This window comes from Pseudooceanicola endophyticus, from assembly GCF_018760365.1.
GTDB lineage: Bacteria > Pseudomonadota > Alphaproteobacteria > Rhodobacterales > Rhodobacteraceae > Pseudooceanicola > Pseudooceanicola endophyticus.
In genome coordinates, this window is record NZ_JAHIAB010000002.1 from 172,596 (window position 1) to 229,018 (window position 56,423).

The 56,423-nt window shown below is 67.4% G+C and carries 51 protein-coding genes (2 of these 51 cut by a window edge); 33 read left to right on the top strand and 18 right to left on the bottom strand.

Annotation, left to right across the window (positions count from 1 at the left end; all coding sequences use genetic code 11):
* The 7 genes from KM176_RS04385 to KM176_RS04415 form a co-directional block, all read left to right on the top strand.
* Positions 1–409, top strand: partial view of an imelysin family protein gene (locus KM176_RS04385; protein WP_160895394.1) — the 3' end only. Its footprint begins 854 nt before the window's first position; 409 of the gene's 1,263 nt are visible here — the last part of the coding sequence; its start codon lies off the left edge, out of view; the stop codon is at positions 407–409.
* An 85-nt stretch (positions 410–494) separates the two neighbouring features.
* Positions 495–770 carry a (2Fe-2S)-binding protein gene (locus tag KM176_RS04390; protein WP_160895451.1) on the top strand — a complete coding sequence of 92 codons (276 nt, stop codon included), beginning with the start codon at positions 495–497 and terminating at the stop codon, positions 768–770.
* Between the two features lie 157 nt (positions 771–927).
* A complete protein-coding gene (gene bfr, locus KM176_RS04395) occupies positions 928–1,413 on the top strand; it encodes a bacterioferritin (protein WP_160895395.1) in 486 nt (161 codons plus the stop codon).
* A 123-nt stretch (positions 1,414–1,536) separates the two neighbouring features.
* Entirely contained in the window at positions 1,537–3,096 is a 1,560-nt protein-coding gene (locus tag KM176_RS04400; protein WP_160895452.1) for a di-heme oxidoreductase family protein, read from the top strand.
* Positions 3,096–4,085, top strand: coding sequence for an imelysin family protein (locus KM176_RS04405; protein WP_160895396.1), 990 nt, complete (start codon positions 3,096–3,098; stop codon positions 4,083–4,085). Before KM176_RS04400 ends, KM176_RS04405 begins: the two co-directional genes overlap by 1 nt.
* An 11-nt stretch (positions 4,086–4,096) precedes the next feature.
* Complete coding sequence (locus tag KM176_RS04410) at positions 4,097–5,173, top strand: DUF1513 domain-containing protein (protein WP_160895397.1); 1,077 nt, start codon at positions 4,097–4,099, stop codon at positions 5,171–5,173.
* Positions 5,174–5,357: 184 nt separating this feature from the next.
* On the top strand, positions 5,358–6,584 hold the full coding sequence (locus KM176_RS04415) for a M24 family metallopeptidase (RefSeq protein WP_160895398.1): 1,227 nt from the start codon (positions 5,358–5,360) through the stop codon (positions 6,582–6,584).
* A 10-nt stretch (positions 6,585–6,594) separates the two neighbouring features.
* Here the strand turns inward: KM176_RS04415 and KM176_RS04420 are convergent, their stop codons facing one another.
* The 4 genes from KM176_RS04420 to KM176_RS04435 all read right to left on the bottom strand — a co-directional run bounded on the left by KM176_RS04420 (position 6,595) and on the right by KM176_RS04435 (position 12,446).
* On the bottom strand, positions 6,595–7,224 hold the full coding sequence (locus KM176_RS04420; RefSeq protein ID WP_160895399.1) for a TetR/AcrR family transcriptional regulator: 630 nt from the start codon (positions 7,222–7,224) through the stop codon (positions 6,595–6,597).
* A gap of 198 nt (positions 7,225–7,422) precedes the next feature.
* A complete protein-coding gene (locus KM176_RS04425; RefSeq protein WP_160895400.1) occupies positions 7,423–8,397 on the bottom strand; it encodes an NAD(P)H-dependent flavin oxidoreductase in 975 nt (324 codons plus the stop codon).
* 205 nt (positions 8,398–8,602) lie between these two features.
* Positions 8,603–10,339, bottom strand: a complete 1,737-nt coding sequence (locus tag KM176_RS04430; RefSeq protein ID WP_160895401.1) for a hydantoinase B/oxoprolinase family protein — start codon at positions 10,337–10,339, stop codon at positions 8,603–8,605.
* Between the two features lie 55 nt (positions 10,340–10,394).
* The gene (locus tag KM176_RS04435; RefSeq protein ID WP_160895402.1) at positions 10,395–12,446 is read right to left on the bottom strand and encodes a hydantoinase/oxoprolinase family protein; all 2,052 of its coding nucleotides are present in this window, start codon (positions 12,444–12,446) and stop codon (positions 10,395–10,397) included.
* A gap of 225 nt (positions 12,447–12,671) precedes the next feature.
* Here KM176_RS04435 and KM176_RS04440 point away from each other — a divergent pair, with 225 nt between their 5' ends.
* The 6 genes from KM176_RS04440 to KM176_RS04465 all read left to right on the top strand — a co-directional run bounded on the left by KM176_RS04440 (position 12,672) and on the right by KM176_RS04465 (position 18,871).
* Positions 12,672–14,057 (top strand): hypothetical protein, encoded by a 1,386-nt coding sequence (locus KM176_RS04440; protein WP_202397882.1) that lies wholly within the window; start codon positions 12,672–12,674, stop codon positions 14,055–14,057.
* Positions 14,058–14,211: 154 nt separating this feature from the next.
* Positions 14,212–15,522, top strand: a complete 1,311-nt coding sequence (locus tag KM176_RS04445; RefSeq protein ID WP_160895404.1) for an ABC transporter substrate-binding protein — start codon at positions 14,212–14,214, stop codon at positions 15,520–15,522.
* 95 nt (positions 15,523–15,617) lie between these two features.
* Positions 15,618–16,544: a branched-chain amino acid ABC transporter permease gene (locus KM176_RS04450; RefSeq protein WP_160895405.1), complete on the top strand. Its 927-nt coding sequence runs from the start codon at positions 15,618–15,620 to the stop codon at positions 16,542–16,544.
* Positions 16,541–17,479, top strand: coding sequence for a branched-chain amino acid ABC transporter permease (locus KM176_RS04455; RefSeq protein WP_160895406.1), 939 nt, complete (start codon positions 16,541–16,543; stop codon positions 17,477–17,479). The genes KM176_RS04450 and KM176_RS04455 overlap by 4 nt, the downstream gene beginning before the upstream one ends.
* Positions 17,476–18,186 (top strand): ABC transporter ATP-binding protein, encoded by a 711-nt coding sequence (locus KM176_RS04460; RefSeq protein ID WP_160895407.1) that lies wholly within the window; start codon positions 17,476–17,478, stop codon positions 18,184–18,186. Before KM176_RS04455 ends, KM176_RS04460 begins: the two co-directional genes overlap by 4 nt.
* Positions 18,173–18,871, top strand: coding sequence for an ABC transporter ATP-binding protein (locus KM176_RS04465; RefSeq protein ID WP_160895408.1), 699 nt, complete (start codon positions 18,173–18,175; stop codon positions 18,869–18,871). Before KM176_RS04460 ends, KM176_RS04465 begins: the two co-directional genes overlap by 14 nt.
* Before the next feature lie 3 nt (positions 18,872–18,874).
* Here the strand turns inward: KM176_RS04465 and KM176_RS04470 are convergent, their stop codons facing one another.
* Positions 18,875–19,312: a MarR family winged helix-turn-helix transcriptional regulator gene (locus tag KM176_RS04470; protein ID WP_160895409.1), complete on the bottom strand. Its 438-nt coding sequence runs from the start codon at positions 19,310–19,312 to the stop codon at positions 18,875–18,877.
* A 116-nt stretch (positions 19,313–19,428) separates the two neighbouring features.
* Between KM176_RS04470 and KM176_RS04475 the strand changes: the two genes are divergently transcribed.
* Positions 19,429–20,868, top strand: a complete 1,440-nt coding sequence (locus tag KM176_RS04475; protein WP_160895410.1) for a 6-hydroxynicotinate reductase — start codon at positions 19,429–19,431, stop codon at positions 20,866–20,868.
* A complete protein-coding gene (locus KM176_RS04480; RefSeq protein WP_160895411.1) occupies positions 20,865–21,671 on the top strand; it encodes a UPF0280 family protein in 807 nt (268 codons plus the stop codon). Before KM176_RS04475 ends, KM176_RS04480 begins: the two co-directional genes overlap by 4 nt.
* 126 nt (positions 21,672–21,797) lie before the next feature.
* Here KM176_RS04480 and KM176_RS04485 read toward each other — a convergent pair whose 3' ends face one another.
* Complete coding sequence (locus tag KM176_RS04485; protein WP_160895412.1) at positions 21,798–22,820, bottom strand: ketopantoate reductase family protein; 1,023 nt, start codon at positions 22,818–22,820, stop codon at positions 21,798–21,800.
* Positions 22,821–23,222: 402 nt separating this feature from the next.
* On the opposite strand from KM176_RS04485, the gene KM176_RS04490 reads away from it, so the two are divergent.
* From KM176_RS04490 to KM176_RS04510, 5 genes are all read left to right on the top strand, one after another.
* A complete protein-coding gene (locus tag KM176_RS04490) occupies positions 23,223–25,385 on the top strand; it encodes an anthranilate synthase (protein ID WP_160895413.1) in 2,163 nt (720 codons plus the stop codon).
* A gap of 251 nt (positions 25,386–25,636) precedes the next feature.
* Positions 25,637–25,957, top strand: coding sequence for an H-NS histone family protein (locus tag KM176_RS04495; RefSeq protein ID WP_202397883.1), 321 nt, complete (start codon positions 25,637–25,639; stop codon positions 25,955–25,957).
* Positions 25,958–26,202: 245 nt separating this feature from the next.
* Positions 26,203–27,546, top strand: coding sequence for an NAD(P)-dependent oxidoreductase (locus KM176_RS04500; protein ID WP_160895414.1), 1,344 nt, complete (start codon positions 26,203–26,205; stop codon positions 27,544–27,546).
* A 23-nt stretch (positions 27,547–27,569) separates the two neighbouring features.
* Complete coding sequence (preA, locus tag KM176_RS04505; RefSeq protein ID WP_160895415.1) at positions 27,570–28,871, top strand: NAD-dependent dihydropyrimidine dehydrogenase subunit PreA; 1,302 nt, start codon at positions 27,570–27,572, stop codon at positions 28,869–28,871.
* Positions 28,872–29,020: 149 nt separating this feature from the next.
* Positions 29,021–29,398 carry a YigZ family protein gene (locus KM176_RS04510; RefSeq protein ID WP_375372127.1) on the top strand — a complete coding sequence of 126 codons (378 nt, stop codon included), beginning with the start codon at positions 29,021–29,023 and terminating at the stop codon, positions 29,396–29,398.
* Here the strand turns inward: KM176_RS04510 and KM176_RS04515 are convergent, their stop codons facing one another.
* Positions 29,399–30,013: a TetR family transcriptional regulator C-terminal domain-containing protein gene (locus KM176_RS04515; protein WP_160895455.1), complete on the bottom strand. Its 615-nt coding sequence runs from the start codon at positions 30,011–30,013 to the stop codon at positions 29,399–29,401.
* A 241-nt stretch (positions 30,014–30,254) separates the two neighbouring features.
* Between KM176_RS04515 and KM176_RS04520 the strand changes: the two genes are divergently transcribed.
* The 7 genes from KM176_RS04520 (at position 30,255) to KM176_RS04550 (ending at position 37,267) form a co-directional block, all read left to right on the top strand.
* Complete coding sequence (locus KM176_RS04520) at positions 30,255–31,505, top strand: Zn-dependent hydrolase (RefSeq protein ID WP_160895416.1); 1,251 nt, start codon at positions 30,255–30,257, stop codon at positions 31,503–31,505.
* Between the two features lie 28 nt (positions 31,506–31,533).
* A complete protein-coding gene (locus KM176_RS04525) occupies positions 31,534–31,821 on the top strand; it encodes a hypothetical protein (protein ID WP_160895417.1) in 288 nt (95 codons plus the stop codon).
* 45 nt (positions 31,822–31,866) lie between these two features.
* Positions 31,867–33,327, top strand: a complete 1,461-nt coding sequence (gene hydA / locus KM176_RS04530; protein WP_160895418.1) for a dihydropyrimidinase — start codon at positions 31,867–31,869, stop codon at positions 33,325–33,327.
* An 82-nt stretch (positions 33,328–33,409) separates the two neighbouring features.
* Positions 33,410–34,192, top strand: coding sequence for an ABC transporter ATP-binding protein (locus KM176_RS04535; protein WP_160895419.1), 783 nt, complete (start codon positions 33,410–33,412; stop codon positions 34,190–34,192).
* A gap of 243 nt (positions 34,193–34,435) precedes the next feature.
* Complete coding sequence (locus tag KM176_RS04540) at positions 34,436–35,356, top strand: ABC transporter permease (protein ID WP_160895420.1); 921 nt, start codon at positions 34,436–34,438, stop codon at positions 35,354–35,356.
* A gap of 31 nt (positions 35,357–35,387) precedes the next feature.
* The gene (locus tag KM176_RS04545) at positions 35,388–36,233 is read left to right on the top strand and encodes an ABC transporter permease (RefSeq protein ID WP_160895421.1); all 846 of its coding nucleotides are present in this window, start codon (positions 35,388–35,390) and stop codon (positions 36,231–36,233) included.
* Between the two features lie 41 nt (positions 36,234–36,274).
* The gene (locus KM176_RS04550; RefSeq protein ID WP_160895422.1) at positions 36,275–37,267 is read left to right on the top strand and encodes an ABC transporter substrate-binding protein; all 993 of its coding nucleotides are present in this window, start codon (positions 36,275–36,277) and stop codon (positions 37,265–37,267) included.
* 123 nt (positions 37,268–37,390) lie between these two features.
* On the opposite strand, the gene KM176_RS04555 is transcribed toward KM176_RS04550, so the two are convergent.
* From KM176_RS04555 to KM176_RS04570, 4 genes are all read right to left on the bottom strand, one after another.
* Complete coding sequence (locus tag KM176_RS04555) at positions 37,391–38,359, bottom strand: LysR family transcriptional regulator (RefSeq protein ID WP_160895423.1); 969 nt, start codon at positions 38,357–38,359, stop codon at positions 37,391–37,393.
* Position 38,360: 1 nt separating this feature from the next.
* On the bottom strand, positions 38,361–38,912 hold the full coding sequence (gene phaR, locus KM176_RS04560; RefSeq protein ID WP_160895424.1) for a polyhydroxyalkanoate synthesis repressor PhaR: 552 nt from the start codon (positions 38,910–38,912) through the stop codon (positions 38,361–38,363).
* A 282-nt stretch (positions 38,913–39,194) separates the two neighbouring features.
* Positions 39,195–39,650, bottom strand: coding sequence for a phasin family protein (locus KM176_RS04565; RefSeq protein WP_160895425.1), 456 nt, complete (start codon positions 39,648–39,650; stop codon positions 39,195–39,197).
* 153 nt (positions 39,651–39,803) lie between these two features.
* Complete coding sequence (locus tag KM176_RS04570) at positions 39,804–41,612, bottom strand: PHA/PHB synthase family protein (protein ID WP_160895456.1); 1,809 nt, start codon at positions 41,610–41,612, stop codon at positions 39,804–39,806.
* 131 nt (positions 41,613–41,743) lie between these two features.
* On the opposite strand from KM176_RS04570, the gene phaZ reads away from it, so the two are divergent.
* Positions 41,744–43,006, top strand: coding sequence for a polyhydroxyalkanoate depolymerase (gene phaZ, locus KM176_RS04575; protein WP_160895426.1), 1,263 nt, complete (start codon positions 41,744–41,746; stop codon positions 43,004–43,006).
* 64 nt (positions 43,007–43,070) lie between these two features.
* On the opposite strand, the gene KM176_RS04580 is transcribed toward phaZ, so the two are convergent.
* Positions 43,071–43,556 carry a methylated-DNA--[protein]-cysteine S-methyltransferase gene (locus KM176_RS04580; protein WP_236045169.1) on the bottom strand — a complete coding sequence of 162 codons (486 nt, stop codon included), beginning with the start codon at positions 43,554–43,556 and terminating at the stop codon, positions 43,071–43,073.
* Between the two features lie 341 nt (positions 43,557–43,897).
* Between KM176_RS04580 and KM176_RS04585 the strand changes: the two genes are divergently transcribed.
* A complete protein-coding gene (locus KM176_RS04585; RefSeq protein ID WP_160895427.1) occupies positions 43,898–44,272 on the top strand; it encodes a hypothetical protein in 375 nt (124 codons plus the stop codon).
* A 553-nt stretch (positions 44,273–44,825) separates the two neighbouring features.
* Here KM176_RS04585 and ileS read toward each other — a convergent pair.
* The 4 genes from ileS to KM176_RS04605 all read right to left on the bottom strand — a co-directional run bounded on the left by ileS (position 44,826) and on the right by KM176_RS04605 (position 51,000).
* The gene (gene ileS, locus KM176_RS04590) at positions 44,826–47,747 is read right to left on the bottom strand and encodes an isoleucine--tRNA ligase (protein ID WP_160895428.1); all 2,922 of its coding nucleotides are present in this window, start codon (positions 47,745–47,747) and stop codon (positions 44,826–44,828) included.
* Positions 47,748–48,104: 357 nt separating this feature from the next.
* Complete coding sequence (locus KM176_RS04595; protein ID WP_160895429.1) at positions 48,105–49,121, bottom strand: YcjF family protein; 1,017 nt, start codon at positions 49,119–49,121, stop codon at positions 48,105–48,107.
* Positions 49,118–49,588, bottom strand: coding sequence for a GNAT family N-acetyltransferase (locus KM176_RS04600; protein ID WP_160895430.1), 471 nt, complete (start codon positions 49,586–49,588; stop codon positions 49,118–49,120). Before KM176_RS04600 ends, KM176_RS04595 begins: the two co-directional genes overlap by 4 nt.
* Entirely contained in the window at positions 49,585–51,000 is a 1,416-nt protein-coding gene (locus KM176_RS04605; RefSeq protein WP_236045170.1) for a YcjX family GTP-binding protein, read from the bottom strand. Before KM176_RS04605 ends, KM176_RS04600 begins: the two co-directional genes overlap by 4 nt.
* Positions 51,001–51,111: 111 nt before the next feature.
* On the opposite strand from KM176_RS04605, the gene truA reads away from it, so the two are divergent.
* The 3 genes from truA to KM176_RS04620 all read left to right on the top strand — a co-directional run bounded on the left by truA (position 51,112) and on the right by KM176_RS04620 (position 53,900).
* Positions 51,112–51,888 (top strand): tRNA pseudouridine(38-40) synthase TruA, encoded by a 777-nt coding sequence (gene truA / locus KM176_RS04610; protein ID WP_160895432.1) that lies wholly within the window; start codon positions 51,112–51,114, stop codon positions 51,886–51,888.
* A 51-nt stretch (positions 51,889–51,939) separates the two neighbouring features.
* Positions 51,940–52,887, top strand: coding sequence for an isopenicillin N synthase family dioxygenase (locus tag KM176_RS04615; protein ID WP_160895433.1), 948 nt, complete (start codon positions 51,940–51,942; stop codon positions 52,885–52,887).
* A 101-nt stretch (positions 52,888–52,988) separates the two neighbouring features.
* A complete protein-coding gene (locus tag KM176_RS04620; protein ID WP_160895434.1) occupies positions 52,989–53,900 on the top strand; it encodes a dioxygenase family protein in 912 nt (303 codons plus the stop codon).
* A gap of 64 nt (positions 53,901–53,964) precedes the next feature.
* Here KM176_RS04620 and KM176_RS04625 read toward each other — a convergent pair whose 3' ends face one another.
* Positions 53,965–55,185 carry a DegT/DnrJ/EryC1/StrS family aminotransferase gene (locus tag KM176_RS04625; RefSeq protein WP_160895435.1) on the bottom strand — a complete coding sequence of 407 codons (1,221 nt, stop codon included), beginning with the start codon at positions 55,183–55,185 and terminating at the stop codon, positions 53,965–53,967.
* 151 nt (positions 55,186–55,336) lie between these two features.
* Here KM176_RS04625 and KM176_RS04630 point away from each other — a divergent pair, with 151 nt between their 5' ends.
* On the top strand, positions 55,337–56,179 hold the full coding sequence (locus KM176_RS04630; RefSeq protein WP_160895436.1) for a BKACE family enzyme: 843 nt from the start codon (positions 55,337–55,339) through the stop codon (positions 56,177–56,179).
* Positions 56,180–56,310: 131 nt separating this feature from the next.
* Here KM176_RS04630 and KM176_RS04635 read toward each other — a convergent pair whose 3' ends face one another.
* Positions 56,311–56,423: the end of an NAD(P)/FAD-dependent oxidoreductase gene (locus tag KM176_RS04635; protein WP_160895437.1), read on the bottom strand. 1,192 nt of this gene lie beyond the right edge of the window; only the last 113 of its 1,305 coding nucleotides appear in the window; its start codon lies off the right edge, out of view — the gene reads right to left on this strand; it ends in the stop codon at positions 56,311–56,313.

Genomic DNA, 56,423 nt, shown 5'->3' on the forward strand with positions numbered 1-56,423 from the left:
TGACTGCTTCTCGGACAACACCCACAACAGCCATTTCTACGACGGGCTGGGCATCCGCAACGTCTACCTCGGGCGTTATGTCGGCGTTGACGGCACGGTGACCAGCGGGCCCGCGCTGTCCGATCTGGTGGCCGCCGCCGATCCGCAGGTCGATGCGGCGCTGCGCGGCCAGCTGGATGCCACCATGGCCCGCCTGACCGAGCTCAAGGTCGCCGCCGAAGGGGGCCTGTCCTACGACATGATGCTGGCCCGCGGCAATGACCGGGGCGAAGCGCTGATCATGAACGCGGTCGATGCGCTGGTCACTCAGACCCGGGGCATCGAACGCGCCGTCGCCGCCCTCAACCTTGAGCAGATCGGCTTCGAAGGATCCGACAGCCTCGACAACCCCAACGCCGTCTTCGAATGACCTGACGGACGGGCCCTCCCACAGGGTGCGGGCGGGTCCGGCCCCCCGCAGCCCGGCTCTGAACGACCCGGAAAGGATGAACACCATGATGGTCTGCCACTGCATGTCGATCACCGACCGCGACATTCATGCCGCGATCGACTGGATGCGCTCTGCCGACCCCGAGACGATCATCACCCCCGGCAAGATCTACCGCGCCCTGGGCAAGAAGGCCGACTGCGGCGGCTGCCTGCCGCTGTTCATGGATACCATGTGCAAGTCTTCGAACTTCGAAGTGCCCGATACCCTGCGCAACCTGCGCCGCCGCCGCGGTTTCGAGGCCGCCGACGGCACCTCCCAGCGGGTCGGCGCCCGCCTCTGATCCCCCGGTCGGGTGTTACCCCGCCGCCGGGTCGCGACGATTTCGCGTCCCCTTCGGGTCCTTTTGTCTTGCGAACCCCTCTGCCTTTCGGGGTAGTCTCCCCGCACCGAAAGTCGCGCGGGGACGCCCCCCGCGCATCTCGACAAGGAGAGAACGGATGAAAGGCGACGCGAAGGTCATCGAATACCTTAACGCAGCCCTGCGCAGCGAACTGACCGCGGTCAGCCAGTACTGGCTGCACTACCGGCTTCAGGAAGACTGGGGTTTTGGCAAGATCGCCAAGAAATCGCGCGAGGAAAGCATCGAGGAGATGCACCACGCCGACAAGCTGATCCAGCGGATCATCTTCCTGGAAGGCCATCCGAACCTGCAGAAGCTCGACGCGCTGCGCATCGGGGAAAACCTGAAGGAAACCCTGGAAGCCGACCTGGCCGCCGAAAAGGACGCCTGGGCGCTTTACAAGGAAGCCCGCGAATATTGCACCCAGATCGGCGACTATATCTCGAAGGACCTCTTCGATGAGCTGCTGGCCGACGAGGAAGGCCATATCGACTTCCTCGAAACCCAGTTGGATCTGCACGACAACATCGGCGCGCAGAACTATGGCATGTTGAACGCTTCCTCCGCCGACGAGGCCGAGTAAGCCGCTCGCCTCCGCGTCCCGGTGCGCCGGGACGCGGACACGCCGGACGTGTAAATTCCGATTGATTTGCTTGGGTATTTCGGGCACCTCCCTTGGGGGAAGGAGATCCCCCGACAGATGCCCATGACGCCCCCCGCCAAGCCGATCCTGACCCTGCTGCGCCTGGGCGCCTGCGCCGTTGCGCTGGCCGGCCCCGCCGCGGCCACGGACCTGGCCGAGCCGCTCGACAACATCCTGCCCCGCGACAAGGACGAGGCCGCCCGGGTGGCCATGGTGACGCGACCGACGCAGGATTTCTCGGCCCCCGAGAAATTCGAGCAGAACCCGGCGGGCGCCGCCACCACGCGGGCGCGCAGCGACGCCGATGCCTTCTCGCAAAGCTCGGGCAACATGACCTTCGAGCGCGAGCTGGACTTCAAGGTCGGCAATGGCCTGTTCAAGAAGATCTGGGTTTCTGCGCCGTCCTCGACGCTGGCCAGCGACGGGCTGGGCCCGCTTTACAATGCCCGGGCCTGCCAGCGCTGCCACCTGAAGGACGGGCGCGGCCATCCGCCCGAACCGGGTGCCCCCGACAACGTGTCGATCTTCCTGCGCATCTCGGTGCCCGCCCATGGCGGCGCGCCGCTTTCCGATATCGAGGCCTTCCTGCAATCGCGCGGCGAGACGCCGGCGCGCACCCGGCCCGATCCGGTCTACGGCGGGCAGCTACAGGACTTTTCGCTGCCGGGGCTGCCGGCGGAATACCGTCTGGGTGTCACCTGGCAAGAGGTCGAGGTGCCGATGAACGGGGAAACCGCCCATCTGCGCCGCCCCGACTGGGAGGCCCTGGAACTGGGCTATGGGCCGCTGGCCGATGGCGCGATGCTGAGCCCGCGCGTGGCGCCGCAGATGATCGGCCTGGGCCTGCTGGAGGCGATCCCGACCGAGGACATCCTGGCCCATGCCGATCCCGAGGATCGCGACGGCGACGGCATCTCGGGGCGGGCGCAGATCGTGTGGTCCTTCGAGAAGGGCGCGCCGATGCTGGGTCGTTTCGGCTGGAAGGCCGGCGCCCCTTCGGTGCGCGAGCAATCGGCGGCGGCCTTCGCGGGCGACATTGGCATTTCCACCCCGATCTTCCGCGCGCCCTCGGGCGATTGCACCACGGCGCAGGCGCTCTGCATTGCCGCGCCCGACGGCAGCGACCCCGACACCGGCGCCGAGATCGACGCCACCGGCCTGGACCTGGTGACCTTCTACAGCCGCAACCTGGCGGTGCCGGAACGCCGCTACGTCGATGCCCAGGACGTGCTGCGCGGCAAGCGGATCTTCTCGGAGGCGAACTGCACCGGCTGCCACGTGCCGAAATTCGTCACCAACCGGCTGGATGGCCAGCCGGAACAAAGCTTTCAGCTGATCTGGCCCTATACCGACCTTCTGCTGCACGACATGGGCGAGGGGCTGGCCGACAACCGCCCCGAGGGGCGCGCCTCGGGCACTGAATGGAAGACCCCGCCGCTCTGGGGGATCGGGCTGACGCCGCAGGTCAACGGCCACAGCTACTACCTGCACGACGGGCGCGCGCGCTCGCTGCTGGAGGCGGTGCTCTGGCATGGCGGAGAGGCGGCCGCCGCCCGGGATCATGTCGTGGCCCTTGAACCCGAAGACCGCGCCGCCCTGATTGCCTTCCTGGAGAGCCTCTGATGATCAAAGCCCTGCCCATCGCCGCCCTCTGCCTGTTGCCGCTGGGCGCCGCCGCCGGTGTCCCCGAGGTGATCGCGCGCGACATCCTGCCCGGCACCGCCGGCTTCGCCGAAGCCACGCAGGCGCTGTCCGAGGCCTCGGACCGGGACTGTACCATGCCCGCCATGGCCGCCCCCTACGGCGCCGCCTTCGATGCCTGGCTGGCCATTGCCCATCTGCGCTTTGGCCCGCTGGAAGAGGCCGGGCGCGACCGCGCCATCGCCTTCTGGCCCGATGCCAAGGGGTTCACGCCGCGGATGCTGACGGGGCTGATCGCCGATCAGGATCCTGTGGTCGCAACGCCCGAGGGCTTTGCCGAGGTCTCGGTCGCCGCGCGGGGCCTCTTCGCGCTGGAGCGGATGCTGTATGATCCTCAGTTCGCCTATGGCCCCGACAGCTACGGCTGCGCGCTGACCCGGGCGATTTCCCACGATCTGGCCCGCATGGCCGGGGCCATCGATACGGAATGGCGCGACAGCCAGGCCGGGCTGATGCGCGACGCCGGCGCGCCCGGCAATACCGCCTACCTGTCGCCGGACGAGGCCGCCCGCCAGCTTTACACCGCGCTCCTCTCGGGGCTGGAATTCAATGCCGATGGTCGTCTGGGCCGCCCGCTGGGCAGTTTCGACGATCCCCGCCCCGAACGCGCCGAGGCCCGCCGATCCGAGCGGTCGCGCCGCAATCTGGTGCTGTCGCTGCAGGCGCTCCATGGGCTGGCGCGCGATCTGGCCGGGGCCGACATTCCGCTGACGGATGCGGCCTTCGAAAGTGCCATCGCCCGCGCCGAGGCCCTGGAGGATCCGTCCTTCGCGGATGCCGCCGATCCTTCCGGCCGCCTCAAGATCGAGATCGTGCAGCAGCGCGTTCAGGCCGTGCGCCGCGCCGTGGAGGGCGAGATCGGCCCGATCCTGGGCGTTGGTGCCGGGTTCAATTCCGCCGACGGAGACTGAGGAGACCGCCGATGACCACCTCCCGCCGTGCCTTCATGGCCTCGCTTGCCGCCTCTCTGGCCGTGCCGCGCCTCAGCTGGGCCGATGCCGGCAGCCCCGCCTATCTGGCGGCGGCACGCGAACCGGATGGGGGCTATGCGCTGTTCGGGCTGAGTGCGACGGGGCAGGACCTGTTCCGCGTGCCGCTGCCCGGGCGCGGCCATGCCGGTGCCGCCCATCCCGATCGCCCCGAGGCCGTGGCCTTCGCCCGCCGTCCCGGCACCTTCGGGCTGGTGATCGACTGCGTCAGCGGACAGGTGGACAAGGTGCTGCAAAGCCCGCCGGGACGGCATTTCATGGGTCATGGCACCTTCCTTGCGGGCGGCGACATCCTGGTCACGCCCGAGAATGAATACGAGACCCCCTCGGGCGTGCTGGGCCTGTGGTCGCGCCGCCAGGGCTACCGCCGGATCGGAGAGATCCCGACCCACGGCATCGGCCCGCACGAGGTGCTGCAGATCTCCGAAAACGTTCTGGTGGTCGCCAATGGCGGCATCCGGACCCATCCGGCGCAGGGCCGCGACAAGCTGAACCTGCCGACCATGCGGCCCAGCCTTGCCTATGTCGATCTGGACGGGCGCCTGCTGGATCAGGTCGTTCTGGCGCCCGAGCTGCACCACAATTCGATCCGCCATCTTTCGCTGGGGCAGGGCGGCCAGGTCGCCTTCGCCATGCAATGGGAGGGCGACGTGATGGAGAGCGTGCCGCTTCTGGGGCTGCACCGGCTGGGTCAGGGCGCCCCGCTTCTGGCGCAGGCCGATCTGGCCGAACAGCTGGCAATGAAGGGCTATGCCGGTTCCGTCGCCTTCTCGGGCGATGGCCGCCGCGTCGCCATCACCTCGCCCCGGGGTGGGCGGCTGCATGTCTTCGATGCCGCCGGAGGGTTCCTGGAAAGCCACCGGCGCGGCGATATCTGCGGTCTGGCGCGGGCGCCGGGCGGGTTCTTCGCCACCGACGGGCAGGGTGGTGTCTGGCAGGCGGGGCGGGGCGGTTTCGTGCCGCAGGCGGGGGCGGATCGCAACTGGGACAATCACGTCGTCGCCCTCTAGCGCGCGAATCCGTTGATCGTCCCGCCGCCCCGCGCTAACCGAAAGAGGAGGGCCGCGCGACGATGGCGTCGATCGCATGAACCGGCCCCCGCGCCCGCTGGGGCGCGCCTGCTGTCCTGCACGCCCGGACGTCATGCCGGGGGCTGACGTTCCGCTTCCCGGCTTCGGACGAGGAAGACCGATCATGACGACACTGGACCCCGCACGGGCCGCCCGGCCCGAGACCTTCACCAGCCACAACGGCGCCAAGGCCCCGCTGCCCTTCAGCCCCGCCGAATATGCCCGCCGCCTTGCCGCCCTGCGCGCCCTGATGGCGGAACGCGACATTCCCGCGGTCCTGCTGACCTCGATGCACAACATCGCCTATTACAGCGGGTTTCTCTACTGTTCCTTCGGGCGCAGCTATGCCTGCGTGGTGACGCAGACGGCCTGCACCACGGTTTCGGCCAATATCGACGCCGGCCAGCCCTGGCGCCGCTCGCAGGGCGAAAACGTCATCTACACCGACTGGCGGCGCGACAACTTCTGGCGCGCGGTCGAAGGCCTGGTGGGCCGCCCGGGGCGGATCGGGGTCGAGGGTGATCACCTGACCCTGGCGCAGCGCGGCAAGCTGGCGGAGTTCCTGGGCGATCCCGAGATCCCCGACATCGCCCCCGCCGTCATGGCGCTGCGGATGCTGAAATCCCCCGAGGAGATCGCGCTGATCACCGAAGGGGCGCGCATCGCCGATCTGGGCGGCGCGGCGATCCGCGACGCCATCCGCCCCGCCACCCGAGAGATCGACGTCGCCATGGCAGGCCGCAACGCGATGGAGCTTGAGATCGCCCGCGCCCACCCCCAGAGCGAGCTGCGCGACACCTGGGTCTGGTTCCAGTCGGGGCTGAACACCGACGGGGCGCACAACCCCGTCACCACCCGCGCGCTGGCGCCGGGCGACATCCTGTCGCTGAACTGCTTTCCGATGATCTCGGGCTATTACACGGCGCTGGAGCGCACGCTGTTCCTGGGCGAACCCGATGCGGCATCGCTGCGGATCTGGCAGGCCAATGTCGCCACCCATGAGCTGGGCCTGTCGCTGATCCGCCCCGGCATCTCCTGCGCGCAGATCTGCGACGAGCTGAACCGCTTCCTGGCGCAGGAGGGGCTGCTGCAGTATCGCTCCTTCGGCTATGGCCACAGCTTCGGCATCCTCAGCCATTACTACGGGCGCGAGGCCGGGCTGGAGCTGCGCGAGGATATCGACACGGTGCTGGAACCGGGCATGGTCGTCTCGATGGAGCCGATGCTCTGGATCCCCGAGGGTCTTCCGGGCGCCGGTGGCTACCGCGAACATGACATCCTCGTGGTGACGCCGGAGGGCGCCCGCAACATCACGGGCTTCCCCTTCGGTCCGCAGGCCAATATCCTCTGAAACGCCGGTCTCAGCCCGCCATCTTGCCGGCGGCGGGCTGGGCCAGGCCGAACAGCACGGTCTCCATCAGGCTGCGTGCCACCACCGGGATCTCGGCCTCCGAGAATTCCTGGTCATAGGCAATCACCCAGTTGACCGCGCCGGTCAGGAACCAGGACAGCGCATGTGGGTCCATCCGGCGCAGGCTGCCCTCGTCCATGGCGCGCCCCAGCAGGGCGCCCAGGTACGCTTCCAGGGCCTGCTTGCGGGTCTCCAGCTGCTGCTGCATTCGTTGCGGCAGGGCGCGCAGGTTCTGGGGCGACAGGAAGCAGCCGGCCTCGGTGGCGGCGCATTCCATGAACTGCTCGAAGAAATGGCAGAAGCGTTCATAGGCGCTGCCGCCGCGTTTCTCCGCGCTTTGCCGGGCGGTCTCGCCGCAGGCCAGCGTCAGCGAAAGGCATTCGTAAAGCAGCTCTTCCTTGTTGCGGAAGTAGTAGTAAAGCGCGGTCTTGGTCACGCCGATCCGCTCGGCGATCTCGTCGAGCGAGGCGGCATGATAACCGCGTTCGTTGAACAGGCGGGCAGCGACACGCAGCGCGGCGCGGCGTTTCTGCTCCCGCATTTCCTCTCTCGAGGCGACGGCACCGTTCCAGTTGGCCATGGCGTCCTCTCTTTCTGCAAGGGGGCAGACAGCCCCCGGTTGCAAATAGAACCCTGTCCCCGCGGCCAAGGTTCCGGACCCGCCGGACAGCAGGCGAAGCCACGCCGATGTGACTGCCGTTCCCGGGCGCTTCATCTTTCCGAAAATATGCCGGGGGAGGCGGCCGCAGGCCGACGGGGGCAGAGCCCCCGCGCGCGCTCAGTCGGCGCTGACACCGGCCAGCGCCGCCAGCCGCGCCTGGGCGCCGCGGAACTCCGCTTCCAGCCGCGCGACCACCTCGGCGGCGGGCCGGATCTGCTTGACGGCGCCAATGCCCTGGCCCGAGCCCCAGATATCGGCCCAGGTCCGGGGCTTGTCGCTGCCGAAATCCATCGCGCCCCGGTCCAGCAGTGCCGGATCCAGGCCGGCCCGCAGCACCGAGGGACGCAGGTAATTGCCCATCACCCCGGTGAAGGCATCCGAGGACAGGATGTCCTCGGCGCCGCAGTCCAGGATCATCCGCTTGTAGCTCTCCTCGGCGCGGGCCTCCTCGGTGGCGATGAAGACCGAGCCGGCATAGCCCCCGTCCGCCCCGAGCGCGAGCGCCGCCAGCAGGCTTTCCCCGCGCGCAATGGCGCCCGACAGGAACAGCGGTCCGTCGAACCAGTCCCGGATCTCGCGGATCAGCGCGAAAGGGTTCTGGGCGCCGGCATGGCCGCCGGCTCCGGCCGCGACCGCGATCAGCCCGTCGGCGCCCTTGTCGATGGCCTTGTGCGCGAAGCGGTCGGTGGTCACGTCATGCAGCACGATGCCGCCCGCCGCATGGGCCGCCTCGTTGACCTCCGCCCGCGCCCCGAGCGAGGTGATCCAGACCGGCACCTCGTGACGGGCGCAGATCTCCACGTCGCGCTCCAGCCGGGTGTTGGAACGATGGACGATTTGGTTCACCGCGAAGGGGGCGGCCGGATGGTCCGGGTTGGCCTGGTTGTGCCGGTCGAGCTCTTCGCGAATGCGGGTCAGCCAGCGGTCGAGCGCGACAGGCTCGCCCGGCGCCTCGCGGGCATTGAGAGCGGGGAAGGCTCCGACGATGCCGGCCTTGCACTGGGCGATGACCAGCTCGGGGCCGGAGACGAGAAACAGCGGGCTGCCGATCAGCGGCAGTCGGAGATGGCTCAGGACGGCGGGCAGGGCCATGGCGGTCTCCTTGCGTTGACGTCGGGGAGATGTGCCATTTTTGCGCGCCGAAGTCATCCGCTTCGTTGCGTCAGAGGGAGCTGGGGGCTCTGCCCCCGTCTCCTGCGGAGACTCCCCCGGGATATTTTCGGCCAGATGATGAAGAGCGCCTGCTCCCTGTCATCTGGCCATAAATATCCCCGCCGGAGGCACCTTTTCTGAGGGTTCACCCTTGGCGGAGCTGCCGGGTCTTCGCGTCATCCGCTGTGCCGTCGGCAGCGAGGGCCACGCCGAAGAGATGGCGTGCCTCGTCGGTGGAGTAGCGTCCGAGGCGGACATCTTCGGCCACCGCTTCGGGTGGGCGCGCGAGGGGATCGCCGTAGCCACCGCCGCCGGGGGTGCGGACGTGGACGATGTCTCCGGGGGCCAGCGGGATGTCCTGCTCCTTCGAGAGATGGTCGGGGATGTGCACCGTGTCGCCGCGCCGGACGCGGACCTGGTTTGGCGCACCGTCGCGGCCGCCGAGGGCGCCGAGCGGGCCGTCACGGCCATGGTCCATCACGAAGCTGGCGCGTGCCGCGCCGCGCCGAAGCTGCAGCGCGTAGTCGAGGCCGAAGCCGCCGCGGTGGCGGCCGGCGCCGCCCGAGCCTTCGTGCAGCGCATAGTGCAGGTAGAGGACCGGGAAGCGGGCCTCCATGATCTCGACCGGGGGGGCCTTGGAGATGCCGATGGTCGAGCAGCCGTTGGCCAGCCCGTCGTGATCGGCATTGCCGCCGTAGCCGCCGCCCGAGAGCTGGTACATCACGTAATCGGCGTCGGTTTCGGGATCATGGCCGCCGAGGGCGAAGTTGCCCGAGGTGCCCGCCGGGGCCGCCGTGACGCGCGCGGGCAGGGCCGGGGCGAGGGCCGCGAAGACGGCTTCGGCGATGCGCTGGCTGACCTCGGCGGCGCAGCCCGAGACGGGGCGGGGGTAGTGCGCATCAAGGAAGGTGCCTTCGATCCCGGTGATGTCCAGCGGCTCGAAGGCGCCGGCGGAGATCGGCACCTCGGGGAAGATGTGGCGCATGGCGAGGTAGACCGACGACAGCGTCGTCGCGCGGACCGAGTTCATCGGGCCCGTGCAGGGCGCCGAGGAGCCGGTGAAATCGAAGCGGAGCCGGTCGCCGGTGCGGGTGACGGCCAGGCGGATTTCCAGCGGAGCATTGACCACGCCGTCGCTGTCGATCCAGGCGGAGGCGCCGTGGCGGCCTTCGGGGATTTCCGAGAGGAAGGCGCGCATCTGGGTGGCGGAGCGGGCGTGCAGTTCCGCGATGGCCTGTTCGACCGTATCGTCTCCGTAGCGGTCGAGTAGCTGGTCGAGCCGCGCGGCGCCGGTCTTCAGCGCGGCAGACTGGGCCTGTACATCGCCGATGCGCTGATCGGCGACGCGGATGTTGGAGCAGATGATCTGCCAGATTTCCTGATCCAGCACGCCCTTCTTGAAGAGCTTCACCGGCGGCAGGCGCAGGCCCTCCTGTTCGACGGAGGTCGCGGAGGCCGAGAAGCCGCCGGGCACCGCGCCGCCGGTATCGGGCCAGTGCCCGGTGTTGGAGAGCCAGCAGAACAGCTTGTCGCCCCGGTAGTAGGGCCGCGCAAAGCGCACGTCCATCAGGTGGGTGCCGCCCAGGTAGGGATCGTTGACGATGTAGATGTCGTCGGGTTCCGGCGCGGCGGTGATCCCGGAGTTGATCCGTTCGATCAGCTGGCGGGTGCTGTCCTGCATGGTGCCGACGAAGACCGGAAGACCTTGGGCGCCCTGTGCGATCAGCGCGCCGTCACTGGCCGCATAGATGCCGTCGGAGCGGTCGTTGGCCTCGGCGATGACGGGCGAGAAGGCGGCGCGGGAAAAGGCCAGGTCCATCTCGTCGCAGACCTGCTGGAGACCGGCCTGGATGACCGAGAGGGTAATGGGATCAAGGCTCATGCGGGGGTCTCCCGGTGGAGGGGGTGGCATGCATATTTGGGGAAAGATGAACGGATCATGCGGCACCGCCGATCTCGATCAGGATGTTGCCGCAGGCGTCCTGGGTGACGCGGTCGCCCGGCGGCACGAGCGTCGTGGTGTCCATCTGTTCGAGGATCGCCGGGCCGTTGAAGGCGGCATCGGCCGGCAGGCGGTCGCGCTGGTAAAGCGGCGTGTCGTGCCATTGCCCGTCGAACAGGACGGGGCGGCTGCCCCGGCAGGCCTCGGCCAGGGTCGCGGCGCGGTTCTCGGGGGGAAGCAGGCGGGCCGGATCGAATGCCGCGCGCCGCCCGATGACGGCGGTGCTGGCCGTGGCGACGGCGGCGGAGATCTTCTCCAGCCGGACCTGGAAACGGTCCCAGTAGATCTGTTCGAATTTCGCCTGCAGGGCCTCGCGGGTGATGTCAGGGCTGTCGAGGGGGACGCGCAGCAGGTGGGTCTGGCCGATGAACTGCATCTCAAGCACATGGGTGATGCGGATCTCTTCGACGGAGACTTCCTCGCGCTCGATGAGGGCGCGACCCCGGGCGGCCTGACGGGTGAGGGTGTCCGCCAGTGCGGCCATGTCGAGCTGGTCGAGGGGCTGGCCGACGGCTTCGGTGAAATCGTGGCGCAGGTCGGCGACGAGGCAGCCGAGCGCATTGGTGATGCCGGGGCGGGCGGGGACCAGGACCCGGGGCACGCCCAGTTCGCGGGCCAGAGCCGCGGCGTGCAGGGGGCCGGCGCCGCCGAAGGCGAAGAGCGCGAAATCGCGGGGATCGGCGCCGAGCGAGACCGAGACCATGCGGATGGCGCCGGCCATCTTCACGTTGGCCATGCGGATGACGGCTTCGGCGGCTTCTTCGGGGGAAAGCCCGAGAGGGGCGCCGAGCTGGTCTGCGAAGGCGGCGCGGACCTGGTCCAGGGTCACACCGCCCTCGACCGATTTCAGCCGGGCGGGATCAAGGCGGCCCATCAGCAGGTTGGCATCAGAGATCGTCGGCCGGGTGCCGCCGCGCCCGTAGCAGATCGGACCGGGGGTGGCGCCGGCGCTTTCGGGGCCGACCTCCAGCAGGCCCGCCGCATTGACCTGCGCGATCGAGCCGCCCCCGGCGCCGACAGTGCGCACATCCACCATGGGGACATGGATCGGCATGGCATATTCTACCTCGATCTCGTTCGAGACGGCGGGTTCGGCGCCGCGGATCAGGGCGACATCGGTGGAGGTGCCGCCCATGTCGTAGGTCAGCAGGTCGGGAATGCCGGCGGCGCGGCCGGTGAAGGCCGCCGCCATCACGCCCGAGGCCGGGCCCGACATCACCGTGCGGGCGGCTTCCTCGGCGACGCGGGTGGCCGAGACCATGCCGCCATTGCCGTTCATCACCAGCAGGTCGCCCGCATAGCCGCCCTGGGCGAGGCCGGCGGCGAGGTTCTGCACGTAGCGATCCAGGATCGGCTGCACCGAGGCATTGACCGCCGCCGTCACGCCACGCTCGTATTCGCGGGGTTCGGACAGCAGCGCATGGCCGAGGGTGATGTAGGGGGTGGGCCAGATCTCCTTCAGGATCTCTCCGGCGCGCAACTCGTGGGCGGGGTTGCGGTAGGCATGGAGGAAATGCACCACGACCGCCTGGCAGCCGCGCTCCAGCAGGGTGCGGGCGGCGGTGCGCAGGGCCTCTTCGTCCAGCGGCGTGACGACGCGGCCCTGGGCATCCATGCGTTCGGGAACGTCCAGGCGCAGGTCGCGCGGGATCAGCGGGCGGAAGTCGCCCTTCATGCCATAGGCCTGGGGACGGGTGCGTCGCCCCAGTTCCAGCACGTCGCGGAAGCCTGCGGTGGTCAGGATGCCGGTGCGCGCGAGCTTGCGTTCCAGCACCGCGTTGGTGGTCGTCGTCGTGCCATGCACCACGAGGGCCGTTTCGGGAAGGGAGGCCTGGGCCTCGGTCACCGCGTTCAGCACGCCCCGCGACTGGTCGTCGAGGGTGGAGGGGACCTTGGCCAGGCGGACTTCGCCGCTGGCGGGATCCATGAGGATGAGATCGGTGAAGGTGCCGCCCACGTCGACACCGATGACCTGTCGCCTGCCCATGCGGCTGCTCCTGTCCGGGAATGCTCGAAAGTATGTTTGTGTGCAAATGATTTTCGATTGCCTGCCGTGCTGTCAATCGGTGGCGGGACGCTGCGGCAGGACCGGGGCGGGAAATCCGCAGGTTTGCCTTCGAAAGCAGCCGAGGCCATGATCGGGGCGGACAGGACGGGGGACGGGATGAAGCGGGCATGGGCGGTTGTTTGGGCGGTTGTTTGGGCGGTGGCATTGGCGGGCGCAGGGCTCTGGCCGGGGCGGGCGCTGGCCCATGCCTCGGAGGGGGGCTTCGTGCTGCTGCTGCCGACGGGGCTTTACACGGCGGGCGGGGGGACGACGGTGCTGGTCACCGTGCTGCTGCTGTTCTGGCTGCCCGCACGCTGGGCGCGGGGGATGTTTCGCCCCTGGCGGGCCGGTGCGGGGGGCTCTGCCCCCGGCGCCACGGCGCCTCCCCCGGGATATTTCCGGCCAGATGACAGGGGAGCAGATGACAGGGGGGCAGATGACAGGGGAGCCTGGGTTTCCTGGGCGGTGCTGTGCGGGTTGGGCTGGGCGGTGTGGGCCGGGGTGCGGGGGCCGCAGGATCCGGTCGAGAACCCGCTGAGCCTGCTGGTCTGGACCGGAATCTGGATCTTCCTGGTGGCGCTGAGCGGGCTGCTGGGAGACCCCTGGCGGCTGTCGCCGTTTCGCGGGCCGGTGGCGCTGCTGGGGCGGCGCGCGCTGCTGCGCTATCCGGAGAGACTGGGGGAGGGGCCGGGGCTGGTGGCCTTCCTGGCCTTTGCCGCCGTGCTGCTGGTGGATGTGGCGCCGGCGGATCCGGACCGGCTGGCGGGCATGGTGCTGGCCTACGGGGCCTGGGTGCTGGCGGGCGGGGTGCTGTTCGGGCCGGTCTGGATCACACGGGGGGCGGGGATCGGCATGTTGCTGGGGCTTTATGCGCGGCTTTCGCCGGTCTGGCGCGGCGGGCTGGGGCTGCCCGGCTGGGGCGTGCTGGCGATGGGGGTGCCGGGCTGGTCGGGGGCGCTGTTCTGCCTTGCGGCCCTGGGGGTCGGCAGTTTCGACGGGTTGAACGAGACCTTCCGCTGGCTGGGCTGGATCGGGATCAACCCTCTGGAGTTCTCCGGCCGCTCGGCGGTGGTGGGGCCCAATGCCCTGGGGCTGGCGGCCAGTTGCCTGCTGCTGCCGATGGTCTTCGGGGCCGCGATCCTGGTCGGGGACCGGCTGGCGGGGGCACGGGCGCCGGGCCTGGCGTTCCGCACGCTGGCGCCTGCCGTGCTGCCCATCGCCTTCGGCTATCACCTGGCCCATTACGCCACCGCCGCCCTGGTGCAGGGGCAATACGCGCTGCATGTGCTGAGCGATCTTTTCGGCGGGCCGGAGGTGGTGGTGACCACCGGCTACCTGCAAACCCGGGACAGCGTGCGGGTGATCTGGCTGGCGCAGGCGGCGGCGGTGGTCGGTGGCCATGTCCTGGCGCTGCTGCTGAGCCATGCCCTGGCGCTGCGTCTGCATGGGGATCATCGCCGCGCGGTGCTGAGCCAGCTGCCGCTGGCACTGTTCATGGTGCTTTACACCCTCTTTGGCCTCTGGCTGCTGGCCTCGCCCCGCGGGAGCTGAGGCGCCCAAGCCTTGCGCAGCGGGAACCGCGGGGCCGCGATACGCCCTGTGCGGGTCCTGTGGCAGTGGACAGGTCGTTCGCGTGCCTACAGACTGGGGGCGAGGGTCAGCCTAATAAGACCCGGGAAAACTTCAGCAACAGGGATTCCAACAGATGACCGAGACGTCGAAGAAGACCCCGGCGGGGACAGTGCGGGGGCCGTCGCGCCGGCAGGCGCTGAAGACGCTGGCGGTGGGGGGCACCGCTGCCGCCACGCTGCCGCTTTGGGCGCGTTACGCCGGCGCGCAGACCGGCGAACCGATCCGCATCGGCTTTGCCAAGCACGCCACCGGCATCGGGGCCTCCTACGGGCGCTGGTACGACCGGGTCAGCCAGGCGGCGGTGAAGAAGATCAACGCCGAGGGCGGCGTCAATGGCCGTCCGCTGGAACTGGTGACCGAGGATGACGGCACCGATCCCAAGCGCTGCGCCGAGCTGATGGAGAAATTCGCCAACCAGTCGAAGTGCGACCTGGCCTTTGGTACGCTGTTTTCCCACGTGGTAATCGGCGCCGCCCCCCGCGCGGCCGAGCTGAAGCTGCCCTATTTCGTCGTCTCGGAAGGGCATCACGTCGCCAGCGGCATGCTGAACCGCTGGACGCTGCAACCGGGCATCACCGACGTGAAGAGCCAGGTGAAGGCCATGGCGCCCTTCGTCCACGACACGCTGGGCAAGAAGGTCACGATGATCTTCCCCGACTATGCCTTCGGCTATGACCACCGCGACAACTTCACCGCCGCGATCAAAGCGCTTGGCGGCGATGTGGTGGCGCAGATCGCCATCCCGCCGACCGAGACCTCCTTCACCAAGTACTTCCCCAAGATCCCGCGCGAGACCGAGGTGATCTACCACGTCATGATCGGGCCGGGCGTGCTGACCTTCGTCAAGGAGATGGGAGAGTTCTTCGGCCCCTCCCGCCCCGAGATCTTCGGCTTCATCGACAGCCTGGAGGCGGTGAACCTGTCCTCTCCGGGGCTGGAGTTCCTGGAGGGCACCTATTTCTGGGAAGGCATGCCGCGCTACCTGCAACCCGATGCGCCCGGCTATGTGAAGGCGTACCGCGACGCGGTGGGGCTGGATGCGAACGGCGCCTCGGTGACCGATGCCAACGATGTGTCCACCGCCGCGCACATGTTCGGCTGCTGGGAGACGCTGCATGTCATCAAGGCCGGTATGGAGGCCTGCAACTACAGCGGCATCGCCGACCGGCAGGCGCTGATCGAGGCGGTCGAGCAGATGTCGGACATGCCCGCCGGCCCCGACCATCCGCAGGGCGCCAAGCGCTTCAACGGCAAGACCCACCAGGTCTTCGGGCCGCAGTACATCTCCAAGGTCGAGGGCGGCAAGCTGAGCGTCGTGCACACCGCTTCGATCGAGGACACGCTGTACCCCGATGAGGTCGACTACACCAAGATGAGCTTCTGAGCGAAGCACCGGGCGGGCCCGTCGCGGCCCGCCCGAGGGCAATCGCCCGAGGTCAATCGCCCGTGCCTTCGGGGCCGGGCCAGGAAGGCTGTTTCATGGATTTCGGACCCTACCTGATGCTGGCCATGCTGGAAGGCGCGGTGCTGGCGGCGGTGCTTGCGCTGATGGCCAGCGGGCTGAGCCTCGTCTTCGGGGTGATGCGCGTGGTCAATGTCGCGCATGGAGAGTTCTACATGCTGGGCGCGGTGGTCGCCTGGGCGGTGACGACCCTGCTGGGGGCAGGGCCGGTGCTGAACTTCGTCGCGGCGCTGATCGTCGCGCCGCTGGTGGTGGGGGCGATGGCCGCCGCTGCCGACATGGTGATCCTGAAGCGGCTGAACTACGACCCCGAGCGGACCATCGTGGCGACCATCGGGCTGCTCTATATCCTTCAGCAGCTGACGCTGATGACTTATGGCGCCGATGCGCGCCCGGTGGTGGCGCCGTTCAATGAACGCATCGCGCTGCCCTGGGTGGAATGGGGCGACAAGGGGCTGTCCTTCTATTTCCCCTGGGGCCTGTCGACCACCAGCTACAAGCTGTTCGTGATCGCCGCCGCCGTGGTGCTGATCGCGGCGCTGAAATTGTTCATGGCGAAGACCCGCGCCGGGCTGATCATGCGCGCGACCCAGGGCGACCGGGAGATGGCAACCGCCTTCGGCGTCCCGGTCGAGCGTGTCTATGCGTTGGTCTTCGGGGGCGGCGCGGCGCTGGCGGCGCTGGCAGGCGTGCTGATCGTGCCGATCCAGCAGGCACATTACCTGATGGGGGGCGATGCGCTGCTGCTCTCGTTCATCGTGGTGATCATCGGCGGGCTGGGCAGCCTGTCGGGGACCATCGTCGCGGCGATCCTGATCGGCCTGTCGGACGGGATCATCAGCGTCTTCTTCACCCCGACGCTGGCCAAGATGATCGCGACGCTCGCCGTTGCGCTGGTGCTGGTCTTCCGGCCCCAGGGCCTGTTCGGAGGCACGTCCAGATGAGCCGCCGCGACCTGACGCTGCACCTCGGCCTTGTCGCGGTGCTGTTCCTGCTGCACTTCATCCTGCCCGCCTATCACCACGGGGTGCTGGCGCGGATCATGGTCATGGCGGTCTATGCCATCGGCTACAACATCGCCTTCGGCTACACCGGCCTGCTGAGCCTTGGCCACGCGATGTTCTTTGGTGCGGGGCTGTACGGCATGGGGCTGGCGGGGCTGCATTACGGCGTGCCGGCCTTTCCCGCCTTCCTGATCGGCACCGCCTGTGGCGCAGCGCTGGCCTTTGTCGTGGGGCTTCTGGCGCTGCGCACCGAGGGGGTCAGCTTCATGATCGTGACGCTGATGTTTTCCCAGGTGGCCTATCTGGCGCTGTTGTATTTCGGCGCCTTCACCCATGGCGACGACGGCTTCGTCGTGCCCGATGCCAGCCGCACCCTGATGGGCCTCTCCCTCAGCGACGAGGGGACGCGCTATCTGGTGGCCTGGGTGCTGTTCTCGGGGGCGCTGCTGGGCAGCCTGTGGCTGATCCGTCAGCCCTTCGGCCGCGTCCTGATCGCGCTGCGCGAGAACGAGGAACGCGCGCGCCTGCTGGGCTATGACACCAAGCGGCGCAAGCTGGCGGCGCTGGTCATCTCGGGCGCGGTCTCGGCGGCATCGGGGGCGGCCTATGCGGCGCTGTTCGGCTATGTGGGCGCGACCTTCGCGGGGGTGCAGTATTCCATCTTCGCACTGCTCTGGGTGCTGCTGGGGGGCGCGGGCACGGTGCTGGGGCCCTTTGTCGGCACGCTCTTCATGTTCTACCTGATCGATCTGGCCACCGGGCTCACCGATGCCTACATGCTGATCGCGGGCGTCGCGCTGGTGGGGCTGACGCTGTTCGCGCCCCAGGGCATCGTCGGGGAACTGCGCCGCCGCTTCTGGAAGGACCTGCCATGACCGCGATCCTGTCCACCTCGGGCCTGGGCAAACGCTTTGACGGGCTGCGCGCCAATCACGACATCGACTTCGCACTGGCACCGGGAGAGATCCATGCGCTGATCGGCCCGAACGGCGCCGGCAAGACCACATTCGTGTCGATGCTGATCGGGCGGCTGGCGCCCTCCGAGGGCACGATCCGCTTCGACGGGCGGGACGTGACGCGGATGCCCGCGCACCGGCGCGTGGCCCTGGGCATGGCCTATACGTTCCAGATCACCTCGGTCTTCGGGCGGCTCAGCTGCGCCGAGAACGTCGCGCTGGCGGCCCGGGGGCGCGACGCCGACGTGCAGCGCGCGCTGGAGCGCGTCGGCCTGGCCGAGCGTGCCGCAGAGATCGCGGGCGACCTCTCCTACGGGCACCAGCGCCTGCTGGAGATCGCCATGGGGCTGGCGCAGCGGCCCCGGCTGCTGATCCTGGACGAGCCGACGCAAGGTCTGGCGGAAAGCGAAGTCGCGGCCTTCAAGCAGCTGATCCGCGCGCTGGTCCCCGACACCACGATCCTGCTGATCGAACACAACATGTCCGTCGTCATGGAACTGGCCGACCGGATCACCGTGCTGAATTTCGGAGAGGTTCTGGCGCAGGGCACGCCCGCCCAGATCCACGACAACCCGGCCGTTCAGGCGGCCTACCTTGGCACCGGAGGCCAGGATGCTGAAGATTGAGGGGCTGAGGGCCGGCTACGGCGCGGCAGAGGTGCTGCGCGGCGTCAGCCTGTCGGCCGAGCCGGGCGAGATCACGGTGCTGATGGGGCGCAACGGTGCCGGGAAGACCACGCTGATGAAGGCGATCATGGGGCTGGTGAAGACCTCGGGGCGGATCGAACTGGACGGCACCGACCTGGCCGCGCTGCCCCCCCATCAGGTGCCGCGTCAGGGCGTGGGCTACGTGCCGCAGGGCCGTCGCCTTTTCGCCGAGCTGTCGGTGGCCGAGAACCTGGAGATGGGGCTGGGTGCCGGGCCCGCCCAAGGCCGCGCCGCCACCCGCGAGGAGATGCTGGAGCTGTTTCCCCGCCTGCGCGAGCGCCTGCATCAGCGCGCCGGCACGCTGTCGGGGGGCGAACAGCAGATGCTGGCCACCGCGCGGGCGCTCTGCCTGAAGCCGAAGCTTTTGCTGCTGGACGAGCCGACCGAGGGGCTGCAACCCTCGATGATCGGGGCGATCCGGCAGGTCATGGTGACGATGCGCGACCGCGGCCTTGCGGTGCTGCTGGTCGAGCAGCGCATCGAGGCGGTGCTGGAACTGGCCGACCGCGTCAGCGTGATCGAGATGGGGCGCAATGCCGAGGATTTCAGCCGCGCCGCGCTTTCGGGCGCCGAGGGACGCCTGCGCGCCCGGCTCGGCGTCTGAGGGTCAGCAGAGCTTGCGCAGCAGCTCCAGGAAGGTCGCCTGTTCGCGCGCGCTCAGCGGGGCCAGCGTCTCGTCCGAGATGGCGACGCCGGTTTCGGCGCGCCGCGCATAAAGCGCCAGCCCGGCCTCCGTCGGTATCAGGTAGTGGCGGCGGCGGTCCTGCGGATCCGGGGTCGCGGTGATCAGGTCGCGGGCACGCAGCCGGTCGGCCACCCCCTTGATCGTGGCCGCATCCATCCCCGTCGCCCGTCCGAGCGCATTCTGGGAGGTCGGACCCAGCTCGCACAGCTTGGCCAGCGCCGCGAATTGGGTCGAGGTGATCTCGGGCATCATCTGGGCGAAGATGGCGAGGTGACGCTGCGAGGCCCGGCGGAGCAGAAAGCCCACCTGCTCCTCGAGACGATAGGCATTTGCTGCCTGATCCTTGAACTCATGATGCATGATCGAGGTATCTCTGCCTCTGCGGCAATTGGCAAGGTGGAAAGAATTTGACAGGCGCGGGAGAGCTTCTCAAAATCCGTTTGTACACGAACAAGTCAGAGCCTTGAGGATACGCCATGGCGAGCGGAGACAAGATCAGGTGCGATGCCTGCCCGGTAATGTGCTACGTGGCCGAGGGGCGCACAGGCGCCTGCGACCGCTATGCGAACGAGGGCGGGCGGATCGTGCGCTGCGACCCGGTGACGGTGCTGGATCGTCGCCTCGAAAAGGGCGAGGAAGTGCGCCCCTTCCTGCAGCAGGACTGGGACGGCGAGTTGATCGCGGGGTCCGACCTGTTCGTCTCGGGGCTGGGGGCGGGCACGACCTATCCCGATTTCAAGCCCGCGCCCTTCATCGTCAGCCGCGAGGTCGAGGGCGTCGATACGGTGACCGTGGTGACCGAGGCGATCTATTCCTACTGCGGTGCCAAGGTGAAGATCGACACCGACCGCCATCTTGGCGACGAATGCGCCCGGGTGCTGGCGAAGGGCGAACCCATCGGCCATGTCACCACGGGCGAATACGGCTCCCAGATGCTCTCGCTCGGCGGGGTCGATCACCTGACGGGGGGCTCCAAGGCGGAAGGGCGGGCGACCTGCGACACGCTGATGGCGCTGTGCAACGGCGCGGCGGTGGAATTGCAGATCGAGGGGGGCTCTTCTGTGGTGGTGCAGGCGGGGCAGCCGCCCATCGTCGATGGCGTCCCCGAGGTGCGGATGCGCGTCGGCTGCGGTTCGGCGACCATCGGCATGTTCGCCTCGCAGTGGCAGGGGCTGGTGGACGAGGTGGTGGTGGTCGATGACCATATCACCGGCGTCGTCTCGGAGCATCAGGCGGGCAAGGTGATCGGCTGGCCCGATACCGGCATCCGCATCCAGGGGCGCCGGTCCACGCCGGGGCGCTATTTCCAGGTCGCCGAGCCGGGCCTGGGCTGGGGCGGCACCGACATCACCGATCCGCTCTCGATCCTGGGGCCCTGGCAGGCCAGGAAGGGCGCGCGGCCGGGGCTGAGCGTGCTGATGGTCTCGACCACCGGGGAACATGCGGATTACTTCGTGCTGGACGAGGATCTGGTGCCGCAGCGCCGCGAGATGCCCGAGGCGCTGCGCCCGAGCGTCGATCTGATTGCCGAGAACTGCGAACCGGCGCTCTGCACGGTGATGTTCTGCGCCGGGGCGGGGGGATCGTTGCGCTCGGGCGTGACGCGCAACCCGGTGCGGCTGACGCGCGCGGTCCATGCCGGAGAGGTCAAGGTGACGCTGGGCGGGGCCGAGGCCTTCCTGTGGCCGGGCGGGGGCATCACGGTGATGCTCGACGTGCTGGACATGCCGGCGCAGAGCTTTGGCTATGTGCCGACCCCGGCGCTGGTGGCACCGCTGGAATTCACCATGGCGCGCGACCTCTACCTGGCGCTTGGCGGGCATGGCGGCGCGATCCGCAGCCTGCACGAGGTGCTTTCGGAAGGCGGCGAATACGGCGACAGCTTCCGCGCCCTCGGCCGGGTCGGGGGGGAATGAGCGGCGCGCAGGCTGCGCTTCTGCCCGACGGGGTGCGGCTGCATCTGCAGGAAGGGCCGATCGACCTGATCCTCTGGGCCGCGCCAGAGGTGCGGGCAACGGCCTACCGCGCCGCCTGTTCACGGTTTGAGGGGCTGCTGGCGGCGCTGGTGGCCGAGCTGCCGGAGCTGCGCCGTGCAGGCGGGCAGCCCCGGGGGGCCGTGGCGTGCCGGATGGCGGCGGCGACCGCGCCCTTCGCGCCCGAATTCATCACCCCGATGGCCGCCGTGGCGGGGGCCGTCGCCGAAGAGATCCTGTCGGCCATGTCCGCCGTCGCGCCCGAGGCGAAGCTTTGGGTGAACAATGGCGGCGACATCGCCTGGCAGCCGGGCGGGCAGCCGATGCGGCTGGCGATGGCGGGCGGGGCGGTGACGGTGCCGCCCGAGGCGCCGTTTCGCGGCTGTGCCACCTCGGGGCGCGGCGGGCGCAGCCATTCGCTTGGCATTGCCGATGCGGTGACGGTTCTGGCCGCGACTGCCGCCGCCGCAGATGCCGCCGCCACGATGATCGCCAACCGCGTCGATCTGCCCGGTCACCGGGCGGTCACGCGCCAGCCGGCGCAGGCGCTGCTGCCCGACAGCGATCTTGGAGAGCGGCTGGTCACCACGGATCTGGGGCTACTGAGCCCGGCAGAGGTGGACAGCGCCCTAGACCGGGGCCTGGCCTATGCCGAAACGCTGCGCGCCCGGGGGCTGATCGGCACGGCGCATCTTGCGCTGCGGGGACGCTCCCGGCAGCTGGAGGCCTTGCCCCTGATCGGGTGAAGGCCCCGGCCCGGCATCGAGCCGGCCCGTTGCCTGCCGTCTCCTGCGGAGTCGGCGCGCCCCTCCGCATTCATCTTTCCGAAAAATATGCCCGCCGGAGGCAGCGGCCCGCCGGGCCGCTTTCCCTCAGCCTGCCGGGCGGCTCTGATCGATCAGCCGCAGGAGCCCGGTCACCAGGGCCAGGTTCGGGCAGTCGATCCCGTGGCTGCGTGCGACCGACAGGGGGGCCGCGAAGATCGGCTCGATCTCAAGCGGGCGGCCCGCCTCAACGTCCTGCAGGGTCGAGGGCTTGAAGGGGGCGCCGCCGCGCACCTTCTCCAGCCGCGCGGCAATGTCGTAATCGAAGGGCAGCCCCTCGGCGGCGGCGATCGCCAGAACCTCGCGCATGATCGCCACCGACAGATCGGCGACCTGGGGATCGGCAAGCGTCACGTTCATCGGCTGGCGCGCGATGGCGCAGACCGAGTTGGTGGAGGCATTGGTCAGGATCTTGTGCCAGAGCGCCTGGCCGAAGGGCCGGCTGCGCGCGATGGTCAGCCCGGCGGCCTCCAGCAGGGCCTGCACCCGGTCGACATCGGGCTGCGGCCCGTCCTCCATCCGCCCGATGTCGAAATAGCCCTCGATGTCGATGCTGACGCAGCCGGGTTCGGGCTGGCTGACCCCCAGGTAGGCGATGGCGCCGATGGCGCGCCCGGGCCCGATCCTGGCCCAGAGCCGGCCGCCGGGATCGACCTCTTCGGCGCCGCGATGCCCGCCCTTGCCGTCGCGCACCGGGTACCACCAGGGCAGGCCGTTCACGACAGGCAGGATGCGGCCCGCAGGTGCCAGCAGGCGCGCCAGCTTGTCCGCCATCGGCGGGATCTGGTGGCCCTTCAGCGCGGTGATCACCAGGTCCTGCGGCGGCAGGGTGTCGGGATCATCGGTGGCCGTGACGGGGATTGCCTGCTCGGGCTGGCCGGCGCAGCGCAGCCGCAGCCCGTCGCGGCGGATCGCCTCCAGCGTGGCGCCGCGCGCCACCACCGAGACCGAGGCCACCTGATCCCCCCCGGCGATGCCCGCGATCCGGGCCGCCATGGATCCGCCGATGGCGCCGGTGCCGACGATGCAGACGGAAAGCGGGCGGTCGGGCAGGGGCGGCAGCTGGGTCATGGCAATATGTCCTGTGATCAATTCCTGGCCGCAGCGTTTCACGCCTGACGCGGGGTCGCAAGGCGCGTCCCCTCACATCGGCGCGCCCCGGACCCGCACCGCAGGTCAAACATGGGCTTGACAGCCGGGCGCGAAGGCCGGATGAACAGGGCGTCCCTGCGGCACTTGCAGGGCACGAGGAGACGACCGGCCCAAACCGGTCCGGAGCGCCGGGAGCCCCGGCAGGGAACGCGGAAGATGACCGTGCAACGATGGCAAGGCTGGACCCTGACCTGGCGATGGTAACCCCATCGTCCCGTTGATCCCATTTTCCTTTCCGGCGGCCCGTTTCCGGCCTGAACCCAGCCAAGTTGCATCCGGCCCCTCGTGGACCGTGCCGCCCCGCAACAGAGACCACCCGAGATGACCGACCTGACCTTCCAGACCAAGGGAGGCGTCACTGTCTCCCGACGCGAACTGCCTGCAACCTACCTGACCGACACCCAGAAGCTGGCCGAAAAGCTCGACAGCCACCGGGGCGTGCTGCTGTCGTCGAACTACGAATATCCCGGCCGCTACACCCGCTGGGACTTCGGCTTTGCCGAGCCGCCGGTGATCGTGGAGGCGCGTGGCCGTGCCATGCGCATCGGCGCGCTGAACGCCCGCGGCGAGGTGCTGCTGAAGATGATCGCGCCCGTCGTCACCGATCTGGACGCGGTGGCGCAGGCCGAGGTCACGGCAACCGATATCCGCCTGCAGATCCGCGCCCCCGAACGGGTCTATGACGAGGAGGAACGCTCGCGCGCGCCCTCCGTCTTCTCGGTGCTGCGGGCCATGGTGGCGCTGTTCTTCTCGGACGAGGACGGGCACCTGGGCCTTTACGGCGCCTTCGGCTACGACCTGGCCTTCCAGTTCGAGCCCATCGACTTCACCCTGGAACGCCCCGACGACCAGCGCGATCTGGTGCTGTTCCTGGCCGATGACATCCTGGTGGGCGATCACTATTCCACCTCGGCGACGCGCTACCGCTACGAGTTCTCCATGGGCGCGCTGACCACCGAAGGCACCGAGGCCGCCTGCCAGCCCGATCCCTTCCGCAAGGGCCCGGAAAACCTGCCGCGCGGCGATCACGAGCCGGGCGAATATGCCAAGCTGGTGGTCGATGCCAAGGAAAGCTTCCGCCGCGGCGACCTGTTCGAGGTGGTCCCGGGGCAGGTCTTCTACGAGGCCTGCAAGGACAGCCCCTCGGCCATCTTCGGACGGCTGCAAAAGATCAATCCCGCACCTTTCGGCTTCATCATGAACCTTGGTGAGCAGGAATACCTGGTCGGCGCTTCCCCGGAGATGTTCGTGCGTGTCACCGGGCGCCGGGTGGAAACCTGCCCGATCTCGGGCACCATCAAGCGTGGCCGCGATGCCATCGAGGACAGCGAGCAGATCCTGAAGTTGCTGCAATCCAAGAAGGACGAGAGCGAGTTGACGATGTGTTCCGACGTCGACCGCAACGACAAGTCCCGGGTCTGCGAGCCGGGCTCCGTGCGGGTCATCGGGCGGCGCCAGATCGAGATGTATTCGCGTCTGATCCACACGGTGGATCATATCGAGGGGCGGCTGCGCGCGGGCATGGATGCCTTCGATGCCTTCCTGTCCCACGCCTGGGCGGTGACGGTGACCGGCGCGCCCAAGCTCTGGGCCATGCGTTTCATCGAAACCCATGAGAAGAGCACCCGCAAATGGTATGGCGGCGCCGTCGGCGCGGTGCAGTTCGACGGCTCGATGAATACCGGCCTGACGCTGCGCACCATTCGCATCAAGGACGGTGTTGCCGAGGTGCGCGCCGGGGCCACGCTGTTGAATGACTCCGATCCCGATGCGGAAGAGGCGGAAACCGAACTCAAGGCCAGCGCGATGCGCGCGGCCATTCGTGGTGAACTTTCCGCGGTCGATAAAACCGAAGCCGATACGCAATTGCCGCAGGGGCAGGGACGCCGCGTATTGTTGGTCGATCACGAGGACAGTTTTGTACACACGCTCGCAAACTATTTCCGCCAAACCGGTGCGGAGGTTCTGACGACGCGGAGTCCGGTAAACGATACCGTTTTCGAAAAGTTTTCTCCGGATTTGGTGGTGCTTTCTCCGGGGCCGGGTACGCCGTCGGATTTCGGCTGCGCGCAGACAATCCAGAAAGTTCTGGATCGGGATCTGCCGCTTTTCGGGGTCTGCCTCGGATTGCAGGCGATTTCGGAATTCTTCGGTGCCCGCCTGGAGCGCCTGGAAGAGCCGATGCACGGCAAGCCCTCGCGGATCCGCATCGACGCGCCCGGCACGGTCTTTGCCGGGATGCCCGAGGAGATCACCGTGGGGCGCTACCATTCCCTGCATGCGCCGGTGGCCAACCTCCCGGAACAACTTGTCGTGACCGCTACCACGGCGGACGGAATCGTGATGGGCATCGAACACCGGGACCGACCGATCGCCGCCGTCCAGTTCCACCCGGAGTCGATCATGTCGCTGGGACAGGACGCCGGGATGGAAATGATCCGGAATGTCGTGGCGACGCTGGGGAAAGCTTTGCAGCCCGCATGATTTGGCGCTAATGCGCGTCAGATTTTAAGTGAAATATTAACGCCGGCGGGTTGTAAAACCCGCCGGCGTTTTACTTTCCGGAATGTACGGGTGTCGATTTTCCAGTTTTGGACATCGGCGTAGACTTGCCTATGTCATCTTATCATTTCTTTGATCTGTTTATGGTTGCCTCAAGTTAATTTTATATAGTATCGGCCAAGTGGGAATTGAAATTTCTGCTTTTCCCGGAAACGACAAAAGGAAGCATGAACATGCTGGATCAGGAACTGGATACGATGTCCCTCGGGGATCTGAAAAAGCTGCAAAGCAAAGTCAGCACCGCGATCAAGACGTATGAAGACCGTCAACGCAAAATGGCGTTGGTGGAGCTTGAGGCGAAAGCAGCCGAAATGGGCTTCAGCCTGTCTGAACTCACCGGTGCACCGAGCCGCAAAGGCAAGGTCAATCCGCCGAAATACCGTAATCCCGAAGATCCCGCACAAACCTGGAGCGGCCGTGGCCGTCAGCCCGGCTGGGTCAAGGAAGCGCTGGCGCGTGGGGACGCGCTGGACAACTATCTGATCGTGCGCTGAATTCGGGGGCGCGCCCGCGCAGTTTCACTCCCTGCCGGGACGCATCCCAGGAGCAAGAGGCCTTTCGGGGCCTCTTTTTCTTTGCCCGGGGCCTGTCGGCGGGCCGGACCGCGCGGGTGCGGTGAAAAATCCGGCAGGAAGAGGTCCGGGGTCATATTTGACCTTCCGGAAAAAATTTTACCGTTTGATAAAAAATAGACTCATGACAGGCTGTGCCCACCAAGGAATCCAACGGGAGGCCCAGGATGAGCACGACCCCAATGACCCCAGGCATTCAGCCCGCGCGCCTGCCGGGCGAGACGCTGGCGCGGAACTTCTGCGCTCTTCATGCGCCGCTTGAACGGCACGAGGCGCAGGTGGCGGCGGATCGCTGCTATTTCTGCCATGACGCGCCCTGCATGACGGCCTGCCCGACTTCGATCGACATTCCGCTGTTCATTCGCCAGATCATGACCGGCACGCCGGAGGCGGCGGCGAAGACGATCTTCAGCCAGAATATTCTGGGCGGCATGTGCGCCCGTGTCTGCCCGACCGAGCAGCTTTGCGAGGAGGCCTGCGTGCGCGAGGCCGCCGAGGGCAGGCCGGTCGAGATCGGGCGTTTGCAGCGCTATGCGACCGATACGCTGGTGGCGCGCAACGCGCATCCCTTCACCCGGGCCGAACCGACCGGCAAGCGCGTCGCCGTGGTCGGGGCGGGGCCTGCGGGTTTGGCCTGCGCGCACCGCCTGGCGATGAAGGGGCATGAGGTCGTGGTCTATGATTGCAAGGCCAAGGCCGGTGGGCTGAACGAATTCGGCATCGCCGCCTACAAGTCCACCGATGATTTCGCCGCTCGCGAGGTCGCCTGGCTGCTGGGCATCGGCGGCATCACCATCGAAACCGGAAAGGGACTCGGTGCCGGGCTGGAGCTGGAGGCGCTTCAGGAGAGCTTTGACGCGGTTTTCCTCGGAATCGGCCTTGGCGGCGTGAATGCCCTGCGTGCGGTGGGCGAGGGCAAGGCGGGGGTCGAGGATGCGGTCTCCTTCATTGCCGAGCTGCGCCAGGCCCCGGATCTGGCGGCGCTGCCGGTGGGGCGCAACGTGGTGGTGATCGGTGGCGGCATGACCGCGATCGACGCGGCCATCCAGTCGCGCCTGCTGGGGGCGGAACATGTCACCATCGCCTATCGGCGCGGCACCGAGCGCATGGGCGCCTCCGGGTTCGAGCAGGATCTGGCGGCCTCGAAGGGGGTCAGGATCCTGACCAACGTGATGCCGATGGCGCTGCACGGTAACGGTGCGGTTGCCGAAATCGAGCTGGAATACACCGCCGAGGTGGATGGCCGCCTGAGGGGCACCGGAGAAACCTTCCGCCTGCCCGCCGATCAGGTCTTCAAGGCCATCGGCCAGACCCTGACGGATGTGCCCGGGGGGCTGGAGATCGCGGGCGGCAAGATCGCCGTGTCGGAGACCGGGCGGACCTCTGTGCCGGGGGTCTGGGCCGGGGGCGACTGCGCCTCGGGGGGCGAGGACCTGACGGTGACCGCCGTGGCAGAGGGCCGCGACGCGGCCGAGGACATTCACACCGCACTGATGGGGGTGGCGGGCTGAGCCCGGCTGAAGGAGGAACCAAGATGGCTGATCTGACGACGGAATTCCTGGGCATTCGCAGCCCCAACCCCTTCTGGCTGGCCTCGGCGCCGCCGACCGACAAGGAGTACAATGTCCGCCGCGCCTTCGAGGCCGGCTGGGGCGGCGTGGTCTGGAAGACGCTGGGCAGCGAGGGGCCGCCGGTGGTCAATGTCAACGGGCCGCGCTACGGCGCGATCTGGGGCGCTGACCGGCGTCTGCTGGGGCTCAACAATATCGAGCTGATCACCGACCGGGACCTTTACACGAACCTCGAGGAGATCACCCGGGTGAAGAGGGATTACCCGGACCGCGCGGTGATCGTCTCGATCATGGTGCCCTGCGAGGAGGAAGCCTGGAAGGCGATCCTGCCGCTGGTCGAGGAGACCGGCGCCGACGGGATCGAACTGAACTTCGGCTGCCCGCACGGCATGGCCGAGCGCGGCATGGGATCGGCGGTGGGGCAGGTGCCCGAATACATCCGCATGGTCGCGCAGTGGTGCAAGATGTATTACTCGAAGCCGGTGATCGTGAAGCTGACTCCGAACATCACCGATATCCGCTACCCGGCGCGGGCGGCCTTCGCGGGCGGGGCGGATGCGGTTTCCCTGATCAACACCATCAATTCGATCACCTCGGTCAATCTGGACGCGATGTGCCCGGAACCGATGATCGACGGCAAGGGCAGCCACGGCGGCTACTGCGGCCCGGCGGTGAAACCCATCGCCCTGAACATGGTGGCCGAGATCGCCCGCGATCCCGAGACCGCGGGCAAGCCGATTTCGGGCATCGGGGGCATCACCACCTGGCGCGATGCGGCGGAATTCATGGCGCTTGGCGCCGGCAATGTGCAGGTCTGCACCGCCGCCATGACCTACGGGTTCAAGGTGGTGCAGGAAATGATCTCGGGCCTGTCGCAATGGATGGACGAGAAGGGCTATGAAAGCACTGCCGATTTCATCGGCATGGCGGCGCCCAGGGTCAGCGATTGGCAGCACCTGAACCTGAACTACGTCACCAAGGCCGAGATCGACCAGGAGGCCTGCATCAAGTGCGGGCGCTGCTATGCCGCCTGCGAGGATACCTCGCACCAGGCGATCGACATGTCGGAGGACCGGGTCTTTTCCGTGAAGGACGAGGACTGCGTGGCCTGCAACCTTTGTGTCAATGTCTGCCCGGTCGAGGGCTGCATCACCATGCGCCAGCTGGAGGAGGGCGAGGTCGATCCGCGCACCGGCAAGGTGGTCGGGCCTTACGCGAACTGGACGACCCATCCGAACAATCCGGGTGCCGTGGCCGCGGAGTGAGCGGGGAGGCGGGCGCGTCGCGGAAGCGGTGCCCTTTGCGGCGTGATGGGGGCTCTGCCCCCGTCTCCTGTCGGAGACTCCCCCGAGGTATTTGGAACAAGAAAATGCTTTGGGTTGTGGTTTTTTCGGGCCGGGGGTAGGCGGGTCCCATGGGTGAGCTGACGACATTTGACGGCGTGATTTCCGACCGGGGGTCGAAATATGCCGTGTCCGGCGGGCCGGCGGAGAGCCGGGCCGAGGCCGAAGCATTGCTGAAGGCGCTGAAGCGGAAGAAGAAATTCGCCAAGGCCACCCATAACACCTGGGCGCTTCTGCTGCCGGGGGAGCCGGTGAAGGCCGATGATGGCGAGGCCGGCGCCGGCATGGTGATCCTGCGGATGCTGGAGCGCGCGGGGCTGGAGAACCATGTCATCGTGGTCACCCGGTGGTTCGGCGGCACGCATCTGGGCGGCGATCGCTTCCGCCATGTCCAGGAGGCGGTGCGGATCTACCTGGCCGAGATCGGCGTGCCGCCGGTCGCCGAGTGATCAGGGCGTCAGCATCCGGGTGAAGAGGGTCACCAGATAGGCTTCGGCCTCGGGGTAGGGATCGGGCTTTTCGGGGCCGAGCACCGCGTGAACCTGCACGTCGAAATCCGCGTAATGCTGGGTCAGCGACCAGATCGAGAAGATCAGGTGGTGCGGATCGGCCCGCGCGATCCGGCCCTGGTCCATCCAGCCCGCGATCACCGCCGCCTTCTGGTCGACCAGCTGTTTCAGGTCGGTTTCCAGCAGCGTCAGGATGCGCGGCGCACCCTGGACGATCTCATTGGCGAAGAGGCGGCTTTCGCGGGGGTGATCGCGGCTCATCTGCAGCTTGCGGCGCATGTAGGTCAGGATCTCTTCCAGCGGATCGCCGTTGTCGTCGAGCGCGCGCAGCGGGTCCAGCCAGGTGTCCATCAGAGTCGACAGCAGGTGGGTGTGGATCGCTTCCTTGGAGGGGAAGTAGTAGAGCAGGTTCGGTTTCGACAGCTTTGCCTGCTTGGCGATCTGATCTACGGTCGAGCCGCGGAAGCCATAGGTCGAAAAGACAGACAGGGCCGCTTCGGAAATTCGTGCAATGTTCTTCTTCTGGATTCGGGTGCGGGGTACGGGCTTGTCCATGGCCATGAAAAATCCTCAAGAATGGTCCGGAAGTCCCGGGATTTCATCGGTTTTCGACACATGATTGCGCTTTCCCGACCAGGGCTGGGCGGCGGTGCCGAGAGATTGGGCATCCTGTTCCGGAGGGGGAGACGGGAATGGACCGGCGGGGGGTGAATTTCTTGACTGGCCCCTGTCCTCTGCTAGCGTGGCTTTGACCAAAAGGTCAAAAGGATTTTCTGAACAGCGACGGAGAGAGGCCATGCCCGCACCCGGGGAAAACATGCGCATCAACGGTGAGAGACTCTGGGAGAGCCTCATGGAGATGGCAAAGGTGGGGCCGGGCGTGGCGGGGGGCAACAACCGCCAGACCCTGACCGACGCCGATGCCGAGGGGCGCCGCCTGTTCCAGTCCTGGTGCGAGGCCGCCGGCTGCACCATGGGCGTCGACAAGATGGGCACCATGTTCATGACCCGTCCGGGCACCGACCCGGAGGCGCTGCCGGTCTACATGGGCAGCCACCTGGACACCCAGCCGACGGGCGGCAAGTACGACGGTGTTCTGGGCGTGCTGGCGGCGCTGGAAGTCGTGCGCACGATGAATGATCTTGAGATCAAGACCAAGCACCCGATCGTCATCACCAACTGGGCCAACGAGGAGGGCGCGCGCTTTGCCCCCGCCATGCTGGCCTCGGGCGTCTTCGCCGGTGTCCATTCGCTCGACTATGCCTACGGGCGCACCGATCTTGAGGGCGACAGCTACGGTGCCGAGCTGGAGCGGATCGGCTGGAAGGGCGAGGAAGAGGTGGGCGATCGCAAGATGCACGCCTATTTCGAATACCATATCGAACAGGGCCCGATCCTGGAGGCCGCCGAGAAGAAGATCGGTGTCGTCACCCATTGCCAGGGCCTGTGGTGGCTGGAATTCACCCTGACCGGGAAAGAGGCGCATACCGGCTCCACCCCGATGCCGATGCGGGTGAATGCGGGCCTTGCCATGAGCCGCATCTTCGAGATGGTGCAGGAGGTGGCGATGGCCAACCAGCCCGATGCCGTTGCCGGTGTGGGGCAGGTGAAATTCACCCCGAACTCGCGCAACGTGCTGCCGGGCAAGGTGGTCTTCACCGTCGATCTGCGCACCCCCAGCCAGACCAAGCTGGACACCATGCGCGCCGAGATCGAGCGCCGCGCCGACGAGATCTGCGCCGAGATCGGCGTCGGTTGCTCGGTCGAGGCGGTCGGCCATTTCGACCCGGTGACCTTCACCCCGGAGCTGGTCGAGCGCGTCCGCAAGGCCGCCGATACCTTGGGCTACAGCCACATGGACATCATCTCGGGCGCCGGTCACGATGCCTGCTGGGCCGCCAAGGTCGCCCCCACCACGATGATCTTCTGCCCCTGCGTCGATGGCCTGAGCCATAACGAGGCAGAAGAGATCAGTTCCGACTGGGCCGCAGGCGGCGCGGACGTGCTGCTGCACGCGGTGCTGGAGACGGCGGAGATCGTCGAGTAGGCTTTCGGCCGAACCAGGGGTGAAAGGGATGGCCATGACCGGCAGGGCGACACGAACGGCAAGCTGTCTTCTGGTGTCGCTGCTGGTCTGGCTGCCCCAAACCGCCCCCGCGGCCTCCGGCGAGATCGGAGCCGCCCCCCAGGATCCGCCTGTCGCGCCGCTGACGTGCGACAGGACAACCGTCTGCTACATGCCCCTTGTGTCCGGCGAGACCGGCGCGCTGCTTCCGGCGGCGCGCACGGCCCAGGCCCCGGACGATGGCGGCAGGGCGGACCCGCAGAACGAAGAGCCGGCCGCGGGCAGGGATGCCAGCTGACCGGCCAACCGGACCCGGGCGTCCGGCAAGCCAAGGGAGCTTAACATGACCAAGGTGATCAAGGGTGGCATCGTCGTCACCGCGGACCGTCAGGTGCAAGCCGACATCCTGATCGAGGGCGAAACCATCAAGGAGATCGGGCCGGATCTGAAGGGCGACGAATATATCGACGCCGAGGGCGCCTACGTGATCCCCGGCGGCATCGACCCGCATACCCACCTGGAAATGCCCTTCATGGGCACCACCGCCGCCGAGACCTTCGAGACCGGCACCTGGGCCGCCGCCGCCGGTGGCACCACCATGGTCATCGACTTCTGCCTGCCCGGCGCCGATGGCAGCATCAAGAACGCGATCAACGAATGGCACCGCAAGTCGGCGCCGCAGATCTGTTCCGACATCGGCTATCACATGGCGATCACCGGCTGGAACGAGCAGATCTTCGACGAGATGAAATATGCCGTCGATGCGGGGGTGAACTCCTTCAAGCACTTCATGGCCTACAAGGGCGCGCTGATGGTGGAGGACGACGAGATGTTCGCCTCCTTCTCGCGCTGCGTGGAACTGGGCGCGCTGCCGATGGTCCATGCGGAAAACGGCGATCTGGTCGATCTGATGCAGAAGAAATTCCTGGCCGAGGGCAAGACCGGCCCGGAATGGCACGCCCGTTCCCGCCCCCCGGAATTCGAGGGCGAGGCGACCAACCGCGCCATCACCGTCGCCGATGCCGCCGGCACGCCGCTCTATGTGGTGCACGTCTCCTGCGAACAGGCGCACGAGGCTATCCGCCGCGCCCGCCAGAAGGGGATGCGCGTCTATGGCGAACCGCTGGTGCAGTTCCTGACGCTGGACCATGACGAATATCTCTCGACCGACTGGGATCATTCGGCGCGCCGCGTGATGTCGCCGCCCTTCCGGGGCCGCGAATTCCACGACAGCCTCTGGGCGGGGCTGCAATCGGGATCCCTTCAGGTCGTGGCCACCGACCACTGCGCCTTCACCACCGAACAGAAGCGCATGGGGCTGAACGATTTCACCAAGATCCCGAACGGCACCAACGGGCTGGAGGAACGCCTCGCGGTGCTCTGGACCCAAGGGGTCGAAACCGGGCGCCTGACGCCCGAGGAATTCGTCGCCGTCACCTCGACCAACATCGCGCGGATCCTCAATATCTACCCGAAGAAGGGCGCGATCATGCCCGGCGCCGATGCCGATATCGTGGTCTGGGATCCGAAGATTTCGAAAACGATCTCGGCCTCGAACCACAAGTCGATCATCGACTACAACGTCTTCGAGGGCACCAAGGTCACGGCCCAGGCGCGCTACACCCTGTCGCGCGGAGAGGTCATCTGGGCCTGGGGCCAGAACTCCCAGCCGCAGCCCGGTCGGGGCCGCTTCGTGCCGCGTCCCGCCTTCAACTCGGCCGCCACGGCGCTGTCGAAATGGAAGGCGCTGAACTCGCCCCGCTCGGTGCAGCGCGATCCCCTCAACATCCCGGCCGGCGTCTGAGACCCGGCACCACGGCGGCCCCGCGGGGCCGCCGCCGACAAGAGCCCAGCCAAACGGGCCGCAAGACAGGGAGACCTAATCAGTGAACGGCAATCCGGTCATCGAGGCCAAGCACCTCGACCTGACCTTCCAGACCAACGACGGCCCGGTGCAGGCGCTCCGGGACGTCAATCTCCAGATCCACAAGGGCGATTTCGTCAGTTTCATCGGCCCCTCTGGCTGTGGCAAGACGACCTTCCTGCGCTGCATCGCGGCGCTGGAAACCCCCACGGGCGGCAAGCTCACGGTCAACGGCATGAGCCCGGACGAGGCGCGCCGCGCCCGTGCCTACGGCTATGTCTTCCAGGCGGCGGGGCTCTATCCCTGGCGCACCATTGCCGGCAACATCAAGCTGCCGCTGGAGATCATGGGCTTCCCGAAATCCGAACAGGACGCCCGGGTGGAAAAGGTCCTCGACCTGGTGGAGCTTTCCGGCTTCGGCAAGAAATTCCCCTGGCAGCTTTCGGGCGGCATGCAGCAGCGCGCCTCGATCGCGCGGGCGCTGGCTTTCGATGCCGACATTCTGCTGATGGACGAACCCTTCGGTGCCCTGGACGAGATCGTCCGCGATCACCTCAACGAGGAGGTGCTCAAGCTCTGGGCCCGCACCGGCAAGACCATCGGCTTCGTCACCCATTCGATCCCCGAGGCGGTGTACCTGTCGACCAAGATCGTGGTGATGTCACCGCGCCCGGGCCGGATCACCGACGTGATCGAGAGCCCGCTGCCGAAGGAGCGTCCGCTGGACATCCGCGACAGCCCGGAATTCCTGGAGATTGCCCATCGCGTCCGCGATGGGCTGAGGGCCGGCCATGCCTACGATTGATCCCTGTGCCCCCGCTGCGGCCCGGAGGACATCGGGCGCCCTCCGTCCCCCGGTGCCGCCCCGCGGTTGGGGTGAAGACGCGGGCTCTCCTTTCACCTTTCGCGGTCATCGGCATGCCTGCCTGTACCGCTCCGCAAAGAAAGCCGATAATCCTTTCATCTTTCTAAAAATATGCACGTCGCGACAGTCGCAGACCGAGCAACATGCATATTTGGGGAAAGATGAATGGGGGAGGGCGCGCCCATGACCCGGGTGATTTTCCCTGTCCTGGTCGTCGTGGCGGCGATCATGGCCTTCTGGTACGCGGCCTGCATTCCGATGAACATCAAGTTCGCACTGCAGACGGCAGAGCGCCAGGGCGCAGTGATCAGCCCCGAGGGGGTGCAGGCGCGGCGCGACATGTCGGCCTTCGTCCTTGCCGCGCGCAACCCCGGCCAATGGGCGCAGACCTGGGAGCAGGCCAAGCCGCGGCTTCCGGCCCCGCACCAGATCGTCCAGGAGCTCTGGAAGACCACGGTCGACGTCAAGCCGACCTCCAAGCGAAGCCTGGTGTTCCATGGCTGGGTGACGCTGAGCGCGACGCTGGCCGGTTTCGCCATCGGCTCGGTCGGGGGGATCCTGCTGGCCGTGGGCATCGTGCACAGCCGGGCCATGGACATGTCGGTCATGCCATGGGCCATCGCCTCGCAGACCATCCCGATCCTGGCCATCGCGCCGATGATCATCGTGGTGCTGGCCTCTTTCGGGGTGCAGGGGCTGATGCCGAAGGCGATCATCTCGGCCTATCTCAGCTTCTTCCCGGTGGTCGTGGGCATGGTGAAGGGGCTGCGCAGCCCCTCGGCCATGGACATGGACCTGGTGCGGACCTGGAGCGCCACGCGCGCCCAGACCTTCTGGAAGCTGCGACTGCCGGCCTCGGTGCCCTATCTCTTCGCCTCTCTGAAGATCGGTGTGGCGGCCAGCCTTGTGGGCACCATCGTCGGCGAGCTGCCGGCGGGGGGCGGGCAGGGCCTGGGCTTCCGCCTGCTGGCGGGCAGCTACTATGGCCAGACCGTGCAGATCTGGGCGGCGCTGCTGGCGACGGCGGTGCTGGCGGCGGGCCTCGTCGCCCTCATCGGTGTCCTGGAACGGGGCACGCTGAAGCGGATGGGGCTGAGCCGATGACCCCCGCGTGCAAGAGGAAGGGAGAGCTGTCATGGCGCTCGTGATTGCGGCCCTGCTGTTCTGGATCCTGGCCTGGTACCTGAACGTCAAGCTGTCGAATGGTCCGGCCCGGGGCACCCGCGCGGTGGCGCTGGCGGTGCCGGTGGTCTTCGGCGTCACCATCCTGGTGGTCTGGGAGCTGCTGGTGCGGGGGCTGAACGTGCCCATGGTGGTGCTGCCGCCGCCCAGCCAGATCGCCGTCAAGTTCGCGGCCTCGATCCCGATCCTGTGGACCGACTTCGTGCAGACCTTCGTGAAGGGCGTGCTCTCGGGCTATGTGATCGGCTGTGCCGCCGCCTTCGGGGTCGCCATTCTGGTCGACCGCAGCGATTTTCTGAAGCGCGGCATCCTGCCCGTGGGAGCTTTCGTCGCCGCCCTGCCGATCGTCGGCATCGCGCCGATCTTCGTCATGTGGTTCAACGTCGGCTGGCAGTCCAAGGCCGCCGTGGTCGTCGTCATGGTGTTCTTCCCGATGCTGGTGAACATCACCGCCGGCCTCCAGGAGACCAGCGCGATGCAGCGCGACCAGATGAAGACCTGGGCCGCAACCTATTGGCAGGGCTTCTGGAAGCTGCGCCTGCCCGCCGCCATGCCCTTCGTTTTCAACGGGCTGAAGATTTCATCGACCATGGCGCTGATCGGCGCGATTGTCGCCGAGTTCTTCGGATCGCCCATTGCGGGCATGGGCTTTCGCATCTCAACATCGGTGGGGCAGCTCGCGCTGGACATGGTCTGGGCCGAGATCGTCGTGGCCGCGCTGTCGGGATCACTGTTCTACGGGGCGCTGGCGCTCCTGGAACGCGGGGTGACCTACTGGCACCCCTCGCAAAGAAGATGAAGTCCCTCCGGAAAATCGGGGACGCAACTGGGAGAATGAAGATGAAGAACTGGATTGTCGGGGCGCTGGCCCTGGGCGCCACGGCCGGTGCGGCCCAGGCCGCCGACGAGGTGACGCTGCAGCTGAAATGGGTCACCCAGGCGCAGTTCGCGGGCTATTACGTCGCGCAGGACAAGGGCTATTACAAGGACGAGGACCTGGATGTCACCATCAAGGCCGGCGGCCCCGACATCGCCCCCGAGCAGGTGATCGCCGCCGGCGGTGCCGATGTCATCACCACCTGGATGGCCGCCGCCCTGGCCGCACGCGAACGCGGCGTGCCGCTGGTCAACATCGCCCAGCCCTTCAAGAAGGGCGGCCTGCAGCTGACCTGCCTGAAGAGCGCCGGCATCGAGAAGCCCGAAGACCTGGCCGGCCACACCCTGGGCGTCTGGTTCTACGGCAACGAATACCCCTTCTACGCCTGGATGGCGCATCTGGGTCTGAAGACCGATGGCGCGGGCCCCGATGGCGTGACCGTGGTCAAGCAGGCCTTCTCGGTCGATCCGCTGATCCAGGGCCAGGCCGACTGCATCTCGACCATGACCTACAACGAATATGGTCAGGTGCTGGACGCGGGCTACAAGCCTGAGGATCTGACCGTCTTCAACTACCTCGACATGGGCTTCGGGATGCTGGAGGACGGTCTCTACGTCAAGGAAGACGACCTGAAGGATCCGAAGTTCGACGACAAGATGGTCCGCTTCGTGCGCGCCTCGATGAAGGGCTGGAAATACGCCGAGGCCCATCCCGACGAGGCCGCGCAGATCGTGCTCGACAATGACGAGACCGGTGCCCAGACCCTGGAGCACCAGGAATACATGATGAAGGAAGTCGCCAAGCTGACCGAGGGCTCGGACGGGGCGCTGGATCCGGCGGATTACGAGCAGACCGTGAAGACGCTGCTGTCGGCCGTTTCCGAGGACAACCCGGCGATCACCAAGGAGCCGGAGGGCGCCTGGACCCATGAGATCACCGACAAGGCGCTGAAGTAAGCCTTCGGGACATGTGACCTTGGAAGGGCCGGGCGGTTTGTCCGGCCCTTTCGCTTTTTCGAGGGATTTCGCCCCGGCGGGGCGAAGCCTCCGGCGGGCATATTTGGGGAAAGATGAAAGGGCTCAGGGCGCGGGGATGCGGATCGTGTCGCGCAGCAGCGGCGGCAGGTCGGGGGCGTCGCGCAGCAGCGGGATGAGCAGGGCCCGCAGTTCGGCGGCGATGCCGGCGGGGGCGTCCTGGAGGATGCCGGCGCGGGCGGTCAGCACGATGCGGCGTTCGAGCGGCGCAAAGGGCAGGGGCAGCAGGTCGAGGGCGCCGGCCAGGCGATGGGTGCGGATCAGTGCCAGTGGCGGCAGGATCGTCCAGCCGGTGCCGGCGCGCACCAGTTCCAGGATGGCGTGGTAGCTGTCGAGCTCGAAGCGGTGGTTCAGCCGCAGGTTCTGCTGCGCAAGATGCGTGGCGATCAGACGGCCCATGTAGTGACGGGTCGTGTACTGCACCAGCGGCATCCGCTTCAGCGCGTCAAGGCAATGCGGGCCGGGGCGGATCGCGCCGCGCGGGGCGGCGACGATGAAGGTCTCCGACAGGATCGGATGCACCTCGGCCCAGGGGGCGGGGGCGGCCAGTTCGGCGGTGACGATCAGGTCCAGCGCCTCGGCTTCCAGCTGGTCGGCAAGGAAATGGCTGGCCCCGGTCTCCAGCAGGAAGCGGGTGTCGGGGAAGCGGTCTGCCATACGGATCAGAAGGGGCGGCGTGACCTCGGATTCGAAATCTTCGATCATGCCGAGGCGCAGCCGGGCGAAGCCGGGCTGACCGGCGACGGCCAGTTCGGCGCGGGCCTGGGCGGCCTCGTTCAGGATCGACTGGGCGCGGCGGCGAAAGGCCTCGCCCTTGGGGGTGAGGGTGAGGGGGCGGGCGGTGCGCTGCAGCAGGCTGACGCCGAGCGCGGCCTCCAGGTTGGTGAGCTGCTGGGAGACCGCCGAGGGGCTGGCCCCGAGCCTGCGGGCCGCGGCGGAGATCGAGCGCTCCTCCGCGGCGGCGACGAAGACCTCGATCCCCCAGAGGGTGATCCGGCCGGGGCTTGCCGTCATCTCAGCTGAGCTTGGAGAGTTTCTGCTGAAGCTCTGCCAGCTGCTTGCGGATCTGCGTCAGGTCATCGCCCGCGCCATCCGTTTCCTTCTTGTCCGGGGCGCTCCAGCCGCCGGAAAAGCCGCCGGTCATCGCCTTCAGGAAGGCTTCCTGCTGGGCCTGCATGGCGTCGAACCCGGGCATGTTCGCCATCATCGGGTTCACCGTCTTCATGTTCTCCATCATCTTCGACTGGCCGTCGCGCAGCATCTCGAAGGAGGCGGCGAGGAACTGCGGCACGACGGAACCGGCGTTGGTGGTATAGCTGCGCACCAGGTCGGTCAGCACGTTCAGCGGCAGCACGTTCTCGCCCCGGCTCTCGTGCTCTGCGATGATCTGCAGCAGGTACTGGCGGGTCAGGTCGTCGCCGGACTTGAGGTCGACGATCTGCACATCCCGGCCTTCGCGGATGAAGCCGGAGATATCCTCAAGGGTCACGTAATCGCTGGTCTCCGTATTGTAGAGCCGCCGCGAGGCGTAACGCTTGATGAGAAGCGGAGACTGCTGTTCTGCCACTGGCTTTCCCTCCCGAAGATGCAGCGCTGCAGCAGAGCCTAGAGGAGCGTTTCGAAAAAGGAAAGCTTTAGCAATGCCGCGCAGGCAGCTTGCGGTCGGGGAGGCCCCCGGCGGGGCGAAATGGCATACGCCGACGTATGGCGCGGGAAGGGGCCTTCCGCACAGCAAAAAGGGCGGGTCCTGGGACCCGCCCTGCTTGATCGCGCCCCCGTCACACGGGGGGGAGGAGCCTGGGGGCGCTGAAATCTACGGTCCGCGACCCGACCGGGGGCCGCGTCGGGATCACTTGGCCGCGGCGGCGGTGGTGGCCTTCTTGGCGGCGGTCGAGGCGTCCTTGGTGGCCTTCTGCATCATGGCAGAGGCTTCTTCGGACATGTCCTTGCCGGCGGCCATCATCAGCTCGACGGTGTCGGTCTGCACCTTCTTCGCGATCTCGGCGAAGGCCGCCATGTTCTCGGCCGACATCTCGGCATAGGCCGAAGCGAAATCGGTGATCGCCTTGGCGTAGTCGGCGGGCTCGGCCTTGGCTTTCGACAGGTCGGTCATCTTGGCCAGGGTGTCCTTGGTCCACTTGGTGGACAGGTCGGTCGACTTCGACGCGGCATCCAGAGCGACTGCCGAGAGCTTCTCGCCCAGGGTTGCCTGGGTCTTGAAGGCATCTTCCATGGCGGAGGTGTCGACGGGGAATGCGCCCATGAAGTCTTTCATGATTGCGGTGAAGTCCTGGGTTTTTGCCATTAGTCCATCCTCTTCTGGCAGCGGGGTTCGCGAGTGGCCCCCCGAATTCCGGTATCTGAAGTATGGATGCTGCAGCGCAGCAAATCAAGATTTTTCTGCGATGCAGAATGTCACAGGGGAAACCGTTATGTTTCTGGGCATTCGGACACCGCCTCAGGCCGGAAGTGGTGCCCTCACGTAAGTTCCGGGGGCCGGAGACAGCGGCGGGTGAGTCGCATCGCCCGGTTCGCGGGCGGGAATCATCCGGCCCGACCGGCCCGACAGCCAGGCTTCCCAGCGGGGCCACCAGGAGCCTTCGTGGAAATCGGCACCGTCCCACCAGGCCTGCGGATCGGCGGGCAGGTCGGGATTCACGTAATGCCCGTACTTCTTCTTCGAGGGCGGGTTGACGATGCCGGCGATATGGCCGGACTGCGACACCAGGAAGGTGCGGTCCTTCGAGGCGGTCTTCATGAAGCCGATGTAGGAAGCCCGCCAGGCGGCGATGTGATCGCTTTCGCAGGTGATCGAGAACATCGGCACATCGACATCGGAGACATGCAGACGTTCGCCCAGCAGTTCGATGCCGTCATTGACGAACTCGTTGCCCTGGCAGAGCTGGCGCAGGTACTGGGTGGCCATCTTGGCGGGCAGGTTGGTGCCGTCGCCGTTCCAGTACAGCAGGTCGAAGGCCGGGGGCGCCTCTCCCATCATGTAGGCGCGGATCGCGGGCCGGTAGATCAGGTCGTTGGCCCGCAGGAAAGAGAAGGTGCGCGACATGATGAAGCTGCGCATGATCCCCTCGTCCTTCACCTCCTGCTCGATCGCATCGACGAAATCGTCGGTGAGGAAGGGGGTGAATTCGCCCTGGTCGCCGAAATCGGTCAGCGTGGTGAAGAAGGTGGCCGACTTGACCGAGCGGTCGCGGCGTTTCTTCATCAGCGCCAGCGTCAGGTTCAGCGTGGTGCCGGCAATGCAGTAGCCCACCGCGTTGACCTGTTTCTGGCCGGTGATCCGCTTGACCTGTTCGATGGTGTCGAGGAAGCCCTCCTCGATGTACTCCTCAAGGCCCACGTCGCGGTAGCTGCGGTCGGGGTTGACCCAGGACACGATGAACAGCGTGTAACCCTGTTCGGTGATCCAGCGGATGAGAGAGTTCTTCTCCTTCAGGTCGAGGATGTAGAACTTGTTGATCCACGGCGGGAAGATGATCAGCGGCGTGGCATGGACCTTCTCGCTGCGCGGCGCATACTGGATCAGCTCCAGCAGGCGGTTGCGATAGACGACCTCGCCCTCGGTGGTGGCGATGTTGCGACCGATCTCGAAGGCTTCCTCGTCCGAGAGGCGCACCAGCATCTCTCCGTGGTTGCGCTCCAGGTCCAGCACCAGGTTTTCCAGGCCCTTGATCAGGCTTTCGCCGTCGGTCTCGATGGCCTTTTCCAGCGCATCGGGATTGGTGGCCAGGAAGTTCGTCGGCGCCATCATGTCGACGATCTGCTGGGTAAAGTACTTGAGCCGCTTCTTCTCGACCGGAGCCATGTCCTCGGCATCCTCGACGGCCTTCGCGATGGCAGCGGCGTTAAGCTGATATTGCTGTTTGATGAAGTTGAAATAGGGATGGCTTTTCCAGATCGGATTCTCGAAGCGGCGGTCGGCGGGGCCAAGGTCGGGCGGCGCGATCAGCTTGCCGCTGGCCAGCGCCTGCTGGGCCTCAAGGAAGTGCTTCACCGAGGCGCCCCAGTAGTTCAGCTGATGCTCGAAGATGCGGGCCGGGTTCTGGACCATCTCGGCCCAGTAGGCGCCCGCCGCACGTGCAAAGAGCGTCGGGTCGGGTGCGTTCAATCCCGGGTTGGCGGCGTGACGCTCCTTGACGGCGGCCAGGAGCCGCTGCTGCAGCGCCTCCACTCTCGTGAGGTTTTCATTCAGTTTTTCCAGATGTTTGGGGGGAGGAGACGTTTCGCCTCGGGTGTCGTCTGTTGTCATATCCATGATTCCCCCTTATTTTCTGCCCTGCAGCATGCGACCCATGCCCTGACGCCAACTCTCTCGCGCGATCCGGGGCGGTGCCCGTGCCATGAAAACCGCGGGGCGGGTCCCGCCAACAGGAGACGGCAATGCGTTTCTTTCCAAGCTACGACCTTATGGAGACAGTGCGCAATACCCAGCAATGGATGGGTTCTTCGGCACTGAGCTTCGCGTCCTACCCGGCCTTCTCGCTGGTTTCGAACCCGGCGCTGACGCTGATGGCGGCCTGGGGCGAGGTCACTGAACGGGCCTACAAGCGGATGGTTGCCAAGCCCGACTGGGGCATCCATTCGGTGCTCTGCGAGGATGGGCGCGATCATCTGGTCAGCGTCGAAAAGGCGGTGGAGCGGCCCTTCGGCGATTTGATCCACTTCCGCGTTCAGGACCGCGAGGCGCGGCTGCGCAAGGTGCTTCTGGTGGCACCGATGTCGGGGCATTACGCGACCCTCCTGCGCTCGACCGTGGTGTCGCTGCTGCCCGACTGCGAGGTCTACATCACCGACTGGCACAATGCCCGCGACATCCCGGTGTCCGAAGGCAAGTTCGACGTCGAGGATTACACGCTCTACTGCGTCGATTTCATGAAGGAGCTGGGGCCGGACGTGAACGTCATCGCGGTCTGCCAGCCCGCACCGCTGGTGCTGGCCGCCACCGCCTACCTGGCCGAGATCTTCCCCGAGGCGCAGCCCTCCACGCTGACGCTGATCGGCGGCCCGATCGACCCCGATGCGACCCCGACCGAAGTGACCGATTTCGGCAACCGCGTCTCCATGGGCCAGCTCGAACAGATGTCGATCCAGACCGTGGGCGCGAAATACAAGGGCTTTGGCCGTCAGGTCTATCCGGGCCTGCTGCAGCTGACCTCCTTCATCTCGATGAACCTCGACCGCCATTCGAAGGCCTTCACCGAGCAGATCTTCCGCGTCGCGCGCGGTGAGGCCACCGATCTGGACCCGCACAACCGCTTCTACGACGAATACCTTGCCGTGATGGACATGACGGCCGAGTTCTACCTTTCGACCGTGGAGCGGATCTTCAAGGACAGCGAGATCGCCAAGAACTGCTTCACCATCAACGGTCACCCGGTCGATATCGGGCGCATCACCGATGTCGCCGTGAAGACCGTGGAAGGTGAGAAGGACGACATCTCGGCGCCCGGGCAATGCGTGGCGGCGCTGGATCTGCTGACCGGCCTTGATGCCAAGAAGAAGGCCAGCCATCTGGAGCCCGGCGCGGGCCATTACGGCATCTTTGCCGGCTCGTCCTGGCGCAACAACATCCGCCCGCTGGTGCTGGAGTTCATCGACCAGAACGCCCGCCAGCCTGCGGCCAAGCTGACCGCCGTGACCTGAGGCGATCCGCGCTTCGGCGCAGGTGTTTCAAAGGGGCGTCCCGTTTTCGGGGCGCCCTTTTGCGTCAGATCAGCAGGGAGGCCGCGCCTTCGTGGCGCAGCAGCGCCACCTTCGTCTCGACCCCGCCGGCGCCCGAGAACCCGCCCAGACCTCGGCTGCCCATGACCCGGTGGCAGGGGATGAACAGCGGCAGGGGATTGTGCCCGCAGGCCTGGCCGACCGCCCGCGCGGGCGCGGCCAGCGTGGCACCCAGGTCGCCGTAACGGCGGGTCTCTCCGAAGGGGATCGCGGCAATGGCGGCACAGACCTGGCTCTGAAATTCCGATCCCGCCACCTGCATCGGCAGATCGAACCGGCGCAGATCCCCGGCGAAATAGGCCGCGACCTGCTGCGCGGCAATTCGCAGCAGGGGGCTGTCTGCTTCTTCTTCGGGCAGGCCCCAGCCGCTGCGGGTCAGGAAACCGTCGCGGTCCTCGATCCAGAACCGTCCGGTCGGTGTCATCAGGCTGATCCGGGGCATCTCAATCCTTTCGAAGGGAGAATCGTTCATACCGCGATCCGCGCCGCCCGGCGATGGGCGGTATGTGGCGGGCCGGTTCGGCCCGGGTGGGCTTGCCCCCCAAGCGGCGGGGGTCATCAGGAACGGTGGGGCGGCAGCCCCGGCGGCACGGGGCTGGGCCGGGCGCCATTTCGGGCCGCGGCGGGGCGTCGCAGGCGCCCCAACCGCTGCAATTGTCGCCAATGCGCGGCAAAAGCTGTGCCGATGTTCATCTTTTGGAAAGACAACAGGAGGACTCTGTCTGCATCGAGCCATGCAGATGGGAGTATGCGCAGATGATGACGGATGCGATTTCCTCCTTCCGTCCGGCGGCTTCGACTGAGATCCGGCCAATGCCGGTCGGGGCAGTCTCTGCCGGAACCACCCTGTCGGATCCGACGGGCAACATGCCGCCGGTGACGGCGCCCACAAGGACCGAAACCGTGGCCCTTCAGCCCCTGCCGGTGCCCGAGCGGCGCCCGCAGGCCAGTCCCCGCAGCGCCACCGCCCGGGAGGACAGCACCCCCGTGCCGATCGAACAGGCGCTGGTGGAGGCCGACCGGGCCAACAACGGAAGCCCCTCCGGGATGGACCGGATGTCGCTGTTCCGCGGCCTCGTGGCCGAGGCAGAGGCGAACGGCGCCAATATTCCCGGCGGCAGTTCGCGGCTTTACGTGATGGTGCAACGGCTGTTCTCGATGGTGCAGTCGCAGGGCCGCGCCGCCTGAACCTGTCTTCGAAAGGGCCCTGAAAGCGGGATCGAACCCGTGCGGATCGGCAAGCAGCCCGGGCCCGGCCCGGAGGTTCGCTTTCCAATGCGCGCGACGCCCGGAAGAGGCTCTGGCGATGGAAAGCGGCCCCTGACCCCGTGGCAGGCGCTGGCTGTCAGTACGTCCGTGAGCCCAGGACGCTCCTGCCGCCCGCAACGCAGGAAGACGCCCGGGTGCGTAATGAACCCCTTGCCAATGCCGCGTCAGGGACATTCTGTCTGAGCCCTGAGCCCTGAGCCCTGAGCCCTGAGCCCTGAGCCCTGAGCCCTGAGCCCTGAGCCCTGAGCCCTGAGCCCTGAGCCCTGAGCCCTGAGCCCTGAGCCCTGAGCCCTGAGCCCTGAGCCCTGAGCCCTGAGCCCTGAGCCCTGAGCCCTGAGCCCTGAGCCCTGAGCCCTGAGCCCTGAGCCCTGAGCCCTGAGCCCTGAGCCCTGAGCCCTGAGCCCTGAGCCCTGGACATGAAAACGCCCGCTTCGCAGGAAGCGGGCGTTTCCGTCAGTGCAGATTGTCAGGCTCAGCCGAGGGCGCTGTCGCAGCGGCCGCAGACGCCTTCATGGGCATGGGTGCCCACATCCGGCAGGATCTTCCAGCAGCGCTGGCATTTCTCGCCTTCGGCCTTCTCGAAGACCACGGCGACGCCCGGAACTTCCGGCAGGCGGAAGGCTTCCTGCGGGGCCGCATCGCCGGTCAGCGACAGACCCGAGGTGATGCAGATGTCATCGAATTCGACCGACTTCAGCGCGTCCAGAACGGCCTCGTCTTCCACATGCACGACCGGCGCCGCTTCCAGCGAGGCCCCGATGACCTTCTCGACCCGCTGGATTTCCAGCGCGGCGGTCACGACGCGGCGGGCGCGGCGCACCTTGGCCCATTTCTCGGCCAGGGCCTCGTTCTTCCATTCTGCCGGCGTCACCGGGAAGTCCTGCAGGTGGACAGAGCTGTGCTCGCCCGGGAAGCGCTCCAGCCAGACCTCTTCCATGGTGAAGACCAGGACCGGGGCCAGCCAGGTGGTCAGGCGGTGGAACAGCAGGTCCAGCACGGTGCGGGCCGCATGGGCGCGCAGCGTCTCGCCATCGCAGTACAGCACGTCCTTGCGGATGTCGAAGTAGAAGGACGACAGCTCCACCGTGGCAAAGTTGAAGACCGCCTGGAAGACGCCCTGGAAGTCGAAGGCGCGGTAGCCTTCCTGGACCACCACGTCCAGCTCGGCCAGGCGGTGCAGCACCCATTGCTCCAGCTCGGGCATGTCGGCGGGGGCAACCCGCTGATCCTCGGAGAAATCACCGAGCGAGCCGAGGATGAAGCGCATGGTGTTGCGCAGGCGGCGGTAGCTGTCGGCGGTGCCCTTCAGGATGGTGTCGCCGATCCGCTGGTCGGCGGTGTAGTCGGCCTGGGCCACCCAGAGACGCAGGATGTCGGCGCCGTACTGCTTGATCACATCCGCCGGCGCCACGGTATTGCCGAGCGACTTGGACATCTTGTTGCCCTTCTCGTCCAGCGTGAAACCATGGGTCACCACGTTGCGGTAGGGCGCGCGGCCCAGCGTCCCGCAGGCTTCGAGCAGGGAGGAGTGGAACCAGCCGCGGTGCTGGTCGGTGCCCTCCATGTAGACATCGGCGATGCCGTCCTTGGTGCCGTCCTCGCGGTCGCGCAGCACGAAGGCATGGGTCGAGCCGCTGTCGAACCACACGTCCAGAACGTCATCGACCTTGGTCCATTCCTCCGCGTTGTAGCCTTCACCCAGGAAGCGTTCCTTGGCGCCGTCCTTGTACCAGGCATCCGCGCCCTCGGCCTCGAAGGCCTCGGTGATGCGGGCATTGACCGCCGGATCGCGCAGCAGGAAGTCCGCATCGGTCGGCAGGGCGCCGACCTTGGTGAAGCAGGTCAGCGGCACGCCCCAGGCGCGCTGGCGCGACAGCACCCAGTCGGGCCGGGTTTCCATCATGGAATGCAGGCGGTTCTTGCCCGTGGCGGGGGTGAACTTGACCAGCTCTTCGATGGATTTCAGGGCGCGGTCGCGGATCGTCTCGCCATACTGGTCCTGCTTGTCGCCGACCTTGCGGTCGATGGCGGCGAACCACTGCGGCGTGTTGCGGAAGATCACCGGCGCCTTGGAGCGCCAGGAATGCGGGTAGGAGTGCTTGATCTTGCCGCGCGCCATCAGCCCGCCGACCTCGATCAGCTTCTCGATGACGGTCTTGTTGGCATCGCCCTCGCCGCCCTTGCGGTTCAGGATGTACTTGCCGCCGAAGAAGGGCAGGTCGGCGCGGAAGCCGCCATCGTCCATGACGTTGTAGGTCAGGACCTGCTCCAGCATGCCAAGATCGCGGTAAAGCTCGTATTCCTCCATCCCGTGCGAGGGCGCGCAATGGACAAAGCCGGTGCCTTCCTCGTCGGTGACGAAGGGCGCGGCGCGGAAGTCGCGCAGGTCGTCCCATTCGCCGTTCGCGCCTTCGGCGCCGGCGAGGGGGTGCTTGAGGCCGAGCGTGGCCAGTTCCTCGGTCGGGACGTCGCGCAGGCGGGTCCACTGGTCTTCCGAGATGCGCGCCTTGGCGAAGGTCGCCGCCGCCAGCTTGTCGGCCAGCAGGTATTTCTCGCCTACCTTCAGCCAGCATTCCTCCGGCGTGCCGGTGACCTCGTAGAGGCCATAGGCATAGTCGGCGCCGAAGACGACGGCCTTGTTGGACGGGATCGTCCAGGGGGTCGTGGTCCAGATGACGACATGGGCGCCTTCCAGGTCATGACCGGGGTTCGCGACCTTGAACTTCACCCAGATGGTGAAGCTTTCCTTGTCGTGGTACTCGACCTCGGCCTCGGCCAGGGCGGTCTTCTCGACCGGCGACCACATCACGGGCTTGGAGCCCTGGTAGAGCGTGCCGTTCATCAGGAACTTCATGAATTCCTCGGCGATGACGCGCTCGGCATGGAAGTTCATGGTCAGGTAGGGATCGGCCCAGTTGCCGGTGATCCCGAGGCGCTTGAATTCCTCGCGCTGAACATCGACCCAGCCTTCGGCGAACTTGCGGCATTCCTGGCGGAAGTCGACGATGTTCACCTCGTCCTTGTTCTTGCCCTTCTTGCGGTACTGCTCCTCGATCTTCCATTCGATGGGCAGGCCGTGGCAGTCCCAGCCGGGGACATAGCGCGCATCATGGCCCATCATCTGGTGGCTGCGCACGATCATGTCCTTGATCGTCTTGTTCAGCGCGTGGCCGATGTGCAGATGGCCGTTGGCATAGGGAGGGCCGTCGTGCAGCGTGAAGGGGGTGCGGGTGTCGCCGCTTGCCTTCGCCTTGGCGCGCAGCTGGTCGTAGATGCCGATCTTCTCCCAGCGGTCCAGCCACTCGGGCTCGCGCTTGGGCAGGCCCGCGCGCATGGGGAAGTCGGTTTTCGGCAGAGTCAGGGTGTCTTTGTAGTCAGGCGTCTCGGCGCACATCTTTTCGATCCGTTCGGGGCTCGGTCATGTCTGGAAGAATGGCGGCGCGGGTTCCCATACGCCTTGTCCCGGCTGCTCAGGTGCAGAGCGCCGGGCATGTAATTCGAATGATGATTGCGAAAGGAACTCTGGTCATCATGGGGCGCTTCTACACCCCGTCCGGGCAAGCGTCCAGAGGGTCGCTGTCGCCCGGACGTTGCCCTGTCCGAAAGGTCGGGATGCCTCCGGCGGGGATATTTGAAGCCAGGTGATGGAAGCTTGGACCTATTCCCGAGCGCACCACTTTCTAGCGCCCCGGCTCTCTCATCTGGCCATAAATATCCCCGCCGGAGGCGTCGTGCGATCTGCCGCAGGTGCTCAGCTCTCTTTGGGGCCGAACAGCCCGGTCAGGGCGCGCTGGATGACCTGCCCGACCTTCGGGCGGCGCGAGGGAGAGAAGGGCATCGGGCGGCAGACTTCCATCGCGGCCACGCCGACGCGGGCGGTGAGGGCGCCGTTGACGACCCCTTCGCCAAACCGGCGGGAAAGACGCGCGAGGAGCGTGCCGCCCAGCACCGAATGCACAAGGTCATCGCCCACCGCGACGGCGCCTGTGGCGACAAGGTGGGTCATCACCGCGCGCAGCAGCCGCAGGGAGCCGAGCGTGCCGGAGCGGCCACCGTAGATCTCGGCGATGCGGCGGATCATGCGGATGTTTGCCGAAAGCGCCGCGATCACGTCGGCGAAGGCCAGTGGCACCAGCGCTGTCACCGTGGCAACCTGGCGGGCGGCGGCCTCGGCCTCGGCGCGGGCGGCGCGGTCGAGGGGGGCCAGCAGTTCCGTTTCGCTCAGCATCAGCAGCGAAGTCGCGTCGAGCTGCTCGTCGCGGCGCTCGGCCATCCGGGCCAGGCCCCATTTCAGATCGGCGCGCCCGGCATAGAGCGCGGCCAGCGCCTTTGCATGGGCCCGCGCCTTCGCGAGGTCTTCGGTCGCCAGGGCCTCCTGCGCCATCTCGTGCAGCCGGTCGACGCGGGAAAGGCGCGCGAAGGCCGTCGCCTCCTTTACCACGATGGCCAGCGCCACCAGCACGAAGGCCGCGATCAGGGCGCTGACCAGCCAGCCCAGCCAGGGCGTTGCGGCGATGAGGCCGGTGGCAAAATTCCAGGCTGTTGCCGAGACGACGATGCCCACCAGCGCCAGCAGCAGCGACCAGAACCATTTCGCCAGCCGCGAGCCGCGCCGTGCGGCCAGCACCGCCGCCGTCTGCATCGCCTGGCCCCGGGGCGCTTCGTCCTCGTGATCGGGGATCGGCGGCGCCTGGTCGGGGCTGGCGCCCTGGCCCTCGTCCAGTTCGATCAGCACGGGGGCGGGGGGCTTGCGGGGGGTGTCGCTCATGCGGCTCTCCGTTCGGCGGCGGGGCGCGAGGATTGCCAGACCATCAGCACCTCGGGCAGGGATTCATCATTGCCGCTGCCGTCGCCATAGCCGGCGGTGGCAAAGCCGTGGGCGGCGTAGAAGCGGCGGGCCTCGTGGCTGGCCGCAGGGGTCCAGAGCGCCAGCCAGTCGGCCCGGGTCTGGGCGTCACGCATCAGCACCCGGCCAAGGCCCCGGCGACGCGCCCGGGCATGGACGTAGAGCGCCAGCACCTGTCCGCCCTCGCGGGCGATGAAGGCGCAGGGGCCGGCCTCGTCGCGGATCAGCCTGACGGTGCCGCGCAGCACCAGCCGGCCGAGCAGCGCGAGGTCCTGCGCGCGCGAGCGGGCGCGCGGCATCCAGGGGGTCGTGCGGGTGAAGCTCCAGAGCACGCGCGCCAGGCCCGGGATGTCACGGGGGCGGGCGGGCTCGATCCGGGGCAGGCTCACAGCTTGTCCCCGATCAGGAACTGCGCCGCCTTGTCGAGGCGGATATGCGGCGGCCCCTCGCCGGGCTTCAGGGAAATCACGGCGGGGGCGAAGTTCATCAGCTGGTAGTCACCGTCCAGCCAGCGTTCCCCCGACAGGTGGCCGCGGGTGATCCGGGTGGGATCCTCGGGCAATTCGCCGGGATAGAGCGCGGCCTGGCGGCCATCGGCCAGCCGCCCGCGCACGCAGTCCAGATCAAGCGTGCCGTGGCGGCGGGTCTCTTCGACCGTGGTGCGCAGGGAGGCCAGCGCCATGGCCCTTGTGTCCGCCCCGGCGAAATCGGCGCGCGAGGCCGCCTGGGCCACCAGCGCCTCGAGGATCGCGGTCAGCCGGGGGTGCTGGGCATGGTGCAGGTGATCGGCCTTGGTGGCGGCGAAGAGGATCCGTTCCACCCGCTTGCCCAGCAGCAGCCGCGACAGCCAGGCGTTGCGCCCGGGGCGGAAGGCGGCCAGGATTCCCTCAAGTCCGCGGTTCAGGTCCTCGACCGCCTGCGGCCCGGCATGGATTGCCGAGAGCGCATCGACCAGCACGACCTGCCGGTCGATGCGCGAGAAATGGCGGCTGAAGAAGGGCTTCACCACGCGGGATTTATAGGCGTCGTAACGGCGCTCCATCTCGCGCCAGAGGCCACGGCGCGGCGCATGGGGTTCGGGCAGCAGTGGCACGAAGGTCAACACCGGAGAGCCGTCCAGGTCCCCGGGCATCAGGAACCGGCCCGGCGTCACATCCGAGAGCCCGGCGCCCCGCGCGGCATGGAGATAGGCGGTGTAGCCCCGGGTCAGCGCCTGCACCCCGGGTTCGGCCCAGCTGTCCTGTCCGCGCGCGGCTTCCAGCGCCGCAAGGCTCTCGGCGGCGAAGGGGCGGGTGCGCATCCTTGCCAGCACCGTCTCGGACCACTGGGCATAGGATTTCTCCATCAGGCCGAGGTCCAGCAGCCATTCGCCCGGGTAGTCGATGATATCGAGATGCACCGTGCGCGGCCCCGAGACGCCGCCCAGCAGCCCGGTGGGGCGGACGCGGAAGCTGATCCGCAGCTCAGAGATCGAGCGGGTGCTGTCGGGCCACCAGGGCTGCGGGCCGGTCAGCGCCGCCAGATGCGCCTCGTAATCGAAGCGGGGCAGGGTATCGTCGGGCTGGGGTTGCAGATAGGCCGCGAGGATCCGGCCATCGGCCTGCGCCGTAAGCCCCGGCATCCGCCCCCGGTTCAGCAGGTTCGCCACCAGAGAGGTGATGAAGACGGTCTTGCCCGCCCGTGCCATGCCGGTGACGCCAAGCCGGATCACCGGCTCGAAGAAGGTTTCCGACAGCTGGTCGCCGACGCTTTCGATCTGCCGTGTCAGCCCGTCGGCGAGCGAGGTGAAGTCGAGTGCCAAGTGCGCTCCTGCCCTGTCGGAAATGTTCTGGACCCAAGATAGAGGCCGGGCGCGCGCTTTCCAAGACGAAGGCATTGCGGAAGGCGGCACGCCTGAAGTAGATCGCGCCTCATGCCACGTTATGCCCTTCAGGTCGAATATCACGGAGCCCCCTTTGCCGGATGGCAGAGGCAGGCGGATCAGCCCTCGGTTCAGGGGGCGATCGAAGCTGCGCTTGCGAAGCTGGAAAGGCGCGATCACACCATCGCCGCCGCCGGGCGCACCGATGCCGGGGTGCACGGGCTGGGGCAGGTGGCCCATTGCGACATGGAGCGCGACTGGGACCCGTTCCGCCTGTCGGAGGCGCTGAACCACCACCTGAAGCCCCTGCCGGTGGCCATCGTCAACGCGGCACGCGTCGATGACGACTGGCACGCGCGCTTCTCGGCGCTGGAGCGGCGCTACCTGTTCCGCCTGCTGATGCGGCGTGCGCCGGCGACCCATGATGCCGGGCTGGTCTGGCAGGTGAAGCACCCGCTGGATGCCGGGGCGATGCGCGCCGGCGCCGCCTACCTGATCGGCAACCACGATTTCACCACCTTCCGCAGCTCGATCTGTCAGGCGGCCTCGCCGCAGAAGACCCTGGACGAGATCCGCATCGAAGAGGTCACCGGCACGTCGGGGCCCGAGCTGCGCTTCTTCCTGCGGGCGCGCAGCTTCCTGCACAATCAGGTGCGTTCCATCGTCGGCACGCTGGAGCGCGTGGGCTGCGGCGCCTGGCCGCCCGAGCAGGTGCGCGATGCGCTGGAGGCCCGCGACCGCGCCGCCTGCGGTCCGGTCTGCCCGCCGCAGGGGCTGTACCTGTCGGGTGTGGGCTATCCGGAAGATCCTTTCGCCCCCCGCGCTTGACAGGCGGACGGCACGGGGAAAGCCTGCGGCACCAGCCCGCAGGAGCCCCCGATGTCCGCCGATTTCCCCGTTCTCGACCTGGCCGCCTTTGCCGCCGGTGATCCCGCAACCCGCGCCCGCATCGGCGCCGAGGTGGATCGCACCTGCCGGGAAACCGGCTTTCTGGCCGTCGGCAACCATGGCGTGTCCGAGCAGGTGATCGCCGATCTCTGGGCCTGCCTGACCGCCTTCTTCGACCAGCCGCAGCCCGCCAAGGAGGCGCTGCGCCCCGGGCCCGGCCAGCCCTACGGCTATCTTGGCACCGGCACCGAGGCGCTGGCGAAATCGCGGGGCGAGGACACGCCGCCGGATCTGAAGGAAAGCTTCAACGGCGGCCCGCTGCGCACCCCGGAGGGGGAGGCCGATCCCCAGGCGCTGGCCTTCTGCTATGCCCCGACGCCCTGGCCCGACACCCCCGGCTTCCGCGCCGCCTGGAGCGCTTATTACACCGCGATGGAGGATCTGGCCGCGCGGATCATGCAGGTCATGGCGGTGGCGCTGCACCTGCCAGAGGACCATTTCGCCCCCTTCATCGACGCTCCCGTCTCGGCGTTGCGGGCGCTGAACTACCCGGCGCAGGCGCGCGCCCCCGAGGTGGGCCAGCAGCGCGCCGGGGCGCATACGGATTATGGCTCCCTGACGATCCTGCTGCCCGAGCCGGGCTCGCGCGGGCTGGAGATCCTGACGCCCGAGGGAACATGGCGCGCGGTGCCGCCGGTCGAGGGCGCCTTCGTGATCAATATCGGCGATCTGATGACGCTCTGGACGGGCGGCGCCTGGGTTTCGACCCTGCATCGTGTCGTTGTGCCGCCCGAGGCCGCGACGCGCCGCCGGATGTCGCTGGCCTTCTTCCATCAGCCCAACTGGCACGCCCGGATCACGCCGCTGTCGGGCGGGGAAGCAGCCGCCGTGACCTCCGGGCCCTACCTGATGGCCAAGTTCTCGGCTGCGAACAGTTAGGAAATGTCGTGACGTGGCGTCAGAAAGGCGCCGGAAATCTTCGGGGGCTGCGTTAGTCTATTCAAAGAGGTGACGCCGGGCCCCCCCGGGAAGGAGATTTCATGACGCAGCATCACGACAGCCACGATCACGGACTTGCCCACGACCTGCCCCGGATGCTGGGGCGGCGGCGGCTTCTGGCGGTGCTTGGCGGCCTCGGGTTGGCTTCGGCCTCCGGCACGTTGGCGGCGGCGGCCGAATGCATTGCGCTGCCCTGGGAAACCGCCGGGCCCTATCCGGCGGATGGCAGCAACTCCAACCGCGCGGGCGATGTGGTCAACGTGCTGAAGCAGGAAGGCATCCTGCGCGAGGATCTGCGCGCTTCCTTCGGTGACGACTTCAGCGGCGACGTGGACGGCGTGCTGCTGGATCTGGAACTGACGCTGCTGGATGCCGAGGGCTGCACGCCGCTGGCGGGCTACGCGATCTACGCCTGGCATTGCGACGGAACCGGGGAATATTCGCTCTATGACGTGACCGATGCCAACTGGCTGCGTGGTCTGGCCGTGGCCGATGACGAGGGCAAGGTGAAGTTCACCACCATCGTGCCGGGCTGCTACCCGGGCCGCTGGCCGCATATCCATTTCGAGATCTTCAAGACCGCCGAGAAGGCCGTCAGCGGCGAGGCGTCCGAGCTGACCGCCCAGATCGCCCTTCCGGAATCCGTGGTCGGGCCGATCTACAGCAAGGATGACCGCTACGGCGACAGCCTGACCAACCTGCAGGCCAATTCGATCAGCCAGGACAACGTCTTTGGCGACAACACCGATGCCGAGATCGAGCAGCAGACCCTGGTGATGACCGGCGACAGCACCGAAGGCTATCGCGGCAGCGTGGTGATCCCGGTCGATTTCAAGGCCGACCGCACGGTCTCCATGGCGCCGCCTCCGGGCGGGATGCCCCCGGGGGGCAAGCCGGGTGACATGCCGCCGCCTCCGGGTGGGCAGCCGCCGAAGAAACCCGGCAGCGAGTAAGATGCGAAACGGCCCCGGACATCTCCGGGGCCGTTGTCGTTTCCGCGCGGGCGGAAGGCCCGGGTTATTCGGCGGCGGCGATCATCGGGGCATCGCCCATCACCGCGGCGGCGGCCGCGGTCAGGGCGGTGGCGACCTCGGTGCATTCTTCGGGCGTCAGGCGGGCGGGCAGGCGGCAGTCGCAGGCCCGCATCAGCATGGCGCGGGTCGCCGGAAGCTCGGGCAGGTCCTTGATGAACTGCCAGTTCCAGAAGGCGCGGGCATTGTCGGCGGAAAGGCCGAAGACCTGCACCTTGACGCCACGCGCGGCGGCCTCGGCCTGGAAGGCGCGGGTCTGATCGTCGCTGAGGCCCATCAGGTTGAATTGCAGGCTGTCGGGCGCGCGCTCTTCCGGACCCAGCTTTTCGGGCACCGCGATCCAGGGGCTTTCCGAGATCAGCGCGGCGGTCAGATCGTGGTTGCGCCGCCCGTCGCGGACGCGCCGGGGCACCTCGGGCAGCTGGGCGCGCACGATGGTGGCCGAGAGGTTGTTGAGCCGCAGGTTGTAGAGCGGCAGGCGGTTCTGCCAGCGTTCCAGCGCCTCGACCAGGTCATTGGAATTCTCGCCGTGGCGGGCCTTGTGCTTTTTCCACATGTGCTCGTAGGCGCCGGACATGATGATGGCGCGGGCGACCAGATCGGCATCGTCGGTGATCAGGATCCCGCCCTCGCCGGAGTTGACCAGCTTGTAGCTCTGGAAGGAGAAGCAGCCGATCCGGCCGATGGTGCCGATGTTGCGCCCCGCCCAGGTGGTGCCCAGGGAATGCGCGGCATCTTCGATCACCGGGACCCCGGCGCCGTCGCAGAGCGCCATGATCGCATCCATGTCCGATGTATGGCCGCGCATGTGGCTGATGATCACGGCCTCGACGCCCGGCAGCTTCGCCTCGAAATCAGCCAGGTCGATGCGGTAGTTTTCGCCGACCTCGCAAAGCACCGGCTGGCAGTCCGCATGGACGATGGAGGAGGGGACGGCAGCGAAGGTGAAGCCCGGGATCATGACCCGGGCACCGCGCGGCAGGTCCAGTGCCTTCAGCGACAGGAACAGCGCCGCCGAGCAGGAGGAGACCGCCAGCGCGTAGCGCGTCCCCATCCTCTCGGCGAACTCGGTTTCCAGCAGGGTGACGGGGGCGTTCTCGGGGGCGGTGTAGCGGAACAGGTCGCCGCTTTGCAGCAGGCGCTCGATCTCGGCGCGGGCGGCTTCGGGGACGGGCTCGGCGTCATAGACGTTCGGAGGCAGAGGCATCGTATCTTCGGCTTTCCTGAAACTCTCTTTCGGGAAACCTAAAGGATGGGGCGGGGGGTGCAAAATGAAATCTTGATGACGGGCGGGGGTGGCAACCTGCCGCCCGCGTTGGATTATTGACAGGCGCAATTTTCCGGAGCAACCCTACGTCATGGCAATGGACCCCTGCATCATCTGCGTGGCCATCACTGGCTCGCTGCCCCGCAAGAGTGACAATCCGGCTGTTCCGATCACCGTATCGGAGCAGGTGGAGTCGACCCAGGAAGCTTTCGAGGCCGGCGCCTCCATCGTGCATGCCCACGTGCGCAACGATGACGAGACGACCTCTTCGGATCCGGAGAAGTTCGCGCTGCTGAAGGAAGGGCTGGAAAAGCACTGCCCCGGCATGATCATCCAGTTCTCGACCGGCGGGCGTTCGGGCGCGGGCCAGACCCGGGGCGGCATGTTGCCGCTGAAGCCCGACATGGCCTCGCTCTCGGTCGGGTCGAACAACTTCCCGACCCGCGTCTACGAGAACCCGCCGGATCTGGTGGACTGGCTGGCCTCGGAGATGAAGACCTACGGCGTGCGCCCCGAGATCGAGGCCTTCGATCTGAGCCACATCCACCAGGCCGCGAAGATGTATGCCGATGGCCGCCTGGCCGAGAGCCCCTATGTGCAGTTCGTCATGGGCGTGAAGAACGCCATGCCGGTGGACCGTGATGTCTTCGACTACTACCGCGCGACGATGAAGCGGCTGCTGCCCGACAGCCAGTGGTGCGCCGCCGGCATCGGCCGCGACCAGCTGACGGTCAACGAATGGGTGGTGGAGACCGGTGGCCATGCGCGCTGCGGGCTGGAGGACAATATCCGCCTCGACAAGACCACGCTGGCGCCCTCGAACGCCGCGCTGGTCAAGCGGGTGGTGGATCTGTGCGGAAAGTACGAGCGCCCGGTGGCAAGCTGGCAGGAGGCGCGTGCGCTGCTGAACCTGCGGATGCCGGCGGACGCCTGAGGAAGGACCCGAGGGAGATGTGCGAAGGAGGCCGGACGGGCCCCCTTTTGCTTTTTGGGGGGAAGGGGGGCGCTGCCCCCCGGTGCTGCGCACCTCCCCCCGGGATATTTCCGGCCAGATGAAAGAGCCGGTCAGTGGCCGATGCGGTCGCGCAGCGCGAACCAGGTCATCGCCAGCACCAGGAGCGGCGTGCGCAGGGCCGGGCCGCCGGGGAAGGCGGGGGCGGGCATGCGCGCCATGGTGT

Excerpts from the sequence above, each read along its gene's own strand:
- KM176_RS04390 (WP_160895451.1), top strand. The coding sequence starts at position 495 with ATGATGGTCTGCCACTGCATGTCGATCACCGACCGCGACATTCATGCC.
- bfr (WP_160895395.1), top strand. The coding sequence starts at position 928 with ATGAAAGGCGACGCGAAGGTCATCGAATACCTTAACGCAGCCCTGCGC.
- KM176_RS04400 (WP_160895452.1), top strand. The coding sequence starts at position 1,537 with ATGACGCCCCCCGCCAAGCCGATCCTGACCCTGCTGCGCCTGGGCGCC.
- KM176_RS04405 (WP_160895396.1), top strand. The coding sequence starts at position 3,096 with ATGATCAAAGCCCTGCCCATCGCCGCCCTCTGCCTGTTGCCGCTGGGC.
- KM176_RS04410 (WP_160895397.1), top strand. The coding sequence starts at position 4,097 with ATGACCACCTCCCGCCGTGCCTTCATGGCCTCGCTTGCCGCCTCTCTG.
- KM176_RS04415 (WP_160895398.1), top strand. The coding sequence starts at position 5,358 with ATGACGACACTGGACCCCGCACGGGCCGCCCGGCCCGAGACCTTCACC.
- KM176_RS04420 (WP_160895399.1), bottom strand. The coding sequence starts at position 7,224 with ATGGCCAACTGGAACGGTGCCGTCGCCTCGAGAGAGGAAATGCGGGAG.
- KM176_RS04425 (WP_160895400.1), bottom strand. The coding sequence starts at position 8,397 with ATGGCCCTGCCCGCCGTCCTGAGCCATCTCCGACTGCCGCTGATCGGC.
- KM176_RS04430 (WP_160895401.1), bottom strand. The coding sequence starts at position 10,339 with ATGAGCCTTGATCCCATTACCCTCTCGGTCATCCAGGCCGGTCTCCAG.
- KM176_RS04435 (WP_160895402.1), bottom strand. The coding sequence starts at position 12,446 with ATGGGCAGGCGACAGGTCATCGGTGTCGACGTGGGCGGCACCTTCACC.
- KM176_RS04445 (WP_160895404.1), top strand. The coding sequence starts at position 14,212 with ATGACCGAGACGTCGAAGAAGACCCCGGCGGGGACAGTGCGGGGGCCG.
- KM176_RS04450 (WP_160895405.1), top strand. The coding sequence starts at position 15,618 with ATGGATTTCGGACCCTACCTGATGCTGGCCATGCTGGAAGGCGCGGTG.
- KM176_RS04455 (WP_160895406.1), top strand. The coding sequence starts at position 16,541 with ATGAGCCGCCGCGACCTGACGCTGCACCTCGGCCTTGTCGCGGTGCTG.
- KM176_RS04460 (WP_160895407.1), top strand. The coding sequence starts at position 17,476 with ATGACCGCGATCCTGTCCACCTCGGGCCTGGGCAAACGCTTTGACGGG.
- KM176_RS04465 (WP_160895408.1), top strand. The coding sequence starts at position 18,173 with ATGCTGAAGATTGAGGGGCTGAGGGCCGGCTACGGCGCGGCAGAGGTG.
- KM176_RS04470 (WP_160895409.1), bottom strand. The coding sequence starts at position 19,312 with ATGCATCATGAGTTCAAGGATCAGGCAGCAAATGCCTATCGTCTCGAG.
- KM176_RS04475 (WP_160895410.1), top strand. The coding sequence starts at position 19,429 with ATGGCGAGCGGAGACAAGATCAGGTGCGATGCCTGCCCGGTAATGTGC.
- KM176_RS04480 (WP_160895411.1), top strand. The coding sequence starts at position 20,865 with ATGAGCGGCGCGCAGGCTGCGCTTCTGCCCGACGGGGTGCGGCTGCAT.
- KM176_RS04485 (WP_160895412.1), bottom strand. The coding sequence starts at position 22,820 with ATGACCCAGCTGCCGCCCCTGCCCGACCGCCCGCTTTCCGTCTGCATC.
- KM176_RS04490 (WP_160895413.1), top strand. The coding sequence starts at position 23,223 with ATGACCGACCTGACCTTCCAGACCAAGGGAGGCGTCACTGTCTCCCGA.
- KM176_RS04495 (WP_202397883.1), top strand. The coding sequence starts at position 25,637 with ATGCTGGATCAGGAACTGGATACGATGTCCCTCGGGGATCTGAAAAAG.
- KM176_RS04500 (WP_160895414.1), top strand. The coding sequence starts at position 26,203 with ATGAGCACGACCCCAATGACCCCAGGCATTCAGCCCGCGCGCCTGCCG.
- preA (WP_160895415.1), top strand. The coding sequence starts at position 27,570 with ATGGCTGATCTGACGACGGAATTCCTGGGCATTCGCAGCCCCAACCCC.
- KM176_RS04510 (WP_375372127.1), top strand. The coding sequence starts at position 29,021 with ATGGGTGAGCTGACGACATTTGACGGCGTGATTTCCGACCGGGGGTCG.
- KM176_RS04515 (WP_160895455.1), bottom strand. The coding sequence starts at position 30,013 with ATGGACAAGCCCGTACCCCGCACCCGAATCCAGAAGAAGAACATTGCA.
- KM176_RS04520 (WP_160895416.1), top strand. The coding sequence starts at position 30,255 with ATGCCCGCACCCGGGGAAAACATGCGCATCAACGGTGAGAGACTCTGG.
- KM176_RS04525 (WP_160895417.1), top strand. The coding sequence starts at position 31,534 with ATGGCCATGACCGGCAGGGCGACACGAACGGCAAGCTGTCTTCTGGTG.
- hydA (WP_160895418.1), top strand. The coding sequence starts at position 31,867 with ATGACCAAGGTGATCAAGGGTGGCATCGTCGTCACCGCGGACCGTCAG.
- KM176_RS04540 (WP_160895420.1), top strand. The coding sequence starts at position 34,436 with ATGACCCGGGTGATTTTCCCTGTCCTGGTCGTCGTGGCGGCGATCATG.
- KM176_RS04545 (WP_160895421.1), top strand. The coding sequence starts at position 35,388 with ATGGCGCTCGTGATTGCGGCCCTGCTGTTCTGGATCCTGGCCTGGTAC.
- KM176_RS04550 (WP_160895422.1), top strand. The coding sequence starts at position 36,275 with ATGAAGAACTGGATTGTCGGGGCGCTGGCCCTGGGCGCCACGGCCGGT.
- KM176_RS04555 (WP_160895423.1), bottom strand. The coding sequence starts at position 38,359 with ATGACGGCAAGCCCCGGCCGGATCACCCTCTGGGGGATCGAGGTCTTC.
- KM176_RS04565 (WP_160895425.1), bottom strand. The coding sequence starts at position 39,650 with ATGGCAAAAACCCAGGACTTCACCGCAATCATGAAAGACTTCATGGGC.
- KM176_RS04570 (WP_160895456.1), bottom strand. The coding sequence starts at position 41,612 with ATGACAACAGACGACACCCGAGGCGAAACGTCTCCTCCCCCCAAACAT.
- phaZ (WP_160895426.1), top strand. The coding sequence starts at position 41,744 with ATGCGTTTCTTTCCAAGCTACGACCTTATGGAGACAGTGCGCAATACC.
- KM176_RS04580 (WP_236045169.1), bottom strand. The coding sequence starts at position 43,556 with ATGAACGATTCTCCCTTCGAAAGGATTGAGATGCCCCGGATCAGCCTG.
- KM176_RS04585 (WP_160895427.1), top strand. The coding sequence starts at position 43,898 with ATGCCGGTCGGGGCAGTCTCTGCCGGAACCACCCTGTCGGATCCGACG.
- ileS (WP_160895428.1), bottom strand. The coding sequence starts at position 47,747 with ATGTGCGCCGAGACGCCTGACTACAAAGACACCCTGACTCTGCCGAAA.
- KM176_RS04595 (WP_160895429.1), bottom strand. The coding sequence starts at position 49,121 with ATGAGCGACACCCCCCGCAAGCCCCCCGCCCCCGTGCTGATCGAACTG.
- truA (WP_160895432.1), top strand. The coding sequence starts at position 51,112 with ATGCCACGTTATGCCCTTCAGGTCGAATATCACGGAGCCCCCTTTGCC.
- KM176_RS04615 (WP_160895433.1), top strand. The coding sequence starts at position 51,940 with ATGTCCGCCGATTTCCCCGTTCTCGACCTGGCCGCCTTTGCCGCCGGT.
- KM176_RS04620 (WP_160895434.1), top strand. The coding sequence starts at position 52,989 with ATGACGCAGCATCACGACAGCCACGATCACGGACTTGCCCACGACCTG.
- KM176_RS04625 (WP_160895435.1), bottom strand. The coding sequence starts at position 55,185 with ATGCCTCTGCCTCCGAACGTCTATGACGCCGAGCCCGTCCCCGAAGCC.
- KM176_RS04630 (WP_160895436.1), top strand. The coding sequence starts at position 55,337 with ATGGCAATGGACCCCTGCATCATCTGCGTGGCCATCACTGGCTCGCTG.